The 57671-nt window shown below is 69.8% G+C and carries 22 protein-coding genes (1 of these 22 running past the window's edge); 19 read left to right on the top strand and 3 right to left on the bottom strand.

Going from position 1 to position 57671, the window contains the following annotated elements:
- Both ACFYVR_RS11150 and ACFYVR_RS11145 read left to right on the top strand, forming a co-directional pair.
- Positions 1 to 1802, top strand: partial view of an amino acid adenylation domain-containing protein gene (locus ACFYVR_RS11150; protein ID WP_387472753.1) — the final stretch only. Its footprint begins 7384 nt before the window's first position; only the last 1802 of its 9186 coding nucleotides appear in the window; the start codon falls outside the window, past its left edge; its stop codon occupies positions 1800 to 1802.
- 70 nt (positions 1803 to 1872) lie between these two features.
- On the top strand, positions 1873 to 2265 hold the full coding sequence (locus ACFYVR_RS11145; protein ID WP_387472752.1) for a hypothetical protein: 393 nt from the start codon (positions 1873 to 1875) through the stop codon (positions 2263 to 2265).
- Between the two features lie 90 nt (positions 2266 to 2355).
- On the opposite strand, the gene ACFYVR_RS11140 is transcribed toward ACFYVR_RS11145, so the two are convergent.
- Together ACFYVR_RS11140 and ACFYVR_RS11135 are read right to left on the bottom strand one after the other, a co-directional pair.
- Positions 2356 to 3042 carry a GntR family transcriptional regulator gene (locus ACFYVR_RS11140; protein ID WP_387472750.1) on the bottom strand — a complete coding sequence of 229 codons (687 nt, stop codon included), beginning with the start codon at positions 3040 to 3042 and terminating at the stop codon, positions 2356 to 2358.
- 73 nt (positions 3043 to 3115) lie between these two features.
- Positions 3116 to 4261: an acyl-CoA dehydrogenase family protein gene (locus ACFYVR_RS11135; protein WP_387472748.1), complete on the bottom strand. Its 1146-nt coding sequence runs from the start codon at positions 4259 to 4261 to the stop codon at positions 3116 to 3118.
- A gap of 240 nt (positions 4262 to 4501) precedes the next feature.
- Here ACFYVR_RS11135 and ACFYVR_RS11130 point away from each other — a divergent pair, with 240 nt between their 5' ends.
- The 3 genes from ACFYVR_RS11130 (at position 4502) to ACFYVR_RS11120 (ending at position 8600) form a co-directional block, all read left to right on the top strand.
- The gene (locus ACFYVR_RS11130) at positions 4502 to 6022 is read left to right on the top strand and encodes an aldehyde dehydrogenase family protein (RefSeq protein WP_387472746.1); all 1521 of its coding nucleotides are present in this window, start codon (positions 4502 to 4504) and stop codon (positions 6020 to 6022) included.
- A 6-nt stretch (positions 6023 to 6028) separates the two neighbouring features.
- Positions 6029 to 6928, top strand: coding sequence for an oxygenase MpaB family protein (locus ACFYVR_RS11125; RefSeq protein ID WP_387472744.1), 900 nt, complete (start codon positions 6029 to 6031; stop codon positions 6926 to 6928).
- Between the two features lie 274 nt (positions 6929 to 7202).
- The gene (locus ACFYVR_RS11120; protein ID WP_387472742.1) at positions 7203 to 8600 is read left to right on the top strand and encodes a wax ester/triacylglycerol synthase domain-containing protein; all 1398 of its coding nucleotides are present in this window, start codon (positions 7203 to 7205) and stop codon (positions 8598 to 8600) included.
- A 3-nt stretch (positions 8601 to 8603) separates the two neighbouring features.
- Here ACFYVR_RS11120 and ACFYVR_RS11115 read toward each other — a convergent pair whose 3' ends face one another.
- Positions 8604 to 9836: a TetR/AcrR family transcriptional regulator gene (locus tag ACFYVR_RS11115; protein WP_387472740.1), complete on the bottom strand. Its 1233-nt coding sequence runs from the start codon at positions 9834 to 9836 to the stop codon at positions 8604 to 8606.
- A 296-nt stretch (positions 9837 to 10132) separates the two neighbouring features.
- Here ACFYVR_RS11115 and ACFYVR_RS11110 point away from each other — a divergent pair, with 296 nt between their 5' ends.
- The 14 genes from ACFYVR_RS11110 to ACFYVR_RS11045 all read left to right on the top strand — a co-directional run.
- A complete protein-coding gene (locus tag ACFYVR_RS11110) occupies positions 10133 to 11116 on the top strand; it encodes an NAD(P)H-dependent flavin oxidoreductase (RefSeq protein ID WP_387472738.1) in 984 nt (327 codons plus the stop codon).
- Positions 11113 to 11922 carry an enoyl-CoA hydratase gene (locus ACFYVR_RS11105; protein WP_387472736.1) on the top strand — a complete coding sequence of 270 codons (810 nt, stop codon included), beginning with the start codon at positions 11113 to 11115 and terminating at the stop codon, positions 11920 to 11922. Before ACFYVR_RS11110 ends, ACFYVR_RS11105 begins: the two co-directional genes overlap by 4 nt.
- A 138-nt stretch (positions 11923 to 12060) precedes the next feature.
- Complete coding sequence (fadD5, locus tag ACFYVR_RS11100; RefSeq protein ID WP_387472734.1) at positions 12061 to 13653, top strand: fatty-acid--CoA ligase FadD5; 1593 nt, start codon at positions 12061 to 12063, stop codon at positions 13651 to 13653.
- A 260-nt stretch (positions 13654 to 13913) separates the two neighbouring features.
- Positions 13914 to 14723, top strand: coding sequence for an MlaE family ABC transporter permease (locus tag ACFYVR_RS11095; protein ID WP_387472732.1), 810 nt, complete (start codon positions 13914 to 13916; stop codon positions 14721 to 14723).
- The gene (locus tag ACFYVR_RS11090; RefSeq protein WP_387472730.1) at positions 14723 to 15580 is read left to right on the top strand and encodes an MlaE family ABC transporter permease; all 858 of its coding nucleotides are present in this window, start codon (positions 14723 to 14725) and stop codon (positions 15578 to 15580) included. The genes ACFYVR_RS11095 and ACFYVR_RS11090 overlap by 1 nt, the downstream gene beginning before the upstream one ends.
- Position 15581: 1 nt before the next feature.
- Positions 15582 to 16838, top strand: coding sequence for an MCE family protein (locus tag ACFYVR_RS11085; protein WP_387472728.1), 1257 nt, complete (start codon positions 15582 to 15584; stop codon positions 16836 to 16838).
- Complete coding sequence (locus ACFYVR_RS11080; RefSeq protein ID WP_387472726.1) at positions 16835 to 17911, top strand: MCE family protein; 1077 nt, start codon at positions 16835 to 16837, stop codon at positions 17909 to 17911. Before ACFYVR_RS11085 ends, ACFYVR_RS11080 begins: the two co-directional genes overlap by 4 nt.
- Positions 17911 to 18957: an MCE family protein gene (locus ACFYVR_RS11075; RefSeq protein WP_387473111.1), complete on the top strand. Its 1047-nt coding sequence runs from the start codon at positions 17911 to 17913 to the stop codon at positions 18955 to 18957. Before ACFYVR_RS11080 ends, ACFYVR_RS11075 begins: the two co-directional genes overlap by 1 nt.
- A gap of 59 nt (positions 18958 to 19016) precedes the next feature.
- Positions 19017 to 20096 (top strand): MCE family protein, encoded by a 1080-nt coding sequence (locus tag ACFYVR_RS11070; RefSeq protein WP_387473109.1) that lies wholly within the window; start codon positions 19017 to 19019, stop codon positions 20094 to 20096.
- A 2-nt stretch (positions 20097 to 20098) separates the two neighbouring features.
- Positions 20099 to 21157 carry an MCE family protein gene (locus ACFYVR_RS11065; protein WP_387472724.1) on the top strand — a complete coding sequence of 353 codons (1059 nt, stop codon included), beginning with the start codon at positions 20099 to 20101 and terminating at the stop codon, positions 21155 to 21157.
- Positions 21154 to 22371, top strand: coding sequence for an MlaD family protein (locus ACFYVR_RS11060; RefSeq protein ID WP_387472722.1), 1218 nt, complete (start codon positions 21154 to 21156; stop codon positions 22369 to 22371). The genes ACFYVR_RS11065 and ACFYVR_RS11060 overlap by 4 nt, the downstream gene beginning before the upstream one ends.
- Positions 22361 to 22918, top strand: coding sequence for a mce associated protein mas1a (locus tag ACFYVR_RS11055; RefSeq protein WP_387472720.1), 558 nt, complete (start codon positions 22361 to 22363; stop codon positions 22916 to 22918). The genes ACFYVR_RS11060 and ACFYVR_RS11055 overlap by 11 nt, the downstream gene beginning before the upstream one ends.
- Positions 22919 to 23438: 520 nt before the next feature.
- Positions 23439 to 32999 carry an amino acid adenylation domain-containing protein gene (locus ACFYVR_RS11050; protein WP_387472718.1) on the top strand — a complete coding sequence of 3187 codons (9561 nt, stop codon included), beginning with the start codon at positions 23439 to 23441 and terminating at the stop codon, positions 32997 to 32999.
- Positions 33000 to 33321: 322 nt separating this feature from the next.
- The coding region (locus ACFYVR_RS11045; RefSeq protein ID WP_387472716.1) for a non-ribosomal peptide synthase/polyketide synthase at positions 33322 to 57671 on the top strand (24350 nt) is incomplete at its 3' end.

The following is a 57671-nucleotide window of genomic DNA, read 5'->3' as shown; positions in this document are numbered from 1 at the left end:
TGAAGACGGTGTTCGCGTCGGGTGAGGCGTTGTCGGCATCGACCGCGCGGGCGTTGTCGACCGTGTTGCCGGGTGCGCGGTTGCACAATCTGTACGGGCCGACGGAGGCCGCGGTGGATGTGACCTTCCATGAAGTGACGGTGGCCGACACCGTGTCGGTGCCGATCGGTGTGCCGGTGTGGAACACGCGGGTCTATGTGTTGGATGCGCGGTTGCGTCCGGTGCCGGTGGGGGTGGCGGGGGAGTTGTATCTGGCGGGCATCCAGTTGGCTCGTGGTTATGTGGGTCGGCCGGATCTGTCGTCGGGTCGGTTCGTGGCGAATCCGTTTGCGGTCGGTGAGCGGATGTACCGGACGGGTGATCTGGTGTCGTGGAGTGCCTCGGGGGAGTTGGAGTACGTCGGGCGTACGGATTTCCAGGTGAAGGTGCGGGGTCTGCGGATCGAGTTGGGGGAGATCGAAGCCGCACTCCTGACGCAGGATTCGGTCGCGCAGGCGGTGGCAGTCGTCCGCAGCGACATCGGAGCGGACGACATGCTGGTCGCGTACGTGGTCGCCGACGGAACCGGCCCGGACGATCCGGCCACACTGAAATCCGCTCTGCACGAGTGCCTTCCGTCCTACATGGTGCCGTCGGTCATCCTGCCCGTCGACGAGTTGCCGGTGAACTCCTCGGGAAAACTGGACCGCTCCGCCCTGCCCGCTCCGCGGCTTCAGACCGGCGAATTCCGTGCACCGGCGACACCGACCGAGGCGCTCGTCGCGGACGTGTTCGCCGACCTGCTCCACCTCGTACGCGTGGGCACCGACGACGACTTCTTCGCGCTCGGCGGCAACTCGCTGATCGCGACGCGGGTGGTGACGCGCCTCGGAGCGGCACTCGGCACCGAGGTGCCGGTGCTGTGGATGTTCGGGCATTCGTCGGTGGCGGCCCTCGCCGCCCGCATCGACGCGGCGCACCAGTCGAATCGTGCCGCGGACAACGCTTCTGCGCTCGACCCCGAGTCTGTGCTCGAGACCGATTCCGCGTTCGACATGCTTCTGCCGCTGCGGGAGGGCTCCGCTCCGCTGTTCTGCGTCCACCCGGTCTTCGGCCTGTCGTGGTCGTTCGGGGGACTCGCACCGCACCTGGGGCCGGACCGCGGACTGTACGGCCTGCAGTCGCCGGTGTTCACGACCGACGGAACGGTGCCGGACACCATCGACGACTGGGCGGCGCGTTACGTGCGGGCGATCAGATCGGTGCAACCGGAGGGGCCCTATCACCTGATCGGGTGGTCGCTCGGCGGCGTGATCGCGCACGCCATGGCCGTTCAGATCCAGGCCGAGGGCGACGAGGTCGCCCTGCTCGCGATGATGGACAGCGTCGCGGGTGACCAGGTCGTGGCGGCCACGGGACCAACGGTGCGCGATCTGCTCGGCGGTCTGGCACAGGATGTCGGCGCATTCGACCTCGACGCGGAACTGACCGTCGAGCGGGTCGACGAACTCGCCGCACACCTGCCCGGGCCGTTCGCCGCCGTCGACCGCCTCGCACGGGTCTTCGACGCCGCCGAGCGGTCGGTCACGTTGATGGGGGACCACCGTCCGCGGATGTTCGCGGGGGACCTGCTGTACTTCGCCGCCGCACGTGACGACGCCTCGGGGCAGCGCGGCGCGTCGACGTGGCGGCCGGTCGTCGACGGTTCCATCCACGTCCATCGGATCGACGCGACGCACTGGGGTATGGCGTCGCCGGACGCGCTTGCCGCGATCGGCTCGGTGCTCCGGGAGTCGCTCGACGCCGAGCCGGTGACGCAGTAGCGCGAGGTCGGACCGGGAATGAAGGTAAACCTTCCTTTACAGTCCGCGGTCGGCGCTGTTCGATGCAGGCATGACCGCAGCGATCGACATCTTCCTCATCCTTCACTTCATCGGACTGGCGGCGATCATCGGCACCTACCTGACGGTGGCGCTCCGCGGAGTTCCGCAGGTGCTCCCCGGCATGATGCACGGCGCCTTCCTCCAGCTCGTCTCGGGACTCGCACTGGTGGGGCTGAACGAGGCGAACGACGCCGACCTGAACCACGCGAAGGTCGGCGTGAAGCTGATCATCGCGATCGTCATCGCCGTCCTGGCCGTCGTCGGTGTCCGCAAGGTCAAGGAGGAGAACGCCGGTACCTCCGGCGGTGCCGCCGTGCTCACGACCACGAGCTCGACCGCGACCCTCGCTCACGCGATCGGCATCCTCGCGATCGTCAACGTCGTCATTGCCGTCGTCTGGTAACCCGTACCCCCGAACACCACAGGCCGCGCCCCGGGATCCGGGACGCGGCCTGAGTCGTTGCGCGAGAAGGTGATCGCGAGCAGTGGGAGGTCAGTCCCAGAGCCCGATCCGCTCGAGGTGCGCGAGCAGCCGCTCCGCGCCGTCGGTGAAGTGGGCACGGGTCACCCGCCCGGCCTCCTGCGCGTCGCCGGCCTCGAGGGCGGCGATCAGCTTCTCGTGGCTGGCCACCGCGGTCGTCCCCCACTGCGGATCCGTCGAGTACAGGTGCGCGGGCGTGTAGCGGATCGCGTTGAGCAGAAACCACGACAGCTTGTTCGCGCCCGCCAGCCGGTTGAGCAACCGGTGGAACCCGAATTCGAGATCTTCGATCTGATCGCTGTCGCGGTTCGCGACGGCCTTGGCCAGCCGGTCCTTGGCATCACGCATCTCGTCGAGCACCTCGGGGGTGACCGCCGGCGTGGCCCGCACCGCGAGCTGCTCCGCGATCTGGCCCTGCAGCCAGAACAGGTCGTGGACGTCCGCCCGGGTGAGCGGAGCCACCACGTAACCCCGGTGCGGCACCAGCTCGACCAGCCCCTCGCCACGCAGCGTCAGCAGTGCCTCGCGGACCGGGGTCACGCTGACGCCGAGTTCGGCGGCCGTCTCGTCGAGACGGATGAACTCACCGGGCCGGACACCGCCGGACATGATGACTCCACGCACGTGCGCCGCGACGTCGTCCGACAGTTGAGGACGACGGCGCAGCGCGGAGCCCCGGGTCTTCTGCGACACGGTCATGGATCCTCCTTCGCGGGCACCTGAAGCATAGGTGGTGGCCGCTCCCGTCCCGGAGCGGTTGGACGACCGGCTTCTACAGCCCGAAGGTCTTGCCGATGATGTCGCGCTGGATCTCGCTGGTCCCGCCGAAGATCGTCGACACCAGTGCACCGCGGACGTGTGCCTCCATGTCGAATTCGGTGGCGTAGCCGTAGCCGCCCATCATCTGCATCCCCTCGAGCGCGACCCGCTTGGCCGTTTCGGTGGCCTTGAGCTTGGCCATCGAGGCCTCCCGGGCCAGCATCCTGTCCGGGTGGGCGTCGGCCTCCCGGGCGACGCTGTACACGAGAAGTTTCGTGCACTCGATCTCGGTGGCGAGGTCGGCGATCCGGTGGCGCAGCGCCTGGAACGTGCCGATCGGCCGGCCGAACTGCTTGCGCTGCGAGACGTAGCCGAGGGTGTCCTCGAAGGCCCGCTCCGCCGCGCCTAGGCTCATCGCCGCGAGGATGAGGCGCTCGAAGTTCAGTCCCGTCATCAGCTGACGCCACCCGTTGCCGACCTCACCGACGACCGCGTCCTCGGGAAGCAGACAATCGGTGAAGTAGAGGTCGTTGGTCTCCTTCTGGCCACCCATCAGTTCGATGGGGTTGATCTTCAGGCCGGGCGTGTTCGCGGGTACGTGGAACATGGTCAGGCCCTCGTGCTTGCCCTCACCGCGGCTGGTGCGGGCGACGAGCAGGATGTTCTCCGAGATGTGTGCGTTCGAGCACCACGTCTTCTGGCCGTTGACCACCCAGCCGTCGGACGTCTTCTCCGCGCGGGTGCTCAGATTCCCGACATCGGAGCCCGCCTCCGGCTCGGACATCGAGATCGACTGCGAGGCGCCGCGGACGATGCCGCGCAGCACGGTGTCCTTCTGCTCGTCGGTGCCGAACTTGGCGTAGGCGCCGCCGGTGATGAGCGTGGGGCCGATCGCACCGATGGGGGCCATCCCGCGCGCGGTCTCCTCGAGGAGGATGCACATGTCCACCATGGTCGCGTCGGAGCCGCCGTACTCCTCGGGGACCGTCAGGCCGAGCCAGCCGAGATCGGCCATCTTGGCGTAGACCTCCTCGCTGTGGGTGTGCGTTCCGTGCTGCGTGAGGTGATCGCGCTTCTCCCGGGTGCCGGCCTCCCGCTTGCAGAAGTCGGCGACGGCCCGGGCGAAGGCGGTCTGCTCGGTGGTGAAATCGACGGTCATCGGATGTTCCCCCTCGGAAGGTTTCGGTGTGGTGTCGCTCTTGCCCGGCGCGTGGGGCGGGGCCTGGTGTGACGGCCACCACGGTACGACAAATCAAATATATGTGATGTGACTCTGGTCGGAAAGGGTGCGAGTACGCGAGGATCGAGACCAGAACCGGTCGACATCGTCAGCCGCCTGCCCGTGACGAACCGAGATTTTCGATCAGTGCCGAGCCAGACCCGACGGAGGAAACGCCCCATGTCCCAGCGGACCCAGAACAAGCCGAGCGCCGCGACATCCGAGCCCGCCCCGGCCACCTTCGCCTCCCTCGACCCACGGACCGGTGCGGTGCTCGCCGAGTACCCGATTCACGGCGCCGACGACGTCGCCGCCGCCGTCTCCCGCGCCCGGGAGGCCGCCGTGTGGTGGGCCGGTCTCGGTTTCGACGGTCGCAGGAAGTGGCTGCGGAAGTGGAAGGCCGCGATCGCGTCGGATGCGCAGTCGCTCGCCGAGGTGATCGCCGCCGAGACCGGTAAGCCGGTCGACGACGCGATCCTCGAGATCATGCTCGCCGTCGAGCACCTCGACTGGGCGTCGAAGAACGCGGGCAAGGTCCTGCGGCGGCGCAAGGTGTCCTCGGGTCTGGTCAGCGCGAACCAGGAGTCGACGCTGGGCTACGAGGCCTACGGTGTCGTCGGCGTGATCGGCCCGTGGAACTACCCGTTCTACACGCCGATGGGGTCGATCTCCTACGCGCTCGCCGCGGGCAACGCGATCGTGTTCAAGCCCAGCGAGCTGACGCCCGGTGTCGCGGTGTGGCTGTCGGACAAGTGGAAGTCCCTCGTCCCGAACCAGCCGGTGTTCCAGGTCGTCACCGGTCTCGGGGCGACCGGCGGGGCGCTGGTGGAAGCCGGCGTCGACAAGGTCGCGTTCACGGGGTCCGGCCCGACCGCCCGCAAGGTGATGGAGGCGTGCTCCAAGACGCTGACGCCGCTGGTCGCCGAGTGCGGTGGTAAGGACGCGATGCTCGTCGCGGCGGACGCCGACCTCGATGCCGCAGCCGATTTCGCGGTCTTCGGTGGCATGGGGAACGCCGGTCAGACCTGTGCCGGTGTCGAGCGGATCTTCGTTGCCGACGACGTGTACGACACCTTCGTCGAGAAGCTGAGCGCCAAGGCGGCACAGCTGCGTCCGGGCGGCGAGTCGGGTGCCTCCTACGGCCCGATGACCCTCGACCGCCAGAACGACGTCGTGCGCAGCCAGGTCGAGGACGCCCTCGACAAGGGAGCGAAGGCCGTCCTCGGCGGGCGCGAATCGCTGCGCGACCCGTACATCGAGCCCGTCATCCTCGGAGACGTTCCCGAGGACAGCACGGCAATGACCGAGGAGACGTTCGGCCCGATCGTCGCAGTGAACCGGATGCGCGATCTCGAGGACGGTGTCGAGAAGGCGAACCGCTCCAGCTACGGCCTCGGCGCGTCCATCTTCACCAAGAACAAGGCCCAGGCGTTGCAGGCCGCCGAGAACCTGCGGACCGGCATGGTCTCCGTCAACTCGGTGCTCGGCTTCGCCGGCGTGCCCTCACTGCCGTTCGGTGGTGTCGGCGAGTCCGGATTCGGACGCATCCACGGAGCCGACGGGCTCCGCGAATTCGCCCGTCCCAAGGCTGTGACGCGGCAGAAGTTCAGGGCGCCGCTGAACCTGCTCACGATGGAGCGCAAGGGTCGCGACATGAAGATCGCTGCCTGGATGCTCAAGACGATGCACGGGCGGGGCTGAGTGAGGATGTTGCTCACGGGTGGTTCGAACGCCACGCGCGGTCGGTACGGCTGGCTGCGCCGGATCGAACATCTCGACCCGGTTCGGGACCATCACGAGATCCATCGCATCACAGCAGGATTCGAGTTCCCGTGGGACTACACCAGGGCGCTCGAGTTCGCGCTGTTTCGCACCTACTGCGTGCCGAGCATCGCCGAGTTGCTCCAACGCACCGGCGAATTCGAGAACCGGCCGCAGAAGCGATACGACGACACCTCGCTGCTGATGGCCGAACTGCTCGAGCACGGCTACGACTCGCCCCGTGGCAAGGAGTCGCTGCGGGTGGTCAATCGGATGCACGGCAAGTACGACATCAGCAATGACGACATGCTGTACGTGCTCACCACGTTCATCTACGAGCCGTTGGACTGGATCGAGCGGTACGGATGGCGGCCGCTGCATCCGAACGAGCGGCTGGCGGCGTTCCACTTCTACCGGGAAGTGGGCATCCGAATGGGAATTCGTGAGATCCCCGCGGACTTCCAGGAGTTGTACCGGTTCAAGTCGGAGTACGAGCGTGTGCACTTCCGGAACACGCCGGCGGTGCACGTCGTCGGCGTGTACACGCGGGACCTGTTCTGCTCGTGGTTCCCGCGTCCACTTCGGCCCGCAGTGGCGCTGGGCGTCACCGCGATGCTCGATCCACTGATGCTCACGGCCTTCGGCTTCACTCCCGCGCCGGGGTGGCTGCGTCCGGTAGCCGAGCGGTCGCTGAGGCTCCGTGCCCGGGCTCTTCGGTTCTTTCCGCCGCGATCGACGTCGACGATCGCCCACGCTCCGAACAACCGGACGTACCCGGGTTATCCGGTCGGGTACAGCCCGAGTGACCTGGGTGCCGATCGGAACCGCGGGAGGCCGGTCGCCTGAGCTGCCGATGCCCCGGCGAAGGGGACGCGGCACGGTCGCCTCGGCCGGGTTCCGCTCTGCCCGGCAAGTCGGCCGGGAAGAACTTAGCGGGGTGAACTATTCCCCGAGAAGTAGGGGATCAACACACACGCGCCGGGGCATCGTGATTCTCGGACGACCAGCGGTACCCGACCTGCTCGACCCGTTGTTTTCGCTCTGGGTGAGCGGCCGCGGGACGCGTCGGGTACGTTCTCCTCGTTCACCGTGGGGGGAAGTAGCTGATGGAGTAGCCGCAGTGCGACAGATCGACGGCCGTGACGCGATTTTCCTCTACGCCGAGAAGCCCGGCGCCGGACAGGTGCTGATGCCCGTTGTGTTCTTCGCGAGCGCGGGCGAATTGCCGGACAGGGCCGAGATTCTCGCGTGGCTCGTGGACCGCGCAGCCGGGCACGAGGTCCTGACCAGCCGGATGGTGCGGGTGCCGTTCGATCTGGATCACCCGTACTGGGTCCCGGATCCGGACTTCGACCCCGCCGATCACATCACCTTCCACGAGCGAGCCTGCTGGTCGGGGCTCCGGGGTGAGCTGGCCCGCATCGCGCAGGAACCGCTGAACCTGTCGCGGCCACTGTGGGAAGCCCACGTCTTCACCTCGGTCCACGGCGTTCCGGGTGTCGACGGTGAGGTGGTAGCGGTCGCGTTCCGGTTCCACCACATGGCCGTCGACGGGCGACTCGCGGTGGAGGTGATCCGCCGGTTCTTCGGCGCGACCACACCCCTGGCCGCAGTCACCCCGCCCCCTCGGTTGCCGTCGGCCTTCGCGCTGTGGGCCAGGGCGGTGCGGCGGATCCCCGCGAACGCGTCGGGCTCGGCACGCGCGGTGGTCCGCGCGCGGTCCGCACGCAAGGCGATGCTCGTCGCGGTCCGAGAGGGCCGTTACCCGGTGCCGAAGGCGACGCGGCCGCGGACCGCGCTGAACCAGCCGCTGGGACCCGACCGGGTCGTCGACACGATCTACCTGTCGTTGTCGGAGTTGAAGTCGTTGAGCGTGCAGATCGGTGACGTCACCGTCAACGACCTCGTCCTCACCGCCGTCGCGCGCGCGGTCTGGGCGTATCTCGGTGAGATCGGGGCGCGCCCCTCCGACAACCTCGCCGCGGCGGTGCCGTTCTCGGAGTCGGAACGTGATCCCGCGGGCACCCGCAACCAGTTCGTCACGATGTCCGTGGACCTGCACAACGACGTGGCCGACCCGGTCGAGCAGGTGCGGGCGATTCACCGCGCGGTTCAGAGCGAGCGCCTTCGGACCGCGAGCGCCGAGTCGGCGGTCCTCGACGCCGTCGGCGGGTCCCTCCCCGGGTTCCTGATCCGGGGTGCGCTCGCGGTGCTCCGCGCGTTGCCCCGGCCGGCCGACCGACCGATCAGTCAGGTGAACATGCTCGTCAGCAGCGTGCCGACCGGGCCCGGTGAGCTGGTCCTCGGCGATGCGGTGGCGGTCGGCGGCTGTTCGGTCGTTCCGCTGATCGGGCTGGGCGGCGTGGCGCACTCTGCCAGCGCGGTCGGGGATGTCTTCGGGATCAGTTGCACCGCCGACCCGAGCCAATTGACCGACCTCGACCGTTACGTCGAGCTGATCCGGATGGCGTTCGAGGAGATCCGTGCAGCCGTGGAGCCGATACCCGTGGCGGTGTGACGGTCACTCGGTGGTGAGCACCGTCGTCATCAGGGCCAGCATTCGCCCGCGTGCGACTGCTCCGGTGTCGAAGTGCATCAGCCGGCCGACGTCGAGGGTCTGGGACAGCGCCGCGTGGACCAGGAAACGGGCCTCCGCGGTGGTGAGCTCGGGACGTACCGCGGTCACGAGATTCACCCATTCCTCGACGTGCAGGCGTTGCACGTTACGAAGATTCGTCCGTTCGGCCGGCGGTAGGTTGCCGATCTCCGCGAAGTACACGGTGAGCACTTCGGGCCGGGCGAAGGCGAGGTCGATGTACGAGCCGGACAGTCGGCGCAGCGCGTCGGCGGGGTCGGCCGAGGCGCCGAGCGCCGCCGCCGTCGCGACCGCCAGGCGGTCGGAGGCGCGGTAGAAAGCTGCGGCGAGCAGGTCGGCCTTGCTGGGGAAGTGTCGGTAGACGCTGGAAGCATTGATCCCTGCCGCGGCGCCGATCTCCTCGATGCTCGAATCGTGGTAGCCCTGCGCCTTGAAGATCTTCATCGCCTCCGCCAACAGCACCTCGCGTTTGGAGGTGACCGCGAGACCCTGCGGCGCGGCGACCTCGTCGACGACCGTGTCCGCCGGTGCGGCGGCCGCGAGGTCGCACCTGAGCACCGCCCACGAGGTGCTCAGGAGGAGTTTCTCGATCCGGCGGGCGGACAGTGGCGCCCGGTGGGCGGTGATGCTGCCGATCACGCTGAGCGTCGACGCGGCGAGTGTCGCGGCGTCGACGGGGTCGAGGTCGGGGCGGATCAGGTGCAGCGAATCGGTGATCTGCCCGTTGAGCGCCGCGAAGTCGGCACGCATGAGTGTGCGGTCGTCGGGCAGCAGGTAGCGCCCCTCCCATCGGTACAGTCCGCCGATGCGGCGGTTCTCCACGGTCGTGGAGATCAGGGCACGCAGGATCGCGTCGAGACGGTCCTCGGGAGGTAGGCCCTCGCTGCGCTCGACGGCGGCGTCGGCGGCGCTGCGGAGGGCGCCGACCGTGCTGAGCGCGGCATGGAGGAACAGGGCGTACTTGTTGGGGAAATGCCGATACAGCGCCGGGCCGGAAATGCCGAGCGTGGCGGCGATGTCGTCGACACCGACCGCGTGGTAACCGCGTTCGCTGAAGGCCTCGGCGGCGACGAGCGCGATCTGAGCCTTGCGGTTCTTCGGGCGTTTGCGGGTTGTCTCGCCTTCCGGAACCGACCGGCTACGGGTCGACTGCGTCATCGGGGCCTCCTGACTTCTCGGTGGAATCCTAACGGAGCGCGATACCCGCGTTCGCCGAAAAGCGAGTCCGCACTCGACCGCGTGTTCCGATCGGCTCGTGTCCGGCGTCGAGCAATGTGCCCATGCGATACCGGGTTTGGTCTTGACAGTCTGCGTCGTTTGCGTGAAAGTTAACCACCATTCGCCCCGGTGTGATGACTCTCACCGTAGGTGCGAACCGACGCACGCGACAGTGCGAACCGACACACACGACAGTGGGTCACCGAACCCGGTGGCCGTAGAGGAGGTGAACCGACATGCTCAGCACTCGCTTCACGCAGACCTTCGGCGTCGAGCACCCCATCGTCCAAGGCGGCATGATGTGGGTTGGACGTGCGGAACTGGTTGCTGCGGTGGCGAACTCGGGGGCGCTGGGATTCATCACCGCCCTGACGCAGCCTACGCCCGAAGCCCTGGTCAAGGAGATCGCCCGCTGCCGAGACCTGACCGACAAGCCCTTCGGCGTCAACCTGACGATCCTGCCGTCGATCACTCCGCCGCCGTACGCGGAGTACCGCGAGGCGATCGTCGAGTCCGGGATCAGGATCGTCGAGACGGCCGGTTCGAATCCCGTGGACCACCTGCCCTATCTGAAGGATGCGGGCGTCAAGGTGATCCACAAGTGTACGAGCGTGCGGCACGCACTCAAGGCCGAACAGGTCGGTGTCGACGCGGTGAGCATCGACGGATTCGAATGCGCCGGCCATCCGGGCGAGGACGACGTGCCCGGTCTGGTGCTGATTCCGGCGGCCACCGCGCAGGTGCGCGTCCCGGTCATCGCGTCCGGCGGCATCGCCGACGCCCGCGGGCTGGTCGCTGCGCTCGCACTCGGTGCGGACGGCGTCAACATGGGCACCCGATTCATGTGCACCCAGGAATCACCGGTGGCCGACGAGGTCAAGCGCCAGATCGTGGAGAACACCGAACGGGACACCACGCTGATCTTCCGGACGCTGCACAACACCGCCCGCGTCGCGACGAACGCGATCAGCCGTGAAGTGGTCGAGATCGAGTCGCGTGACGGCACCGGGTTCGACGACATCCGCGACCTCGTCGCCGGCGCCCGCGGTCGCAAGGTCTTCGAGGACGGTGACCTCGACGCGGGTATCTGGACGGCGGGTCAGTGCCAGGGACTGATCGGGGACGTCCCCACCGTCGCGGAACTGGTGGACCGGATCGTCGCCGAGGCGGAGGAGCTGGTCCGGGGTCGCCTCGCCACGATCGTGGGCGGCGACCGATGACCGCGACCGCGCAGCCGGAACGCACAGCCGGTCTCCTCGTCGCGCTCGACGCCGGCGTCCTCCGCGTCACCATCGCGCGGCTCGAGCGCATGAACGCGATCGACCTCGACACCATGCGCGCGCTCGGTGACCTCCTCGAGGGGCGCGCACGCGAGACCGACGTACGTGTGGTGGTGCTGGCCGGAGAGGGTGGCTCGTTCTGCACCGGCGCCGACCTGATGGCCGCGTCCACGGGACCGCAGACCGACCCTCGGGTGGTGATGGACACCGCGAACCGGGTGATCCGACAAATCCTCACCCTGCCGGTTCCCGTTGTCGCACAGGTCGACGGGGCCGCGGCAGGCGTCGGGGCCTCCATCGCCTTCGCCGCGGACCTGATCTACGCGGCGCCGACGGCGTACTTCCTGCTGGCGTTCGTGAACATCGGGCTGATGCCGGACGGCGGCGCGAGTCTCCTCGTTCCCGCCGCGGCAGGCCGCGCCCGGGCCTCGGAGCTCGCGCTGCTCGGTGAGCGACTGTCCGCCGAGGGCGCTCACGCAGCCGGGCTGATCACCCGGGTCCTTCCCGCCGAGGAACTCGCCGCGCACGTCTCGGGTGTGGCGGCGAGGCTGGCGGCCGGCCCGCGTCGGGCGCTCGAACTGACGAAGCGTTCACTGACCGCGGCGACACTGGACCGGGTCGAGCAGGCTTTCGACCGGGAGACCGAGGGACAGATCGAACTCCTCGCTTCCGCGGACTTCCGTGAGGGTGTGCTGGCGATGCTGAGCAAGCGCACGCCGAAGTTCGGGGCTCGAGGCTCCGACTAACCAGGCAGTGCGGCGACGTCCACATCTGCGAATTCAAGTTAACAAAACCGCCGCGCGGTGGCCTTTCCGTTGCCATAATCGACGCAACCGGAAAGGCGCATAACCGTGCCACACCGTCTCCGTGACAGGGAAGGGCCCATGACGACTCCCGATCTTCTCTCTCAGCCGCTGCAGTCGCGTCGGAATCACTGGAACAACCAGGTCGCAACTCACGCGCTGATGCGGCCCGACGCGGCGGCGCTGCGTTTCCTCGGCGCCACGACGACATGGGCCGAACTTCATCGTCGCAGCGAGGCCCTGGCCGATGCGCTCTCCCGTCGAGGCGTCGGATTCGGTGACCGCGTCCTGGTCCTCATGCTCAACCGTCCCGAGTTCGTCGAGACGGTCCTCGCGATCAATGCGCTCGGTGCCATCGCCGTTCCGGTCAACTTCCGGCTCACGCCGCCCGAGATCGCCTACATCGTGGGCGACAGCGGTGGTGCGACCGTGATCGTCGACGCGCCGCTGGCGCCGCTCGTGACGGCGGTGCGTCAGCAGGCGCCGGAGCTCGAGACCTGCATCGTGGTCGGACAGGACGGTGCGGACGGTGTGCTCGGATACGAGGAGATCCTCGCCGAGGGTGGCGAACCGCACCCACCGGTTGATCTGCCCGAGGACATTCCGGCGCTGATCATGTACACGTCCGGAACGACGGGCAGCCCGAAGGGTGCGGTGCTCTCGCACGCCAACATGCAGGCCAACGCGCAGACCTGTATCCGGGCGTTGAGCATCAAGTCGGAGGGAAGCGTGGGCTTCTGCGCGTCGCCGATGTTCCACATCGCCGCGCTCGGCAGCATGGCGCCGACCATCGCGCTCGGCAACCCGACCGTCATCCACCCGCTCGGTGCGTTCAACCCGACCGAGCTGCTCGACGTGTGGGAGGCGGAGGGGGTCACCAGCGCCTTCCTCGTGCCGGTCCAATGGCAGGCGGTGTGCGCCGAACCGACCGTGCGGCAACGCAAGCTCGCTCTTCAGACGATCAGCTGGGGCGCGGCCCCCGCATCGGACACCGTGCTCCGGGCGATGGCCGATACCTTCCCGGACGCGCAGAACGTCGCCGTGTTCGGGCAGACCGAGATGTCGCCGATCACCTGCGTGCTCGAGGGCGAGGACGCGCTGCGCAAGCTCGGTTCGGTCGGCAAGGTGATCGCCACCATCCAGGCCAGGGTCGTCGACGACGAGATGAACGACGTCGCGGTAGGCGAGGTCGGCGAGATCGTCTACCGAGGCCCCACCATGATGAGCGGGTACTGGAACAAGCCGGCAGAGACCGCGGATGCCTTCGCGGGCGGTTGGTTCCACTCGGGTGACCTCGTCAAGCAGGACGAGGAAGGTTTCGTCTGGGTCGTGGATCGCAAGAAGGACATGATCATCTCCGGCGGCGAGAACATCTACTGCGCCGAGGTCGAGAACGCCCTGTTCGGGCACCCGAAGGTGTTGGAGGCTGCGGTGATCGGGCGATCCGACGCGAAGTGGGGAGAAGTGCCCGTCGCGGTCGTGGCGCTGAAGGAGGGTGTCACCGAGGACCTCACTCTGGAGGAGCTGTCCGCGTACCTCGACGACGTCCTCGCCCGGTACAAGCATCCGAAGGAGCTCGTGATCGTCGAGGCCTTGCCGCGCAACGCCAGTGGCAAGGTCGTCAAGGGCGACCTCCGCAAGGAGCACGGCACCGAGGGCGTCCGGATCGGCTGATCGCAGTGCAGTCCTCGGTGGTGCCGCGGTCGTCGGGGGCCGCGGCACCACCGCCGTCGTTCTGGTGACGAAGAACAGCTCGAGCTGGCGCAATGCGCCCGTGTTATCCGGGTGCACAAGTGGTTTCGTGATGGTTCGGGTTCGGCCCGAGCGGGGGCAACAGGCGAATTGCCGTTCACATCATGGTTGATCTACCAGGCGGATCGTGACAGGCTGGGAAGCCGTGTTCGAGGTCGTCTTCACAGGGGGGAGTGGGCAGGGTGACCTACGAGTTGCCTGCCGCCAAAGGTCCGGTTCGCGATGTGGCGAACCAAGGCGGCTATCTGATCGGATTCACTGTTCTGTCGATCGTCGCCCTGGCGCGCGCGGTGCTGCGGCGCAGGCTGTCGCTGAGCGAGACGGTGACGCAGACCCTGTTCGTCGGTCGCGTCAGCACGGGACCGTCACTGCTGCTGATGATTCCGATCGGCGTCTTCATCGCCGTGTCCGTCGGTGAGCTCGCCGGTCGCATCGGTGCGGGCGGATACTCGGGCGCAGTCGTCGCGTTCATCATCGTGGGCCAGGCAGCCGCACTGGTCTGTGCGCTGATGATGGCCGGTGTCGCCGGCTCGGCAATCTGCACCGACCTCGGCTCCCGGAAGATCCGCGAGGAGATCGACGCGATGGAGGTCATGGGCCTCGACGTGATCGAGCGGCTCGTCGCACCGCGACTCGTCGCCGCCGTCGTCGTGTCGGTGGCACTCTGTGCGATGGTGACGTTCGGCGGTGTGATGGCCTGCTACCTGTACCACATCTACGTGCAACATCTCCCGGCCGGAACCTTCATGGCCACGTTCAGCCAGTACGGCCGGATGTCCGACTTCGTCATGGCCCTGGTGAAGGCAGCGATCTTCGGGCTCACCTCGACGCTGGTGGCGACCTTCAAGGGCTTGCACTGCAAGGGCGGGCCGCGTGGGGTCGCGGATGCCGTCAACGAGGCAGTGGTCATCGCGTTCGCGCTGGTCTTCATCGTCAACACCGCGCTGTCCGCGGTGTACACGATCATCGTGCCCGCGGTGGGGGCCTACTGATGGTCGACATCGACGTCCGGTACCGGCTCCGGCGCGTGTCCGCACCCGCGCGAGGAGCGGTCGACGGTCTCGCAGCCGTCGGCAAGCACGTCACCTTCTACTGCAAGACGATCGCGTCGATGCCGTTCGCGCTGGTCCACTACCGCAGGCACGTCCTCGCGCAGATCAGCGAGGTCAGTTTCGGCACCAACTCGGTGCTGTCCGGCGGCGGCACCATCGGCATCGTGTTCGCGATGTCCCTCGCCGCGGCGATGATGCTCGGTGTCGAGACGCAACGCGGCCTCGAACTCGTGGGCATGACGACGATGTCGGGGATGCTCTCCGCGATCGCGAACACCCGCGAACTCGCGCCGGTCGTCGTCGCGATCGCCCTGGCCGCGAAGGTCGGGACCGGGTTCACCGCCCAGGTGGGTGCGATGCGGATCTCGGACGAGATCGACGCGCTCGACGCCATGGCGATTCGCTCGATTCCGTTCCTCGCGGGAACCCGGGTCATGGCGGCGATGGTGTGTGTCATCCCCATCTACTTGATCGGCCTGCTCGCCAGCTACCTGTCCACCCGCCTCGTCATCGTGGTCTGGGGCGGAGCGTCGGCAGGCACCTACGACTACTACTTCCATCTCGTGCTGTCACCGCAGGACCTGGTGTATTCGGGTGTGAAAGCGATCGTGTTCGCCGCCGTCGTCTCGCTCGTGCACTGCGCATACGGGTACTACGCGCACGGTGGTCCGTCCGGCGTCGGGCAGGCCGCCGGCCGGGCGCTGCGGACGGCCATTCTCGCGATTGGGATCCTTGACGTGTTGTTGACGTTCGCGCTGTGGGGCCTGGTCCCGCAGATCCCCGGATTGGGGATCTGACATGGAACCGTTGTCCGGCCGAAAGAAGGCGGGTTACGCGGTACGAGGGCTGATCGCGGTCGTGGCCGGCATCGTCGTCGCCGTCGTGATGGTGCTGCGAGGATCCGGCTCGCTGGAACGCGAACCCGTGGTGACGGTGTCGATCCCGGCCTCCGCCGGCCTCATCACCGGCGAGGCCCCGGTGAGATACACCGGAGTCAACGTGGGACACATCTCGGGCATCGACTCGGGTACCGAGTCGTCCGTCGTCAGCATGTCGATCGACTCGGCTTCGATCTCACTGATCCCCGCCACCGTGATGGCACGGGTGGTACCGAGAACCTTCTTCGGTGACATCTACATCCAGCTCGTGGACGACGGAGACGAATCCGGAGCCCCGTCCGATCCTCTCGCCGACGGCGACACCATCACTGTCGACGATGGGCCGGATTCGGTGGCGCTGTACAGCATCTACACCAAACTCGTCGACGTCCTCGACCGGATGCAGCCGCAGAAGCTGCAGACCGCCCTCACCGCACTCGGACATGCTCTCGACGGACGTGGCGAAACCATCGGCCGCGTCGTCGACAGACTGTCCTCGGTGTCCGCGACGATGACACCTGCCATTGAGCAGTTTCTCGAGGCCACGCCCGAGTTCCGCGAGGTGATGACCGCGCTCGACGCTGCGACGCCCGATGTGATCGCGACACTCGCCGCGGCGACGGCGGTGTCGCAGGACGTGAGCGAGAACAGTGACTCCATCGGCCGGATGCTGGCTGCCATGTCCGGGTTCGCCTCCGTCGCATCGGGATTCTTCACCGCGCATCAGGAGGCGGTCACCACGGTCATCGATTCGACCGGGATCATTCTCGCGACGACGGCCGCGAATCCCGAAGGACTCCTCGGCACCCTGTCGGGCGCGCAGTCGTTCGGTGCCACGGGCGCCCGGGTGTTCTCCACCGGCAAGTTCAACATCACCGCGGTGCCCTCGTTCGCGGACCCGTTCCCGTACACCGGTGCGGACTGCCCGCAGTACGGAGCCGAGACCGGCGACTACTGCAGCGGCGGACCGCCGCCCGCGGGCAGCTCGCCGTCGAGTACCGCGCAGGGTGCGACGGCAGCCGCTGCGGTGATCGACGGCGATCGGGAATCCGACGCACTGGGCCTGCTCGAATCGCAGGTCCGCGGGCTCCCGTCGACGCCGGGTGCAGGGCCGAATCCGGCCACCGTGATGATGCTCGGCCCCCTGGTACGCGGAAACGAGGTGACCGTCCGATGAAGCTCGGCTGGAAACCCGTCGCGAAGCTCACCGGTTTCTGCGCCGCAGGCGTGGTGTCGGGAGTGCTCGTCGCCAACACACTGCTCATCCCGGTCCAGGGCGACACCGCGAGCTACACCGTGGAGTTCTCCGACATCGAGGGCCTGACTCCGGGCAATCCGGTCACTATGGCCGGGGTCCGGATCGGTCGGGTCGATTCGATCGCCTTCGCCGACGCGGGTGGCGGGACGAGCAAAGCGGTCGTCGGGATCGAGATCGAGGCGGATCATCCGTTGACGACCGACGTGACGGCGGCGGTGCGGTACGGCGACATGCTCGGCGCCCGCTACGTGGCGCTGTCGGGCGCCGACGATCGTCCGGTCTCCGCCACGGGGGAACCGTTGGAGGGCGCGACCACCACCGCTGCGGTCGGTTTCGAGACCCTGCCGCCGGGATCGACCATCCCCATGGACAGGACCGTTCCTCCGGTCGACCTGACCGCGATGATGAACGGCTTCCGCCCGCTCTTCGACGCACTGGCACCCGATCAGGTCAACACACTGACGCGGAGTTTCGTCGAGACGTTCTCCGGGCAGGGCCAGGCGATGTCCACCCTGCTCACCCAGATCGGGGACCTCAGTTCCGATCTCGCCGACCGCAGGCCCGTGTTCGAGCAACTCGTCGACAACATGGCGGCGCTGCTCGGCTCGGTGGACGCGCGGTCGCCGCAGCTCGAGGAACTGCTCGTCGGGCTCGGCACGCTCACGTCCACGATCGTGGGCAACAGCGACCAGCTCGTCGCCTTGCTCGACGGCGGCAACCGTGCAATCGCCGACCTCGCTCGAGTGATGTTGGTGTCCAACGGCGCGTTCGGACAGTCGATCACGGACTTGAAGTCGGTGACCGATGCCTGGATCGCCGCCACGCCTCAGTTCAACGAGTTCGTGGCCTCGATGCCGGAGTTCGGCGGCGATCTCAACAGGCTCACGAGCTACGGCAGCTTCGTGAACCTCTACCTGTGCAATCTCACGCTGGAGGCGGGGGACATGAGCGCGAACCTCTTCGGCACCCAACACTCGCAGGTGTGCCAATGATGTTCCTCGTCAAGATGATCGACTACTTCGTCGGCATCGTACTGTTCCTGTTCAAGGGCGAACGGCGTTCCGGTTCCAACATGGCGATGGCCCTCGGCGCGCTGGGGATCGTGGTCCTGCTGGTCGGGCTCGGCGTGACGGTCGGCGCGCCGCGCGTCTGGTACCAGGTGCGCACGAGCGCCTACGTCGCCGAGCTCGCCAACGCGAGTGGTCTCTCCAGCGGCGACCCGGTGTATGTGGCCGGCGTTCCGGCCGGCCGTGTCGAAACCATCGACCTCGCCGGCGACCACGTCAGCGTCAACTTCCGTCTGGACAAGGATCAGCCGCTCGGCAACCAGACCACCGCCACCGTCCGGCTCAAGACCGTGCTCGGCAAGCGTTATCTGGAAGTGGTGCCGGCCGGTGTGGACGAGGGACAGACGTTGATTCCGTTGTCTCGCACCACCGTTCCGTACGCTCTCGACGACGTCAGCAGGGACACCACGGCGGCCGCAGACAATCTCGACGCAGATTCTCTCCAGGCGATGCTCACGACCCTGGAGCAGGTACTGCCCGGCGATTCGGAACAACTCGGCGAAGCCCTGACGGGGCTGAGCGGCGCCTCCGCGGCCTTCGCCCAGAACGGCGAGATGGTCGACGAGCTGCTGACGATGTCACGCTCGCTGTCGGATCTGATGGTCCGGCAGAGCGACGGCCTGGCCACCACCGCACGCAACACGCAGACGGTCTTGCAGATCCTGGCAGTCCGCAGGCAGGCGCTCACCGAGCTGGTGGACAACCTCACCTCGGTGCTCGACACCCTCGCGAACACCATGACCGCCCGCGAGGGCGACTTCGGGGCGATGGTGGAGAACCTGGTTGCGGTGACCGACACGTTGAAGGCCAACGCGGCCAACATCGATCAGATCATGGAGAAGGTGCCGCCCGCGCTGCGCGGCGCCAGCGACGCCAGCGGCAACGGCGCCTGGACGGACGTGAGCGCACCCGCCGCGGTCATCCCGGACAACCTGCTGTGTGTCCTCGGAGTGATGCAGGGGTGCAAATGAGTGTCCAGTCGGTGATCGAGTGGGAGGGTGACGGACCGGGTGCGCGACGGCGGTGGCCGATGGTGGTGACAGCTTTGCTCGTGGTGGTCGCGGTGGCGATTGCCGGGTGGTTCGTGTTCGCCCGCACCGACCGGTCGATAACGGTGACCGCGAACTTCGCCTACGTCAACGGAATCTATGTCGGAAGCGAGGTGACAGTGCTCGGCGTGCCGGTCGGAAGCGTGACCGAGGTGGAGCCGCAGGGGACCACCGTCCGGGTGACCATGACGATGCCCGAGGACGTCCCGCTGCCCGCCGACGCGAGCGCGTTCGTCCTGAGCCCGTCCGTGATCAGCGACCGACACGTCGAACTCGGACCGACGTACAGCGGCGGACCGGTGCTCGAGGACGGAGCGGACATCCCGCCGGAGCGCAGTCACGCACCGATCGACTTCGACTCGTTGATGAACAGCATCAGCACCCTCACGGAAGCTGTGGGCGGTGAATCCGGTTCCACCGCAGACCTGCTCACGAAGGCAGCCGACGGTTGGCGTGGTCGGGGAGAGGAGTTCAACGAGGCGATGCGCAACCTGAGTTCCGCGACAGGTGTCGTGGGGGCCCGATCCGAGGACGTGGGTGCACTGGTGTCCAACCTGACCGGCCTGATGGCTGCGCTCGACGCCCGTCAGGTGAGCCTCGACGAGTTGGTGCGCGATCTCGGCGCGGTGGGTGACGAGTGGGCGGCAGCCGACGTCGACCTCGCCGGCCCGCTGCAGGATCTGCAGGTGGTGCTCGACCAGGTCCGGACCTTCATGGGTGAACACGGCGACGACGTCGGTGTCGCCGCGGAGAACATGACCGCGCTGACCGATGTCCTGGCCGAGAACCAGGTGGGCCTCGCCGAGTTCATGGACCTCGTTCCGCTGCTCATGCAGAACCTGTCGAACAGCATCGACGACGGCCGCGGACGTATCAGGCTGAACATCTCCACGGCCCTGACCCAGTTCGCCGTCGCGCAGCCGCTGTGCGCCGAGCATCCGCTGCCGCTGTGCACTGGCGCCGGTTTCACCAACCCGATCCCGTTCCCGGTCAGCGCCGCCGATCCGCTCAACATCGCGGGCACGGTGACCGGCGGTGCGCAACCTTCCGGGGGGAACTGATGATGCGTCGAACACGACGACTGACGTTGGCTGTGGCCTGCGTCCTGGCCGGCACCGGCTGCGGCGTCGGCATGCAGGACCTTCCTCTCGGCCGGTCGGCGGACGGTCCGGATTACACGGTGACGTTGCAGTTGGCCACCGCGGAGGGGTTGATGCACGGTTCCGATGTGCGAACCGGTCAACGAGTGATCGGTCGGGTGGCCGGCCTGGCCACCGACACCGTCGGCGCCAAGGTGGAGCTGAGCCTCGAGGATGCGACGGAACTTCCGGACAACGTCCTCGCGGCGGTGGAGCTGCCGTCGGCGCTGGGCAGTCCGTTCATCCGACTCACCCCGCCGCCGGTTCCCTCCTCGCGGCCGCTGCAGGACGGCGACGTCATCTCCGAGTCGAGGACGACGATCGGGCCCCAGATCGAGAGCATGCTCGCGACACTCGGCACCATCGTCACGGGAAGCGGACTCAGCCAGCTGCAGACGGTGATCGAAGAGCTCAACACGGCGTTCTCGGGACGTTCGGGTGAGGTGCGTGGACTCACGGAGTCCATGGCGGTTCTCTTGACGAAGGCGACGGAGAACCAGGACGAGTTCGGAATCGCGATCGAGACCGCGGCCCGGATCTCTGCTCAGCTGACGGCCCAGCAGACGACGGTGGACTCGTACCTCGACGCGTTGCCCGACGCGGTACGTGCCCTGTCCGACCAGCGTGACAGCATCGCCACACTCCTGCAGTCGTCCCGGCAACTCGCCGACACCGCGAACACGGTCGTCTCGAACGACCCGGACGGCCTGGGGGCGATGATGTCCGACGCCTCCACGGTGATCGCCACGCTTGCGTCCTTCAACTCCGAGGTCGGTTCGATGCTCGACAACATGAACACCTTCCTCGGCAACTTCGGGCGGTCCATCCACGGCGACTACCTCAACTTCGACGGCGCACTCGACGTGCCCGGCTCCATCGACATGCTGCTCACCGGGGGACAGATCCAGGGCGCCGCGGCGTCGAACCCGGTTTCGGATACGGCGGAGGACCTGACCGACCTGCTCCGTGGGGGACTGCGATGAGACGCATCGTTCTGGTACAGCTGATCCTGTTCGGGCTCGTGTCCGCGGTCGTGATCCCCTTCGCGATCACGTACGTCATCGGTCCGCAGGCGTTCGGCACCCCGATCCGGGTGTACTCCGTGATGGCCGATGCACGCGGACTGACTCCGGGGACGGCCGTCACGTACCGCGGCGTGTCTGTGGGGACGGTCGACGACGTCCGGCTCGACCCCGACGTGAACGGCGCGCGAGTGGACTACAAACTCGACCCCGGGGTCGAGATCCCGGTCGACAGTGTCGCGAAGGTCGGGATGGGAACGGCCGCGGGCATCCAGAACGTCGACATCTTCCCGAACACCAGTTCCGGGCCGTATCTGAAGGACGGTGACCAGCTGGCGGCACCGGCCGACGAGCAGCCGGTCCAGATGGGCGATCTCATGACGCAGGCGTCGAAGCTGCTCGACGGTGTCGACCCGCAGGCGATCAGCGACCTCGGCACAGAGCTCGGGGCCTCGTTCGACGGACTCGGGCCGGCGATGGCCAGCATGATCGACAACGGTGACGCACTGACCGCGCAACTGGACGAGCAGGCGCCGATGCTCACGGACCTGCTCGAACGCACCGCGGGCCTGGTGACCACGATGGCCGGGGAATCGGGTTCCTTCGTGCGCGGAATGGGCGCCGCGCGTGCTTTCACCGAACAGCTCGACGCCAACGCCCCGGTGCTGGTGTACCTCACCGACACCTCGCCGGCGGCGCTCGATCACGCCAGTGCGCTGTTCGACCGCTACCAGGGCACGTTCGGGTCACTGTTGGCGAACCTCGTGACGGTCACTCCGATCATCTCCGATCGACAGGCGGCCCTCGCGTCCGGGCTGAACGACATCCCGAACGCACTCGGAGACCTGGAATCGATCGTCACCGGTGACCGGGCCAACTTCACGCTCGTCGGCACGTTGGGCCAGGTGTGCAGCTACGACACCGTCCGTCGGGCGGTGGGGGACGAGAGCCCGACCGAGCCGAACCTGACCTTCTACTGCCCGCCCGGACCCAACCTGGAGCAGCGCGGCTCCCGCAATGCGCCGCGTCCGAACGACCTGGGGTTGCAGAACGCGACCACACCCGGAACCCCGATCGGATATCCGCCGGTCGACGACCCGGTCCTCATTCCCACGGGAACCGAGGCCCTGGACTACTGGAATTCGCTGCTGGAGGATCTCGGAAATGGCCACTGACGACACGACGACAGCGGTGATCGGCCGCGGTACGGACACGCCCGAGGTGTCCCCGACCCGCGCCGGATCGCGCTTCCGGCAGCCCCGCGTCCTGATCGCGATCGTGCTGATCGTGGCACTGCTCGCGTCTGCCGTCGGTCTCCTGATCGCCGTGCTGAACGCACGGGAGAAGGACTCCCTGCGCGACCAGGCGATCGAGACGGCGCGGACGTACTCGGTGGAGATGTCGTCGTTCGACTTCGAGAACCTCGACGCCAATCGGGACGCGATCGTCGCCCAGTCGACGCCGGAATTCGCCGACAAGTACAGCGAGATGGTCGACGCGCTGCGGCAGATCGTCACCGACGGCAAGGGCAAGGCCACGGCCGTGGCAGAACACATCGGCGTCGAATCAGTCGACGAGGACAGCGCTGTCGTCCTGGTGTTCGTGGATCAGCAGGCGACGAACGTCGTCTCGCCGGACGGCAACACCCAGAAGTACCGGATGGTGGTGAGCCTCGTCCGCGACGGCGACCGCTGGGTCGTGGACAACGTCGAGACGAAGTGACCCGCGAGAGACGGGACTCACAGAAATTGGTTGCTGTCGGGGGTACCTGGTAGCAACTAGTCGTCGGGACAGCGCGCCGCTGCGTGGGCGGTCACGGACTCGGAATCGGCGTGTGCCATGATTCCGGGCGATTGTGTCGGCAACACTCCGGTGTGTCCGACGTGACCCGGTTCACAGGATGTCGGCGTGTTGGTGCCGTCGCTTGTGACACGGTCGTGTCTTCTCGGCCATATCATGTGTGAGGAAATGTTTCTTACGCTGCCCGAACTGGACTTTCGGCAGCGTGGAAGGGTGAGGGCTGGCTAACGAGATCCGACGGTGAAGCGATGGGCGGAAGTGGGACCTGGTGTTCCCGTTCGACCCTGGAGTGGAACGACGAGATTGACGACGTGGAAACGCCGAGCAAACGCGGCGTGACCACGACGAGACCTTCGACGGTGCGTCGTCGAGATGGGGGAGCGGTTTGGACACCCTGGGCAGAGCCGAGTCCGGTCGGACGCCGGAGCCTGGAGATCGCGACGTGACCTCGGGCGACACGGGTACCTCGGGCGACACTGGCACCTCGGGTGACCCAGCGGCTTCGGGTGACACCGGGCAGTTCCCGCTCTCGTCCGCTCAGCGCGGCATGTGGTTCGCGCAGCAGGCGGCGGGTGACGTTCCTCTGACCATTGCCCAGTACGTCGAGGTGGACGGCCTCCTCGACGTCGACGTCCTCACCGAGACCAACCGGATCGCGGGCAGGGAATTCGGTTCGGGGTTCCTGCGGCTGGTGCGCACCGACGGGGTTCCCGAGCAGATCGTCGACCGTTCGATCGACGACCACGTCCGCTTCGTCGACCTCTCCGAGCACCCCGACCCGGTTGCGGCCGCGCAGGAGTGGATGCGCAACGACTACGGTTCGCCGCTCGACATCCACGAGGACCGGCTGATCGTCTCGACCGTCCTCAAGCTGGGTGAACGGCGCAGCTACTGGTACTGCCGCATCCACCACATCGCCCTCGACGGCTATGGCGCGATGGCTCTGCTCAACCGGTCCGCCGAGCTCTACACGGCCGCGATCGAGGGCCGGGAGGCGTCGCCGAGCAAGGCCGAGGACCTCGTCAAGATCTACAACGACGAACAGGCGTACCGCGCCTCGGCGCGGTTCCAGAACGACAAGGAGTACTGGGCCTCGCGGATCGGCGACCTGCCCGCGCCGCTGAGTCTGAGCGGACGCGTCGCGCAGGTCGACTCGCACGCGCGGGTCGCCGGCAACCAGGTCCCGGACGCGGTCGCGGACTTGCTGACCGAACTCGGCACCACCAGCGTCGCCGGCGAAGCGCCCGCCATCGTCGCCGCCTTCGGCGCGTACCTGGCCGCGATGACCGGCAGCGCCGACGTCGTCCTCAGCCTCCCGGTGTCCGCGCGGGCGACCGCGGTGTTGCGGCGGTCCGGCGGCATGGTCTCGAACGTGGTTCCCCTGCGTATGCACATCGACCGGACGACCACGGTCGAGGAACTGATGGAGAAGGCGAACCTCGAGCTCACGGGCGCACTGCGACGTCAGCGCTACCGGCACGAGGACATGCGCCGCGACTCGGGCACGGTCACCGGCGACCGGGGATTCTTCGGTCCGTCGATCAACATCATGATGTTCCACCGGGAGATCCGGCTCGGCGAGCTCACCGGCCGATTCCGCGTTCTCAGTACCGGCCCGGTGGAGGATCTCGCGGTCAACCTGTATCCGAGCGTCGCGGGCAAGAGCGTCCAGATCGACTTCGAGGGCAACCCGAACCTGTACTCCGAGGAGAATCTCGACGGCCACCACCGCCGATTCCTGCGCTTTCTGGAACGGTTCCTCGCCGCCCCCAGGGACACCTCGGTCGCGGCGATCGACCTGTTCGGGCCCGGGGAGGCCGCCAAGGTCCGTGCCTGGGGCGAGGGTGAGCAGACGACCGTCGACCTCGACGTCCTCGACCGGTGGGCGGGCTGGGTCGCTGCGGATCCGTCCGCGCCGGCCACCGTCGCGGACGGCCGGACCGTCAGCCGCGGGGAACTCGACCGCCGTGCCAGTCAACTGGCCCGCGAACTCACCGCGCGCGGTGTGGCACCGGACGACGTCGTCGCCCTGATCGTGCCCCGCTCCGTGGAGTGGGTGGTCGGCATGCTGGCGACGTGGAAGGCGGGCGCCGCGTACGCGTACATCGACCCGATGCTGCCCGCCGAACGTGTACAGGCGATCCTGCACGACTGCGCGGTGCGCTGCGTCGTCTCGACCAGCCAGTGGGCGGGATCGGCCGACTACCGCGACGAGATCGTGTTGCTCGACGACCCCACGGCCCGCGTCACGCTGGCGGCCCACGACGTGTCGTCGCCCGCGAATCCGTGGTCCGGTGCCCTGCCGCGGGAGCGGATGGCCTACATCATCTCGACGTCCGGGTCGACGGGTAGGCCCAAGCCGACGCAGGTGCCGATGCGCGCCTTCCGGAACACCGTCGAGTGGTACCGCGGACAGGTCGAACTCGCGCCGGGGGACGGCGTACTCATCGCCGGTTCGCCCAGCTTCGACGCGACCCAGAAGAACGTCTGGGTGACGCTGTGCGAGGGTGGCGTCCTGCATCTGGCGGCGGACCCGTTCGATCCTGTCGAGGTGCTCGACATCGTCGCGGGCGGAGGGGTGCGGATCGCGAACGTCGCGCCGAGTCTGTTCAACGTGCTCCTCGATCACGACACCCGCGGCGTGCTGGCCGGCCTCGCCGGGGTCTTCCTCGGCGGTGAGGCGCTGCACAGTGATCGGCTGCGTCCGCTGGCCGCTGCCGGCACCCGGGTCTGCAACCATTTCGGTCCCACCGAGGCCGCGGACATGACGACGATGCATCAGCTCGATCCGGAGCGGGTCTACCCCGACGGGCGCCTGCCGGTCGGGCGGCCCCTGCCGAACGTCGTGATGTACGTCCTCGATCGCAACCTGCGGCCGGTTCCTCCGGGTGTGGTCGGAGAGCTCTACATCGGCGGACCGACCGTGGGTCGTGGCTACGGTGGTCGCTTCGCCCTCACGTCGCAGCGCTTCGTGGCAGACCCGTTCGGTGCGGACGGAACGCGGATGTACCGCACCGGTGACATGGTGTGGTGGAGCGGCGACGGCGAGCTCGAATACCAGGGCCGCAGCGACTTCCAGGTCAAGATCCGCGGTCTGCGCATCGAACTCGGTGAGGTCGAGGCTGCGATGCTGACGCATCCTGCCGTGGCCACCGCGACGGCCCTGGTGCACGACAGTGATCTCGGTCAGCGGCTGACCGGCTACGTCGTCCCCGGACCGGGGCAGACGGTGGACGCGACCGCGGTGATCGATCACGTGACGGCGCTGCTGCCGAGCTACATGGTTCCGGCCGCGGTCGTCGTGCTGGATGCGCTTCCGTTGACCGCCAACGGCAAGGTGGACCGGAAGGCGTTGCCGGAACCCGACTTCCGCAGTCGGGGTGCCGATCACGTGGCGCCGTCGACGCCGATGGAGGAGATCATCGCCGGCGTCTTCGGCGAGGTGCTCGGTCTGCCCGAGGTGAGCGTCGAGGACAGCTTCTTCGCTCTCGGTGGTGACAGCATCATGTCGATCCAGCTGGTCTCCCGGGCCAAGGAGGCCGGTGCGGTCTTCACCACGCGCGACGTCTTCGAGTGCCGCACCGTCGCGGCCCTCGCCGAGCTGGTGGCCCGCCGCGGGACGGACGCGCAGGATGTGCCCGTACTGGAGGAACTGCAGGGCGGTGGCGTCGGTGAGTTGCCGCTGCTCCCGGTCGGCCGATGGATGGCCACCCGTGGTCACTTCGACCGCCTCGCGCAGGCGGTGCTGCTCACCCTGCCGGAGGGTACGTCCGACGACCACCTGCGGGCCGCACTGCAGGTGATTCTCGACCGTCACGACGCCCTGCGTTCGAGGCTGACCCGGAACGACGACGGCGACTGGCTCTTCCAGGTCGACGAGGCGGGTTCCGTCGCCGCGGACTCCGTGTTCACCACGGTCGCCGTGTCGGCAGAACCCGGCACCGACACCTTCGCCGCGGCGCTCGACGGACACCTCGACGAGGCCGCGGACCGGCTCGCGCCGGCCGTCGGTGCGATGGTCGTTGCGGTGCGTCTGGACTCGCCGTCCGGCGCGGGCAGGTTGTTGCTGGTGATCCACCATCTCGCCGTGGACGGGGTTTCCTGGCGTGTGATCATCCCCGACCTCGCGCTCGCCTGGTCCGCGGCGATCTCCGGTGGCGTCGCGGATCTCGAACCGGTCGGTACCTCGGTGCGCCGCTGGTCCCATGCGCTCGTCGACGACGCGGCCGGTGATGTTCGCGCAGCCGAATTCGACTACTGGCACGAGGTTCTGGCCGGCAGCGACCCGCAGGTGGGTTCGCGGCCGCTCGACCCCGAAGTGGACACGGTTGCGACGGCGCGGACCGTTCGTGTGGAACTGTCCACGGACGTGACCGCGGCCGCGATGACGAGCATCCCGCGGGCCTTCCACGGCGGCGTCAACGACGCCCTGCTCGCCGCCCTGCTGCTTGCGGTGGCCCGCTGGCGCCGCGACCGCGGAGTCGACGAGCCGTCGCTGCTGCTGGCACTCGAGAGCCACGGCCGCGACGACGACGTCATCGCCGGCGCCGACCTCTCGCGGACGGTCGGCTGGTTCACCAGCATCTTCCCGGTGCGGCTCGACCTGTCCGGTGCCGACATCGACGACGCCTTCGACGCGGGACATGCCGCGGCAACCGTGCTCAAGGCGGTCAAGGAACAGTTGCTCGCGGTTCCGGACGGTGGCCTCGGATACGGCATGCTGCGGTACCTGCGAACGGACACCGCCGATCGGCTCGCCGCTGCGGCGCGGCCGCAGATCATGTTCAACTACCTCGGGCGGACCGCTTCGGTGGGCGAGCACCTGGTCGGTGCGCCGTGGACCCCGGACAGTTCGGTCGGCATCGGCGGGTTCCTGTCCGCCGCGGACCCGACGATGCCGCTGCACTCGACCATCGAGATCAACGCGGGCATCGAGGGCGAGGGCGACGGCGCCCGGCTGGTCGCGACCTTCACGTTCGCCGCGGGTGTGCTGGGCGAGGACGAGACCCGGCGGCTCGGCGACTGGTGGAGCCGGGCTCTGACCGCGATCGCCACGCACGTTTCCGAAACCTCCGCGGGCGGTCTCACCCCGTCCGATCTGGGTCTCGTGGACCTCACCCAGCGGCAGATCGAGCGACTCGAGTCGCGCTACCCGGCGCTCGGGGACGTGTGGCCGCTGTCGCCGTTGCAGCACGGCATGTACTTCCACGCCCTGCTGTCGGACAACGTCGACGTCTACACCGCCCAGGTCCTCCTCGACCTCGGGGGTCGCGTGGACGGGGAGCGGATGCGGCGCGCCGGGCAGTCGCTGCTCGACCGGCACGAGAACCTGCGGACCGCGTTCGTGCAGGAGCCCGACACCGGTGAGGTGCTGCAGGTTGTCCTGCGGGACGCCGCGCTGCCGTGGACGGAAACCGACCTGTCGGGGATGGCGGCCGCCGACGTGGCCGCCGAGGTCGAACGGATCCTGGATGCGGACCGAACCGCCCGCTTCGACTTCGAGTCGGCGCCGTTGACGCGGTTCCACCTGATCCGGACCTCGGCCGACGCCTGGTTGCTCGTCGTCACCAACCACCACATCCTGATGGACGGCTGGTCGACGCCACTCGTCATCCGCGACCTGCTGACCCTGTACGCGCTCGCCGGGTCCACGGACAATCTGCCGCGGGCACGCTCCTACCGGGACTTCCTGTCCTGGCTGGCGGCGCAGGACGCCGACGAGGCGGCTGCGCACTGGCGCCGGACGCTGACCGGCGTGGACGAGCCGACACTGCTCGCGGCCGCCCACACTCAGGCCGACGCGGCCACGGTGCCGGACGAGGTGACGGTGGCACTGCCGGCCGACCTGTACCGGAAGCTGACCGACGTGACCCGGGAACTCGAGGTCACCGTCAACACGATGTTGCAGGCCGCCTGGGGTGTCGTCCTGGGCCAGTCGACGTCCCGCGAGGACGTCGTCTTCGGCGCGACCGTCTCCGGGCGGCCGGCCGAGCTGCCCGGTGTCGAGTCGATGATCGGATTGTTCATCAACACGGTGCCGGTGCGGGTCCGGTTGGATCCGGACGAGTCGGTGTCCCAGCTGCTGACCCGCGTGCAGCGTGAGCAGTCCGAGGCCCTCGGGTACCAGCATCTCGGGCTGAGCTCGATCCTCACCGCGCACGGTGTGGCCGACTTGTTCGACACCCTGGTCGTGCTCGAGTCGTACCCGGTCGACCGGCAGGGCCTCACGGCAGGGTCCGACATCGCGGGCATGCGGATGCGCGATGTGACGGTCCGCGACGGCTCGCACTATCCGCTGTCCGTCGTCGGCATCCTCGGGGAGACGCTCGAGCTCAACCTCAAGTACATGCCGTCGCACTTCACGCGGCGTGACGTCGAAGCCTTCGCCCGGCGTCTGCTCACGGTGCTCGAGGCGTTCACCGGCGGCGAGACGGTGCCGGTGGGTGCTGTCGACCTGCTCGACGAGTCGGAGCGCAGCGCACTCGTACCGGTCCGCGGCGAGGCCGCTGCCGGCGACGCGACGCTGCCGGATCTGCTGGCCGCGGCGGTCGCGGTCGACCCGTCCGCAGCGGCGTTGGTGTCGGGGGACCGGACCGTCTCCTACGCGGAACTCGACGACCGCTCGCGCCGGATCGCGCGGGTGCTCGCGGAAACCGGCGTCGGGCCGGAAACCTTTGTGGCACTGGCTCTTCCGCGTTCGATCGAATCGGTGCTCGGCGTGTGGTCGGTGGCCAGGGCCGGTGGGGCCTTCCTGCCGATCGACCCCGCGTATCCGGCGGATCGGGTCGCGCACATGGTCGAGGACTCCGGTGTCCGGGTCGGTCTGACCGTGGCCGCCCATCGTGGCGGACTGCCGGACACCGTCGACTGGATCGTGCTCGACGACCCGGACTTCGAGGAGCGCACGGCGCAGGTGCCCGGTGTGACCGACCGTGATCCCGAGGCGTCGCCCACGGCGGCGAACAGTGCCTACGTCATCTACACGTCGGGGTCGACCGGCAAGCCCAAGGGTGTCGTCGTGACGCACGCCGGGTTGGCGAACTTCGCGGCCGAGCAGCGGGAGCGTTACGGCGTGACCGCGTCGTCGCGGACGCTGCACTTCGCCTCGCCGAGCTTCGACGCTTCCGTCCTCGAGCTCCTGATGGCCGTGGGCGCCGCTGCCACGATGGTCGTCGCGGATCCCGTGATCTACGGCGGCGAGGATCTGCACGCGCTCCTCCGCTCGCAGCGCGTGACGCACGCCTTCGTGACCCCGGCGGCACTGGCCACGGTGGATCCCGAGGGACTGGACGACCTGCGCACGGTGATCGTCGGCGGCGACGCCTGCGGCCCGGAGCTCGTGGCCCGCTGGTCGCAGGGCATCCAGATGTTCAACGCGTACGGTCCGTCGGAGGGCACGATCGCGACGAACATCAGCGGTGCGCTCCATCCGGACACGCCGATCACGATCGGCGGACCGATCCGCGGTGTGTCCGCGGTGATCCTCGACGCGAGGCTGCGTCCGGTTCCGGTCGGTGTGGCAGGAGAGCTCTACGTGTCCGGGCCCGCGCTGGCTCGCGGTTACCACTCCCGGGTCGCGTTGACGGCCGACCGGTTCGTCGCCGACCCCTACGGCGCCCCCGGCGACCGGATGTACCGCACCGGCGACGTGGTGCGGTGGGTCGAGGGCCCGGCCGGGCTCGAGGCCGAGTATGTGGGCCGCAGCGACTTCCAGGTCAAGGTGCGCGGCTTCCGCATCGAGCTCGGGGAGATCGACGCCGCGCTCGGGGCGCACGCGGCCGTCGACTTCGCCGTCACCGTCGGCCGACCCGGTCCGGGCGGCGACATGTTGCTCGCGTCCTATGTCGTCCCCGTGTCCGACCGGACCGTCGACCAGGCCGAGCTCCAGGAGTTCGTCGGCGTCACGCTGCCGGCTCATATGGTGCCGTCCGCAATCGTCCTGCTCGATGCGCTGCCGCTCACGGTGAACGGCAAACTCGACCGAAAGGCGTTGCCCGCACCGGACTTCGGCGACGTCACGGGAGAGATCGTCGCGCCGAGTTCCCCGGTCGAGGAGTCCGTCGCCGCGATCTTCGCCGAGGTGCTCGGCCGTGCGGAGGTGTCGGTCCGGGATTCGTTCTTCGCGCTCGGCGGCAACTCGCTCTCGGCCACCCGGGTGGTCGCGCGGGTGAACGCGGCGCTCGGCGCGAGCATCGGCGTCCGGGACCTGTTCGAGGCGCCCAGCGTCGCCGAGCTGGCCGGACGGGCGATCAGCGCCGACGGCCGCGCCGCGCGGCCCGCCCTGGTCGCGGCGGAACGCCCCGAACGGCTTCCGCTGTCGTTGGCGCAGCAGCGGATGTGGTTGATCAACCAGCTCGATCCGACGTCCCCGGCCTACAACATCGTGATCGCAGTGCGGCTCGACGGCCGGCTCGACCGGGATGGACTGCAGGCGGCCGTCGTGGACGTGCTCGCCCGCCACGAGGCGGTTCGGACGGTCTACCCCGAGGACGAGGGCGTGCCGCACCAGGTGGTGCTGCCTGTCTCGTCGGTGACGTTCGACCTCGACCCCGTGCAGGTCGACGAGGACCGGGTCACCGACGAACTGGTGGCGTTCGCGTCCGTCGGGTTCGACGTGACCACGACGCCGCCGCTGCGCACGCGGTTGCTGCAGACGGGGCCGGACGGGTTCGTGCTTGCGCTGGTCGTGCACCACATCAGTGCGGACGGCGCATCCATGGGGCCGCTCGCCCGGGACGTGATGATCGCGTACGCGAGCCGGACCGGAGGCCAGGAGCCGCAGTGGACGCCGCTGCCGGTGCAGTACGCCGACTTCGCGCTCTGGCAGCGCGACGTCCTCGGCGCCGAGGGTGATCCGGAGTCGCTGGCGGCCCGTCAGTTGGACTACTGGCAGCACGCGCTCGAGGGCATGCCCGCGCTGATCGAACTGCCGACCGACCGCCCGCGCCCGGCGAGGCAGTCGATGCAGGGCGGCAAGGTCGACTTCGAGGTCGGTCCGGAGCTGACGGCGGGCCTGCTCGACGTGGCCCGGTCGTCCGATGCCACGCTGTTCATGGTCGTGCACGCCGCACTGGCCGTGCTGCTGTCCCGTCTGACCGGCGGCGAGGACGTCGCGATCTCCACGCCCGTCGCGGGCCGTGGGGAGGCGGAACTCGACGACCTGGTCGGCATGTTCGTCAACACGCTGGTGTTGCGCGCGCAGGTGGATGGCGGAGCCGGGTTCTTCGAGGTGGTCCGGCAGTGCAAGCGGGTCGACCTCGAGGCGTACGCCCACGCCGACGTTCCCTTCGACAGCGTGGTCGAGCGGCTCAACCCGGTGCGGTCGCCGGCGTACACGCCGCTCGCGCAGGTCATGCTCTCGTTCGAGAACATCGGGCGGCCGTCGTTCGAGCTTCCGGAGCTGACGGTCACGGAATTCGAGAACGCGCTCGTCGTCGCGAAGCAGGACCTGCAGTTGACGGTGCTCGAGCACCGCAACGGGGGTGGCACGGTGGAGCGGCTGACGGCATCGTTCTCCTACGCGACCGACCTGTTCGACGCGGACACCGTGTACCGGATCACCGACCGATTCCTGCACATCCTGCAGTCGGTGGTCGACGACGTCCATGCCGTCGTCGGTGACATCGACATCTGGAATGCCCCCGAGGTCGCGCCGCGCCCGGAGACGGGCCCGACCGTCGACGACCTGCCGCGTCTGGTCGCGGAGGTGGCCGAGTTCGCGTCGTCCGAGATCGCGCTCGAGCACGACGGGACCAGGGTCACCTACGGGCAGCTGGACGAGCGGCTCAAGCTCCTCACCGCGTCGCTGGCCGACCGTGGCATGGCGACGGAGGCGATCGTCACGACGGCGCTGACGAGTCTCGTTCCGACGATCCTGCTCGGTGCGGGTGGCAGCGGTGCCAGCGACGGCTTCGCCGACGTCGTCCAGCGCACGGTCGACGCCGCGCATGCGCGTGTGGCCGCGCATGCCGGTGATCCCGTTCGGGTCGTCACGCGAGGTTGAGTGGGTAGAACCCGATAGCCCCAACCGGTCCGGGCCCCTACCCGGGCCGGATTCGGGGTCCTGGCCGGGCCGCGTGGTTGTTGCTGATTCGTAGCTGCCGACAGGAGATTTTCGTTTCAATTAGTAACGAGTGCCTTGCCTGTTGTCCGGTCCGGCGCGTGGCGCCGGACCAACCGGTCGGTTGTCCGTCATCTCTGCCTCCGGGCGTTTATCCGAGATAAGGATGCCGCGAATTCTGATGTCGTATAGCTGGTCTGTAATGATCGCTGTTTTACGGCGATAGGTAACCGTTAGCTGTCGCCTTGGTACACGGAGGACTCTGTTGTCTGCTGCGGATCTGATCGCTTCGATTACCGCCCTCGCCGCCGAGCGCCCGCACGCGCTCGTCGTGGCGATCGACGGCACGACGGTCACCTACGCGGAGCTCGACGAGCGTGTGCAGCTGCTGGCGGTGGCACTGGCGGCGCAGGGCACCGACGGGGACACCGTCGTGTCCGCGGCCCTGACCGGCCTGGCGCCGTTGATCGTCGCCCAGGACGGCGGTATCGATGCCGTCCTGGCCCGGATCAGGGCGGAGGCGGCCGAGCTCACCGCGACACCGGGTGGCGGCGCGCCCACTCCGCGCACGCTGGTCGACGCGTTCGACGCCCAGGTCGCGCGCACGCCGGAGGCGGTGGCGGTCGAGCAGGACGGCAACGCGTGGACGTATGCGGAGTTCGACGCCCGGGTGAACCGTCTCGCCCGGTTCCTCGTCCAGCAGGGCGTCGGCCCCGAGGCGATGGTGGGTCTGGCCTTCCGCCGGTCTCCCGAGATGATGGTCGCGATGTACGCGGTCGCCAAGGCGGGCGGCGCCTACGTGCCGATCGACCCGGAGCACCCGGCCGAACGAGCCGCCGATGTGCTGCGCACCTCGGCGGCCGTCTGCGTCCTCACCCGTGGCGGCGACGGGGCGAACCTTCCCGCGGACGTCGCGGTCCACGACGTGGACGGACTCGACGTCGCGGGGTTCTCCGCGGACCCGGTGTCGGACGCCGACCGGATTCGCCCCCTGCATCCGCAGAACCCCGCCTACGTCATCTTCACGTCCGGATCGACGGGCCGCCCCAAGGGCGTCGCCGTGCCCCACGCCAACGTCGTCGGGCTGATCGAACGGCGACAGTCGCTGTACGCCCTCGGTCCGGACGACCGCGTCTTGCAGAAGACCCCGGTCACGTTCGACGCCTCGGTTCGCGAACTGTGGTGGACGCTGACCACCGGCGCGCGTCTGGTCCTCGCCTCGCACGACGGGCACCGTGATCCCCGTTACCTCGTCGAGTCGATCGACCGGCACGGCATCACCGTGATGCACTTCGTGCCCTCGATGTTGGAACTGTTCGTCGCGTCCCTGCAGGAGGGTGAGGCTGCGTCGCTGCGCGAGGTGTTCAGCGGTGGCGAGGAGATGTCGCCGCAGCTGCTCGCCACGCTGCGCTCGGCTCTGCCCGCCCGGATCAACAACGAGTACGGGCCGACCGAGTTCACCGTCTCCGGCACCCGGCACGCGACCACCGCCGAGGACGAAACGGCGTCCCGGGTGCCGATCGGTACGCCCTACGAGGGCCTGCGCGCCCACGTCCTCGACCGCCGCCTGCGCGAGGTCCCGGCGGGCATCGCCGGCGAGCTCTACCTCGCGGGCCCGCAGGTCGCCCGCGGCTACGTCGGGCGGTCCGACCTGACGGCCGCACGCTTCGTGGCCGATCCGTTCGACCCGTCCGGTGCCCCGATGTACCGCACCGGTGACGAGGTGCGCCGCCGTGCGGACGGCAAACTTGAGTACCTCGGTCGCACCGACTTCCAGGTCAAGGTCCGCGGGTTCCGGATCGAGCTGGGCGAGATCGAGGCGGTTCTCGCCCGCGACCCGCGGGTGCGTCGTGCCGTCGCGCTGGTCGACACGGACAGCTCCGGGTTCGACCGGATCGTCGCGTACACCGTCGCGGACGCGGACACCGATCCCACCGCGCTGCGGGAGCAGGCCGCGGCCGTTCTGCCCGAGTACATGGTGCCGACGGTGATCGTGGTGCTCGACGAACTCCCGATCACCTCGCACGGCAAGCTCGACCGGCGCGCCCTGCCCAAACCCGACTTCGGGTCCCGTGCCGCCACCTTCCGTGAGCCCGCGACCCCCGCGGAGGTGACGGTCGCGCAGATCTTCGCCGAGATCCTCGGTGTGGACCGGGTCGGCGCCGACGACTCGTTCTTCGAGTCCGGAGGCAACTCGCTGTCCGCGACGCGTGTCGTCGCCAGGGCCAATGCCGCGCTGGGCTCCGCGAGTACTCTCCGGGAGCTGTTCGACGCCCCGACCGTCGCCGGGTTCGCCAAGCTGCTCGAGGCGTCGGCGGGGCACGGCCACACCCGGCCCGCGCTCGTCGCCGGGCCCCGGCCGGACCGGATTCCGCTGTCGCTGGCGCAGTCCCGCATGTGGTTCGTCAACCAGTTCGACACCACGTCCCCCGCCTACAACGTCCCGCTCGGCATCCGTCTGACCGGTGCGCTGGACGTGGCCGCGCTCGGCTCCGCGATCCGGGCGGTGCTCGAACGCCAGGAGACGCTCCGGACCGTCTTTCCCGACGACGGACAGGGCCCGCACCAGGTGGTGCTGCCCGTCGAGGCCCTCGACGTCGACCTGGAACCGCAACCGGTGTCCGACGAGGCCGATCTGATCGCGCGGATCGCCGCGCTCGCCGGCCGCGGTTTCGACGTGACGGTCGAGGCGCCGGTCCGGGCGACCTTGTTCCGGGTGTCCGACGACGAGCACGTCCTGCTGTTCCTGGTCCACCACATCTCGTCGGACGGCGCCTCGATGGCGCCGCTGGCGCGCGACGTCGTCGTCGCCTACAGCGGCTTCGCTGCGGGCGGCGAACCCGCCTGGGAGCCGCTGGCGGTGCAGTACGCCGACTTCGCGATCTGGCAGCGTGCCCTGCTCGGCCACGAGGACGATCCCGATTCGCTGCTCTCGACCCAGGTCGCCTACTGGCTCGACTCGCTCGCCGGCATCCCCGACATGCTCGACCTGCCGACCGACCGACCGCGCCCCGCAGTCGCGTCGATGACCGGCGGCCGTGTGGAATTCGAGATCGGGCCGGAGTTGCACCGGCGGCTGCGGGCTCTCGCGCACGCGCACGACGCGACTATGTTCACCACCGTGCACGCCGCGTTCGCCGTGCTGCTGGCGGAGCTGTCGGGCACCGACGACATCGTGATCGGCACACCCACCGCCGGGCGTGGCGAGCGCGACCTCGACCCGCTCGTCGGCATGTTCGTCAACACCCTCGCGCTGCGCACGGTGATCGAAGCGGGCCACTCGTTCGCCGAGTTGCTCGCCGCCACCCGTGACTCCGACCTCGGAGCTCTCGGCCACGCCGACGTCCCGTTCGAGCGGCTCGTCGAGGCGCTCGCCCCGGAACGCTCGACGGCGCACGCGCCGATCTTCCAGGTGGCGATGTCGCTCGAGAACACCGAGCCGGTCGTCCTCGAGCTCCCGGAGTTGACGGTGGCGGCCGTCGACAGCGGCGTGACGTTCGCCAAGTACGACCTGCAGCTCACTCTCGGGGAGAAGCCCGACCAGGCCGGGATGACCGGCATGTTCGTGTTCGCGACGGACCTGTTCGACGAGTCGACGGTGGCGACGATGGCGCGCCGGTTCGTCCGGGTGCTCACCGCGGTCGCCGCCGACCCCGGTCGTGCGGTGGGGGAGATCGACATCCTGGAGCCGGCCGAGCGGGCGCTGTGCCCGGCGTCGGGCGGGGCCGGGGAGCCGGCCGTGTCGCTGACCGACCTGCTGGCCGCCGCGGCCGCGGAGCCGTCGGCTCCCGCGCTCATCCACGGCGATCGGACCGTGACCTACGGTGAGCTCGATGCGGAGTCGAATCGCCTTGCACGTCTGCTGATCTCGCGTGGTGTTCGGGCCGAGAGCTTCGTCGCGCTGGCGTTGCCGCGGTCGGTCGAGTTCCAGCTCTCGATGTGGTCTGTCGCGAAGTCCGGGGGCGCGTTCGTGCCGATGGACCCGGCGTACCCGGCCGAGCGGATCGCGCACATGACCCGGGATTCCGGGGCGTCCGTCGGCCTCACGCTGGCCCGGTTCCGGGCCGGACTGGACGAGGCCGTCGACTGGATCGTGCTCGACGACCCCGCCGTCGCCACCGAACTGGCCGGCGTTCCCGACGGCCCGGTGACCGGCGTCCGGGCGACGCTCGACAACCCGGCCTACATGATCTACACGTCCGGTTCGACCGGTGTGCCGAAGGGCGTGCTGATCACCCATCGCGGGCTGGCGACCCTCGCCGCCGTGGAGGGTGACACCTTCGGTGTCTCGGCCGGCTCGCGGGTGCTGAACTCGACGTCACCGAGCTTCGACGCCTCGGTGTTCGAGCTGTTCATGGCGGTGCGCGCGGGCGCCGCGCTGGTGATCGTGCCGCCGGACGTGTACGGCGGCGAGGAACTCGCCGACATCATCGCCTCCAAGGCCGTCACCCACGCGTTCCTGACGCCCTCGGCGGCGTCCGCGCTGCCCGCCGCCGCGGTCGCGGGCATGCAGTCGCTGGTGCTCGGCGGCGAGGCGGTGACCCCCGATCTCGTCGACCGCTGGGGTGAGAGTCTCGACCTGTTCAACGGCTATGGTCCGACCGAGGTCACCGTGATGGTCGTCGCCGGTGGCCCGATGCGGCCGGGAACGTCGGTGACCATCGGCACGCCGATCCGCGCGGTCGAGGCGATGGTGCTCGACCGTCGCCTGCGACCCGTTCCGCTCGGGGTGTCCGGCGAGCTGTACGTCTCGAGCGGGACGCAGATGGCCCGCGGATACCACGACCGGGCGCCACTGACTGCCGACCGGTTCGTGGCGAACCCGTTCGGGCCCGCGGGATCCCGGATGTACCGCACCGGTGACGTGGTGCGCTGGGTGGACCGTGCCGGTGGGCCGGAGATCGAGTACGTCGGGCGCAGCGACTTCCAGGTCAAGGTGCGCGGCTTCCGGATCGAACTCGGCGAGATCGACGCGGCGCTCGGTGCGCACGAGTCGGTGGACGTCGCGATCACCCTCGGACGGCCGGGGCCGTCCGGGGCGACCGTTCTCGTGTCGTACGTGGTGCCCGGCGCCGGCCGGACCGCCGAGCCCGCCGTCCTCACCGACTTCGTCGCGGCCTCGCTGCCGGCGCACATGGTCCCGTCGGCGATCGTCGTCCTCGATGCGCTGCCGCTCACCGTCAACGGCAAACTCGACCGGAAGGCCCTGCCGGAACCCGACTTCGGTGACACCACCCGGCCGTGGGTGGCGCCCTCCAACGAGGTCGAGGAGATTCTCGCGGGACTGTACGCCGAGCTGCTCGGTGTGGACCGGGTGTCGGCCACGGACTCCTTCTTCGCACTCGGCGGCGACAGCATCGTCTCGATCCAGCTGGTGTCCCGGGCCAAGGCGGCGGGAGTGGTGATCCGGGCGCGGGACGTCTTCGAACGCAAGACCGTCGCCGCGCTCGCGCAGGTGGCGACCCTCGGGTCCCCGGACGCCGGGCCGACCGTGCTCGCCGAACTCGACGGGGGCGCGGTCGGCGATCTGCCCCTGCTTCCGGTGGCGCGGTTCATGCAGGACCTGGGCGCCGGCCCCCGATTCTCGCAGGCGGTGCTGCTCTCCGCGCCGCCCGCTCTCACGGCGGGCGACCTGGTGTCCACTACGCAGGCCGTGCTGGACAATCACGCCGCGTTGCGCGGCGCACAGGTGGACGAGCGCACGCTGCGCGTCGGCCCGGCCGGGTCGGTGGACGCCGCGTCACTGGTGCACAGGGTCGAGTTCGACCTCGACTCCGCGCCCGGCACAGAGGCATTCGAGAACCTGGCCGCAGCCGAGCTGGACGCGGCCGCGGACCGGCTCGATCCCGCCGCCGGCGTGATGGCGGCCGTGGTGTGGTTCGCCCCCGCCCCCGAGCTCGGTGCGGTGGCGGGTCGGCTGCTGCTGGTCGTGCACCACCTCGCGGTCGACGGGGTGTCCTGGCGGGTGCTGGTGCCCGCGTTCGCGGCGGCCTGGGGACAGGTCGCGGCGGGACAGCAGGTCTCGCTCGCGCCGGAGGTGACGTCGTTGCGGCGCTGGGCGCACGCCCTCACCGATGCCGCGGTCGCACCGGAGCGGGTGGCCGAGGTGGAGTACTGGCGTGGCGTGGTCGAGCGGCCCGAGGCGCCGCTCGGTGCCCGCGCCCTGGATCCGGCGATCGACACCGTCGGCACCCGCGACAAGCTCACGGTCGAACTGCCCGCCGACGTCACCGACGCACTGCTGACTGCGGTTCCGGCGGCGTACCACGGTGGCGCGCAGGACGGCCTGCTCGCCGCGCTGGCGCTCGCTGTGGCGTCGTGGCGGAGCTCGCAGGGCGTCGACGAATCGAGCGCGCTGATCACCCTGGAGGGTCACGGCCGTGAGGAGCAGGTGGCGCCCGGCGCCGACCTGTCCCGGACGGTCGGCTGGTTCACCAGCGTCTATCCGCTGCGACTGGACGTCACCGGCATCGACCTCGACGACGCCTTCGCCGGAGGCCGGGCCGCGGGTGCAGCAGTCAAGGCCGTGAAGGAGCAGTTGCTCGCGGTGCCCGACCACGGCGTCGGCTACGGCCTGCTGCGGTACCTGAACCCGGAGACCGCCCCGGCGCTGTCCGCGGGTGCGAGAGCGCAGATCAGCTTCAACTACCTGGGCCGGTTCGGCACCGACGAGGTGACCGACGAGATTCGCGACCTCGGCTGGGTTCCCGTGACCGACGGTGGAAGCCTCGGTGGCGCAACGGATCCCGGTATGGCCGCCACGGCAGCGCTCGATGTCAACGCGTCCGTGTCCGCCGGGGGCATGCTGTCGACGACGTTCACCTACGCACGCGGGGTGCTCGCCGAGGACCAGGTTCGCGCCCTCGCCCGCCTGTGGCGCGAGGCGCTCACCGCGATCGCCGCGCAGGCCGTGTCGGAGGGCGCCGGCGGCCTCACCCCGTCGGACCTTCCGCTGGTCCCGCTCGGCCAGCCGCAGATCGATGCGCTCGAGACGCGTTTCCCCGACCTCGAGGACGTCTGGTCGCTGTCGCCGCTGCAGCACGGCATGCTCTTCCACGCGCTGCTGGCCGGCGCGTCCCGCGACGACGTCGACGTCTACACCTCGCAGTTCGTCATGGACCTGGCCGGTGAACTGGACCCGCAGCGTCTTCGTCGGGCCGCGGACCGCCTGGTGTCGCGCTACCCGAACCTGCGGGCCGCGTACGTTGTCGACGAGACCGCGGGCGCTCTGCAGCTGGTGCGCCGCAGCGCCCCGATCCCGGTCACCACGATCGACCTCACCGAGCTCGGTGTCGAGGCCACCGAGACCGAACGCCGGCGGCTCCTCGACGAGGACCGTGCCGCCGGATTCGACATGGCGGCGGCGCCGCTGATCCGGGTGACGCTGATCCGCACCGACGTCGGACGCTGGCAGCTGGTGTTCACCAACCACCACGTGATCATCGACGGCTGGTCGACGCCGATGGCCCTGCGTGAGCTGATGGCGCTGTACGCCCTCGACGGCGACGACACCGCGCTGCCGCGTCCCCGCTCCTACCGTGACTACCTGCTGTGGCTGGCGGCGCAGGACCGTGCGTCGTCGTTGCGGACGTGGCGGGACGCCCTGGCGGACGCCCCGGAACCCACGCTGCTCGCGCCGCACGCCCGCGGCGTCAAGCACGAATCGGTGCCGGGCGTCGTCGAGCGCGAACTGACGGTCGCCGAGACGGCGGCGGCCGAGGCACTGGCCGGCGACCTCGGTGTCACGCTGAACACCCTGGTGCAGACGGCCTGGGCGGCGGTGCTCGGGTTGCTCACCGGGCAGGACACCGTGGTGTTCGGTGCCACCGTGTCGGGCCGCCCGCCCGCACTGTCCGGTGTCGAGTCGATGATCGGCCTGTTCATCAACACCATTCCGGTCGCGGTGCGTCTCGACCCGGCGGAGTCCGTGCAGACGCTGCTGCGCCGGATCCAGGCCGAGCAGGCCGACCTGCTCGACCACCATTTCGTCGGCCTGGCGGACATCGCCAGGGCCGCGGGCGAGGGCGCCGTCTTCGACACCGCGCTGCTCTACGAGTCGTACCCGGTGGACACCTCGGGCGTGGGCGGCGACGTCGACATCGCGGGCGTGCGGCTGCTCGGTGTGAACACCGCAGCGGCGAGCCACTTCCCACTGTCGATCGCGGCCGCGGCCGACGACCGGTTGCACTTCGCGGCGAAGTACCAGCGTGAGGTGTTCGACGAGGAGACCGTGGCGGCGCACCTGGACCGCGTGCTGCGGGTGCTGCGTGCGATGGTCGAGCAGTCCACGACCGCGCTCGGGGCACTCGCCCTGACGTCGTCGCAGGAGCGCGCCGCCCTGGCCGGCTGGAACGACACCGCCGGGCACCACACCACCGGCACCCTGGTCGACCTGTTCGACGCGCAGGTGGCCCGGACCCCGGACGCGACGGCCCTGATCGGTGCGGAGACAGCGACCGGCGCCGAGACGCTGACCTACGCGGAGTTCGACGCCCGGGTGAACCGGCTCGCGCGGCGGCTCATTGCCGAGGGAGTCGGGCCGGAAACGTTGGTGGGACTGGCGATTCGCCGATCCGTCGACCTGATGGTCGGCATGTACGCGATCGCGAAGACCGGTGCCGCGTACGTCCCGGTCGACCCCGACGCACCCGCGGACCGCATCGACCACGTCGTGACGGCGGCGGGGCTGCGCCTCGTACTCACCGCCGGAGCAGGGGTCGTCACCCCCGCGTCGGTGCGGGTGCTCACGATCGAGGATCTCGACCTCGCCGACCTGTGTTCCGGTCCGGTGACCGACGCCGAGCGCACGGCGCCGCTGCGTCCCGGCCACCCGGCGTACGTGATCTTCACGTCCGGGTCCACGGGCCTGCCGAAGGGCGTCGCGGTCGCTCACCGGTCGGTGGTGAACATGCTCGCCTGGCGGCAGGACACCTACCGGTTGACCGCCTCCGACACCGCCGTACAGAAGACGCCCTTCACCTTCGACGCCTCGGTGCGGGAATTCTGGTGGCCGCTGACCACCGGTGCCCGGCTCGTCGTCGCGACGCCGGACGGGCATCGCGATCCGCGTTACCTCGCGGGGCTGGTCGCCGAGCACGACGTGACGGTGCTGCACTTCGTGCCGTCGATGCTCGAGGTGTTCGTGTCGGTGCTCGAACCGGGCGAGTGCGACAGCCTGCGGATGGTGTTCTGCGGCGGCGAGGCGCTGCCGCCGCGCCTGCTCGCCGACTTCGCGGCCGTCTGCGGTGCCGAGGTGCACAACGAGTACGGCCCCACCGAGTCCACCGTGACGTCGACCCGCTACCGGACGCAGCCCGGCGACGTCGCCGGCGAGCGGGTGTCGATCGGTGTGCCGCAGCGGAACGTGACCGCGTACGTGGTGGATTCGTCGCTGCGGCAGGTTCCGGTCGGTGTGACGGGTGAGCTCTATCTCGGTGGCGCGCAGCTGGCGCGCGGCTACGTGGGGCGTCCCGACCTGACCGCGGACCGGTTCGTCGCCGACCCGTACGGAACCCCCGGCGGCCGCCTGTACCGCACCGGCGACCTCGTCGTCCGGCGCGCCGACGGGGACCTCGAGTACGTCGGCCGCAGCGACTTCCAGGTCAAGCTGCGCGGTATCCGTATCGAACTCGGCGAGATCGAGGGCGTGATCGCCGCCGACAGCCGGGTACGCCAGTGCACCGTCCTGCTTCGGACCACCGAGCAGGGAGTCGATCGCCTGGTCGCGTACGCGGTCCCGGCTTCCGGGGCGGAGCTGGATCCGCAGGCGGTTCTGGACATCGCCGCCGCCGCGCTGCCCGACTACATGGTGCCCGCGGCGGCGGTGGTGCTGGACGCCCTGCCGCTGACCGTCAACGGCAAGCTCGACCGGCGCGCGCTGCCCGACCCCGACTTCGGTTCCACGGCAGCGGAGTTCGTCGCCCCGACCACCCCGGTCGAGGAGGCGGTCGCCGACGTGTTCGCCGAGTTGCTCTCGCTCGAACGGGTGTCGGCGACCGACAACTTCTTCACCATCGGCGGCGATTCGCTGATCGCCACCCGCGCCGTGGCCCGCGTCAACGCCGCGACCGGCGGTGCGGCGACGCTGCGTGACCTGTTCGAGGCGCCGACCGTGTCCGCGCTGGCCGCGCGGATCGAACACTCCGGTGCCGCGGACCGTCCGGCGCTGGCCGCCCGGCCACGGACCGGTGCGATCCCGCTGTCGTTGGCGCAGCAGCGGATGTGGTTCCTCAACCGGTACGACCCGGCCTCCGCCGCGTACACCATCCCGATCGCGATCCGGCTCACCGGCGCCCTCGACCGCGACGTCATGCGGGCCGCACTCGGCGACGTCCTGGACCGGCACGAGTCGCTGCGCACGATGTTCCCCGACAGCAGCGACGGGCCGCACCAGGTGATCCTCGAGACCGCGGACGTCGACCTGGACCTCGGCGCCGCCCGGTCGTCGGCCGACGCGGTGCCCGCCCTGCTCGCCGACTTCTTCTCCGAGGGCTTCGACGTGACGGCCGGTGTGCCGATCCGCGCGCTGCTCGTGGACGTCGACGGGGCCGACGACGAGCACGTCCTCGCCATCGCGATCCACCACATCTCCTCCGACGGTGCGTCCCGCGCGCCGCTGGCCCGGGACCTGATCACCGCTTACCTCGCCCGCAGGCAGGGCGAGGCACCGGCGTGGACTCCGCTCGAGGTGCAGTACGCGGACTTCAGCATCTGGCAGCGGGAACTGCTCGGCTCGGTCGACGACCCGGATTCGCTGGCCGCTGCGCAGATCGACTACTGGACAGGCGAACTGGCCGGGCTGCCCGAGCTGCTCGAGCTGCCCACCGACCGGCCGCGGCCGCCGCGGCAGTCCTACCGCGCGGGCACCGTCGCCTTCACGATCGACGCCGACGTGCGGGCCCGGCTCGACGAGCTGGCGCGCGCGGAGGGCGCGACGCTGTTCATGGCCGTGCACGCGGCGCTCGCCGTGCTGCTCGCGCGGCTCGGCCGCACCGACGACGTCGCCATCGCGACCCCGGTCGCCGGGCGCGGCGAGCGGCACCTCGACGACCTCGTCGGCATGTTCGTCAACACCCTGGTGCTGCGCACCGCTCTCGACCCGAATGCGTCGTTCACCGATCTGCTGGCGTCCGTCCGGGAGACCGACCTGCGGGCATTCGGCAACGCCGACGTCCCGTTCGAGCAGCTCGTCGAGGCGCTGAACCCGGTGCGCTCGCGCGCGCATTCGCCGCTCGCGCAGGTGATCCTCGGTTTCCAGAACGTCGAACGCGCCGAGCTGGAACTGCCCGGGCTGACGGTGACGCCGCTCGATTCCGGGCTCGACGTCGCGAAATTCGACCTGCAGCTGATGGTCATGGAGCACGACCCGGCCGGCGGCGGCGCGCTCGACGCCGAGTTCACCTTCGCCAGCGACCTCTTCGACGCATCGACGGTCACCGGCTTCGCCGACGCGTTCGTCCGGCTGCTCCGGTCGGTCGTGGGCGGGGCGGACACCCCGGTCGGCGACCTCGACCTGCTGTCCACCGGCGACCGCGCGCGGTTGGTGCCGGTCTCCGGCGCCCCGGCCATCGCGATGGCGACGCTGCCCGACCTGCTGGCGACCGCGGTCGACGCCGACCCGGACCGGGTGGCGGTCGAGTTCGGCAGCGACTGCCTGACCTACCGGGAACTCGACGAACGGTCGAACCGGTTGGCGCACATCCTGATCGGGGAAGGCGTCGGTCCCGAGGGCTTCGTCGCGATCGCGATGTCCCGCTCGATCGAGTCGGTGCTCGCGGTGTGGGCGATCACCAAGACCGGTGCGGCGTTCGTGCCGCTCGACCTGTCGTACCCGGCGGACCGGCTCCAGTACCTGGTCGCCGACTCGGGTGTGGCGTTCGGGTTGACCCTGGCCGAGCACCGGGACCAGGTGCGCGACGTGCTCGGTGACGCACCGGTGGCCTGGCTGGCCCTCGACGACGAGACCGTCCGGGCGCGGGTCGCGGCGGCGCCGGCGCGTCGGGTCACCGACACGGACCGGGTCCGGCCGCTGCACCCCGCGTCGGGTGCCTACATGGTCTACACCTCCGGCTCCACCGGGAAGCCCAAGGGCGTCCTGGTGTCCCACACCGGAATGGCGAACTTCAGTGCCGCCCAGCGCGAGCACTACGGCATCTCGTCGACCTCCCGCACCCTGCACTTCGCGTCGCCGAGCTTCGACGGTGCGGTGCTCGAGCTGCTGCTGGCGATCGGGTCGGCGGCGACGATGGTGATCGTGCCGCCGGGGATCTACGGCGGCGCGGAGCTCGGCGACTTCCTGCGGGAGCGTCGGGTGACGCACGCGTTCGTGACGACCGCGGCGCTGGCGACGGTGGACCCGGTCGGGTTGGACGCACTGACCGACGTCGCGGTCGGTGGTGAGGCGGTCTCGGCGGAGCTGGTGGCGAAGTGGGCGCCGGGCCGGCGGCTGTACGACATCTACGGTCCGACCGAGACGTCGATGGTCATCACGATGAGCGAGCCGATGGTGGTGGGGGAGCGGATCACCATCGGCGGCCCCGTCCGCGGTGCGCACGCGCTGGTCCTCGACGACCGGCTGCGGCCGGTGCCCGTCGGGGTGCCCGGTGAGCTGTACCTGGCCGGTCCTGCCCTCGCTCGCGGGTACCACAACCGGGCCGCGCTGACCGCGGACCGGTTCGTCGCGAACCCGTTCGGGGGGGCCCGGATGTACCGGACCGGTGACGTGGTCCGGTGGGTCGACGGCCGCGCCGGCTTGTCGATCGAGTACGTCGGTCGCAGCGACTTCCAGCTGAAGGTGCGCGGCTTCCGGATCGAGCTCGGCGAGATCGACGCCGTCCTGACCCGGCACCCCGCCGTCGAGTACGCCGGCACGATCGGACACCGCACGGCGTCCGGGAACACCGTCCTCGTGGCCTATGTGGTGCCCGCCGCGGGCGCCCGTCTCGACACCGCGGCTCTCGCGGCCTACGCCGGCGCCGAGATGCCGTCGCACATGGTGCCGTCCGCGTTCATGGAGCTCGAGTCGATTCCGTTGACGCCGAACGGCAAGCTGGACCGGAAGGCGTTGCCGGAGCCCGTGTTCGAGGCGACGGCGGAGTTCGTCGCGCCGCGGAACCCGATCGAGGAGGTCGTCGCCGGAGTCTTCGCCGACGTGCTCGGCGTGAACCGGGTGTCGGTGGACGAGGACTTCTTCGACGTCGGCGGCAACTCGCTGGTCGCCACCCGGGTCGTCGCCCGCGTGGGGGAGGCCCTCGGGGTCCGGCTCGGGGTGCGGGAGCTGTTCGACGCCCCGACGGTGGCCGGGTTCGCCGCCCGGGCCGCGGCGGCCGCCGGGCGCGACCCGGGACGTCCCGCGCTGGTCGCCCAACCGCGGACCGGTGCCGTCCCGTTGTCGTTGGCGCAGAAGCGGATGTGGTTCCTCAACCAGTTCGACACGTCGTCCGCGGCGTACAACATCCCGCTCGGAGTGCGGCTGACCGGGGACCTGGACACCGCCGCCATCGAGGCGGCGATGCGCGACGTGCTGGACCGGCACGAGTCGTTGCGGACGATCTACCCGTCGGACGCCGACGGCCCCCACCAGCTGGTGGTGCCGACCGGCGAGGCGGCGATCGAGTTCGCTCGGATGACAGTCGCCGAGGGCGAGTTGACCACGCGGGCAGTCGAGTTCGGCTCCCGCGGCTTCGATGTGGCCACCGCGGTTCCGGTGCGGGCGGCGCTGTTCGAGGTCGAGCGCGCCGGTGACGTTCCCGAGCACGTGCTGCTGGTGGTGGTGCACCACATCTCCGCGGACGGTGCGTCGATGGTGCCGCTGGCACGTGACGTGATGACCGCCTACCTTGCCCGGGCACACGGTGAGGCGCCGCAGTGGGAGCCCCTCGCAGTGCAGTACGCCGACTTCGCGATCTGGCAGCGGCAGGTGCTCGGTTCCGAGTCCGACTCCGGATCCGCGCTCGCGCAGCAGGTCGAGCACTGGCGCACCGCGCTCGCCGGCCTGCCGGACCTGCTCGAACTGCCGACGGACCGGCCGCGTCCGGCCGTGCAGGGCGCCGCGGGCGACCGGGTCCGGTTCACCGTGCCCGCCGCGGTCGCCGAGGGCGTCGAGCGGGTGGCCCGCGGGACCGGCACGACCACCTTCATGGTGGTGCAGGCGGCCTTCGCGGTGCTGCTGGCCCGGCTCAGCGGCACCGAGGACATCGCGGTCGGCACCGCGGTCGCCGGTCGCGGAGAGGCGGCACTCGACCCGATCGTCGGCATGTTCGTCAACACCCTCGTGCTGCGCACGGCGGTGGCACCCTCCGACCCGTTCTCCGCCGTCCTGGAGCGGGTGCGGGACGTGGACCTGGATGCCTTCTCGCACGCAGACGTCCCGTTCGAGCGGCTCGTCGAGGTGCTGAACCCGACGCGCTCGACGGCCTACGCGCCGCTGGTGCAGGTCTCGTTCGGCTTCGAGAACCTCGAGCGTCCGGTGTTCGAACTGCCCGGCCTGACCGTGTCCGCACTCGAGACCGACCTCGGCGCGGCCAAGGACGATCTGGAACTGTCCGTCTCGACGCGTGTCGGCGCCGACGGGGCACCCGACGGCTACTCCGGTGCCCTCGGCTTCGCCACGGACCTGTTCGACAGGTCGACGGCGCAGGCGATCGCGGAGCGGTTCGTGCGCGTGCTCACCGCGGTGGTCGCGGATCCGGCGGCGGCCGTCGGTGACGTGGACCTGCTCGGTGACGCCGAACGTGAGCGGACGCTGGTCGCGGCCAACGACACCGCGGTCGACGTCCCCGCGACCACCCTGGTCGCGCTGATCGACGCCGCCGCGGCCGCCACCCCGGATGCCCCGGCGGTCACGTTCGAGGACCGGACGCTGACCTTCGCCGAGTTCGATTCGCGCGCGAACCGCCTTGCGCGCCACCTGATCTCGATCGGTGTCGGCCCCGAGCGCCGCGTGATCCTCGCGGCGCGGCGGTCGGTGGAGATGCTGCTCGGGATGTACGCCGTGCTCAAGGCCGGCGGCGCCTACGTGCCGCAGGATCCGGAGCAGCCGGCGGACCGGCTCGCCACCGTCATCGCCCAGGCCGACCCCGTGTGCGTGCTCACCACCGCCGCCGACGCCGGCACCCTGGTCGCGTCGGTCCCGGTGCTCGACCTGGACGCCCTCGACGTCGACGGGTACGACAGCGCGGCCGTCACGGACGCCGAGCGTCTCGGACCGCTGCGTCCGGACAACGCGGCGTACCTGATCTTCACGTCGGGTTCGACGGGCGTGCCCAAGGGCGTGAGCGTCCCGCACCGCGCGGTGGTCAACTTCCTGCTGTGGATGCGGGGCACCTACGGGTTCGGTGCCTCCGACGTCGGCCTGCAGAAGACGCCGGTGGTGTTCGACGCGTCGGTGTGGGAGCTGTACCTGCCGTTCGTCTCCGGCGCGCGGCTCGTCATAGCCCGCCCCGACGGACACCGCGACCCCGAGTACCTGGTCGAGACGATCCGGCAGTGGGGCGTCACCGCGCTGGACTTCGTGCCGTCGATGCTGGCGCTCCTCGTGGCCGATCCGAATCTGGCCCTGCCCGAGTCGGTGCGGCTGCTGTCCGTCGGCGGCGAGGCGTTGCCGCCCGAGCTGGCGGCCCGGACCGTGCGGACCTCGTCGGCCGTGCTCGACAACCAGTACGGCCCGACCGAGGTCACCGTCGTCGCGACCGCGCACACCGCCGACGGTCACGAGTCCGGCACGGTGCCGATCGGCCGTCCGGTGTGGAACACCCAGGCCTACGTGCTCGATTCGCGTCTGCACCCGGTTGCCCCGGGTGTCGCGGGTGAGCTCTATCTCGCGGGTGCCCAGCTGGCCCGCGGGTACCACGGCCGCGCCGACCTGACCGCCGAGCGGTTCGTGGCGAATCCCTTCGGTTCCGGTGTGGCGATGTACCGCACCGGCGACCTGGTCCGCTGGAACACCGGGGCGAGCGCAGCGACGGGGGACGCGACAGTCGGCGCACTGGAATACCTGGGCCGCACCGACTTCCAGGTGAAGGTGCGTGGTCTGCGCATCGAACTCGGTGAGATCGAGTCGACCCTGCTCGCCGATGCCGCCGTCGACCAGGCCGTCGCGCTCGCCGTCGACACCGACCGCGGCCAGCGCCTGGTCTCCTACGTCGTACCGCGCCCCGGTGCCGTCGTCGACGTTGCCGCGCTGCGAGAGAGCGCCGCGCGGACACTCGCGTCCTACATGGTCCCCGACGCGATCGTCGTCCTGGATGCGATGCCGGTGACGGTGAACGGCAAACTGGACCGGCGCGCGCTGCCGGCACCGGTGTTCGAGGCCGTCGCGGCCACCCACGTCGACCCGCGGACCCCGGTGGAGGAGACGCTCGCCACCGCGTTCGCGCAGGTGCTGGGGATGGACCGGGTCAGTGTGGAGGACTCGTTCTTCGCGCTCGGTGGCGACAGCATCATGTCGATCCAGCTGGTCTCACGCGCCAAGGCCGCCGGCCTGACCGTGACCGCGCGGCAGGTCTTCGAACACAAGACCGTGGCGGCGCTGGCGCTGGCGGCGACCCCCGTCGAGGCGGGACCGGTCGCAGCGGCGCTCGCGGAACTGCCCGGCGGTGGAGTGGGCACCGCACCGCTGACCCCGATCATGGTCGAGATGGCCGAGCGTGGCGGCGGGCACCGGCGGTTCTCGCAGTCCGGCTTCGTCACGCTTCCGGTCGGAATCGACCGAGCGACGGTCGAATCGACGATCGACGCCGTCCTGGATCGGCACGACGCCCTGCGCCTGCGCTGGGTGTGCTCCGGCGACGGCCCCGGGACGCTCGATTTCGGCGCGCCCGGATCGGTGCGCGCGGCGGACCTGCTGCGGCGCGTCGAGTTCGACGAGATGCCCGGTGGGGACGAGTTCGTGACGCTGGTCCGCGGCGAGTTCGACAAGGCCGCCGACCGCCTCGACCCGGAGGGCGGTGTCGTCGCGCAGTTCGTGTGGTTCGACCCGGCCGACGTGGGGGCGAACGGGCGGCTGCTGCTCCTCGTGCACCACCTCGCGGTGGACGGCGTGTCCTGGCGAATCCTGTTGCCGGACTTCGCCGCGGCGTGGGGACAGCTGGTCTCCGGTCAGGACGTCGCGCTGCCCGAGGTCGGGACGTCGGTCCGCCGTTGGGCGCATGCGCTCACCGAGGAGGCGAGTTCGCCGACGCGTCTGGCCGAACTCGACCACTGGCGCGCGGTACTGGCCGGGGGCGACCCGCTGCTCGGCGCGCGGGCGGCGGACCCGACCGTCGACACGGTGTCCACCACCGGCCGGGTGCGTGTGGAGGTCGACACCGCGACCACCGATGCCCTGCTCACGGCGCTGCCCAGGGCGTTCGGCGGCGGCGTCGGTGACGGACTGCTCGCCGCACTCGCCATGGCCGTGGCGCGGTGGCGTCAGCGGCGCGGTGTGGATGAATCCCGCACGCTGCTGAACCTCGAGGGCCATGGCCGTGAAGAGGACGCCTTCGGTGCGGCGGGTACGGCGGACCTGTCCCGCACCGTCGGCTGGTTCACCTCGCTGTTCCCGGTCCGACTGGACCTGACCGGCATCGATCTCGACGAGGCGTTCGCCGGCGGCGACGCGGCCGGACGGGCCGTCAAGCTGGTCAAGGAGCAGCTCCTCGCGGTGCCGGACAAGGGCATCGGGTACGGCCTGCTGCGGCACCTGAACCGTTCCACCGCAGCGGAACTCGCCGGTCACGCGGAACCGCAGATCGGCTTCAACTACCTCGGTCGCACCGGCGCGCTCGAGATCACCGACGAGATGCGGGCGATCGGCTGGGTGCCCGCCGGTGACGGCGGCGAACTCGGGTCGGCGCTGGACCCGGACATGCCGGTCGGCGTCCTCGACGTCAACGCGGTCGTGTCAGCGGCGGACGGAGGCGAGAAGCTCTCGGCGGCCTTCGACTTCGCGGAGGCAGTGCTCTCCGCCGGTGAGGTCGGCGAGCTCGCCGAGCTGTGGGCCGACGCCCTGCGCGCGGTGGGGCGGCACGCCGCCAGCCCCGGAGCAGGCGGCCTGACCCCGTCCGACCTGCCGCTCGTACAGCTCGACCAGGCGCAGATCGACGCCTTCGAGTCCCGGTTCCCGGCCCTGACCGACGTGTGGCCGCTCTCGCCGCTGCAGTACGGCATGTACTTCCACGCCGCGCTGGCCGAAGAGGGCGTCGACGTCTACACCGCGCAGATGTCGCTGCGGTTGTCGGGCACCGTCGACGCGGAACGGATGCGGCGGGCCGGGCAGGCGCTGATCGACCGGCACGCCGGTTTCCGCACCTCGTTCGTGGCGGACGAGGCCGGCGCCGTGGTGCAGGTCGTCCAGAGCCGGGCCACGCTGCCGATGACGGTCGTGGACCTGTCCGGGCTGGACCCTGTGGAGCGGGGCCGGCGACGCGAGAACCTGCTCGCCGCGGACGCGGTGACCAAGTTCGACCTCGCCGCTCCGCCGCTGCTGCGGTTCACCTTGCTGGACCTCGGCGACGGCGACCACGAACTGGTGCTGACCAACCACCACATCGTGATCGACGGCTGGTCCACGCCGCTGGTGCTCAAGGAACTGCTGGTGCTCTACGCGGCGGACGGGGACGGCTCGGTGCTGCCGGCGACCCGTTCGTACCGCGACTTCCTGTCCTGGATCGCCCGGCGCGACCTGGACCGGTCCCGGCAGGCGTGGCTGGACTCCCTCGCCGGCGTCGAGGGGCCGACGCTGCTGGTCTCGGGTGATCGTGGGCGACAGCAGGATTCGATCGCCGGACAGCACCACACCGAGCTGTCCGAGGAGTTGACCGCGAATCTGGTCGGCCGGGCGCGGGACCTCGGCGTCACCCCGAACACCGTCGTGCAGGCCGCGTGGGCGATCCTGCTCGGCACGCTCACCGGGCGACGCGACGTCGTGTTCGGTGCCACGGTGTCCGGCCGCCCGCCGGAGATCGCCGGTGTCGAGTCGATGGTCGGCCTGTTCATCAACACGGTCCCGGTCCGGGTGCACCTGGACCCCGAGCAGAGCATCGAGGCGCTGCTGCGCCGGGTGCAGGGGGAGCAGTCCGACCTGCTCGACCATCACTACGTCGGGCTCGCCGAGATCCAGCGGGCCGCAGGCGAGGCGGCGATGTTCGACACCCTGGCGGTGTTCGAGTCGTTCCCCGTCGACATGGCCGGCGCGACCGCCGACACCGACATCGTGGGCATGCGGGTGACCGGATTGGACGGCGTCGACGCCGCGCACTACCCGGTGACGCTGACGGCCGGCCTCGGGAAGACCCTGCGGCTCAAGTACATCCACGCGCCCGAGCTCGTCGACGAGGCTCGTGTCCGGGACCTGGCCGCTCGGCTGGACCGCGTGCTCACCGCCATCGCCACCGATCCGGCCGTCGCGGTCGGCGACGTGGCGGTCACCGATGCCGCCGAACGGGCGGCGCTGACGTCGATCACCGGCGGACCGGCGGTCGCGCCCGTCCTCCTCCCGGAGATCATGGCGACCGCCGCGTCGGATCGGGACGCGACGGCACTGGTCCTCGGCGACACCCACGTGTCGTACGGAGAACTCGACGACCGGTCGAACGCGTTGGCGCGCCTGCTGATCGAGCGGGGTGCGGGACCGGAGACCTACGTCGCCATGGCGCTGCCCCGGTCGATCGAGTCCCAGACCGCACTGTGGGCCATCGCGAAGACCGGTGCGGCGTTCGTGCCGATGGACCCGGCCTACCCGGCCGACCGGATCGCGCACATGGTCGCCGACTCGGGCTCCCTGTTCGGTGTCACCGACGCGGCCGACGTCGCGGAGCTTCCGGGCGAGAACTGGCTGGTCCTCGACGATCCGGACTTCGCGCGGCGCTGGTCCGCGACGTCCACGGCGCAGCTCACCGACGCCGATCGCACCGCGCCGATCGATGTCGCGAACGCGGCGTACGTGATCTACACGTCCGGTTCGACGGGTCTGCCGAAGGGCGTCGTCGTCTCGCACGAGGGTTTGGCGAACTTCGCCGCCGAGCAGCGGGAGCGGTACTCGGTGACCGCGCGGTCGCGGGCGTTGCACTTCTCGTCGCCGAGCTTCGACGCGTCGATCCTCGAGCTGCTGCTGGCGCTCGGTGCGGGTGCGGCGCTGGTGATCGTGCCGCCGGGGGTGTACGGCGGAGCGGAACTGGCCGAGGTGATCTCGGCGGGTGGGGCGACGCATGCGTTCATCACGCCCGGCGCGTTGGCAACCCTGTCGCCCGACGGTCTCGACTGCCTGGCGCATTTGGTCGCCGGTGGCGAGGCGGTGCCCGAGAACCTGATGCGCGTGTGGGCACCCGGCCGCCACTTCCACAACGGCTACGGACCCACCGAGACCATCGTCATGGTCGCGATCAGCCGTGCGCTGGCCGTCGACGACCTGCTCACGATCGGTGGACCGATCCGCGGCGTCACCGGCTACGTGCTGGACGGCAGGCTGCGACCGGTTCCCGTCGGGGTCGCGGGCGAACTGTACGTCTCGGGCGCCCAGCTGGCGCGCGGTTACCACGCCCGTCCCGCGCTGACGGCGGATCGGTTCGTGGCGAACCCGTTCGAGCCGGGTACGCGGATGTACCGGACCGGTGACGTGGTGCGGTGGGTGCAGCAACCCGGTGGGCTCGAGATCGAGTACGTGGGGCGCAGCGACTTCCAGGTGAAGGTCCGCGGTTTCCGGATCGAGCTCGGCGAGATCGACGCGGTGCTCACGGCACACGAGAGCGTGGAGTACGCCGTCACGCTCGGCCGCACCGGACCGTCCGGCGCCACCGTGCTGGTGTCGTACGTCGTCCCCGCCTCGGGCCGCACCGTCGACAGGGCGACGCTGACCGAGTTCGTCGGACGCGCCCTCGCCGCGCACATGGTGCCGTCGGCGATCGTCGTGATGGACACGATCCCACTGACCGTGAACGGCAAGGTCGACCGGAAGGCGTTGCCGGAGCCGGAGTTCGGATCCGACGAGGGCACCTTCGTGGCGCCGTCGACGGAGACGGAGCGGGTCCTCGCCGGCCTGTTCGCCGAGGTGCTCGGCGTGGACCGGGTCTCGGTCGCGGACAGCTTCTTCGCGCTCGGCGGAGACAGCATCGTCTCCATCCAGCTGGTGGCCCGGGCGAAGGCCGCGGGCCTGGTGCTGCGGGCGCGGGACGTGTTCGAACACAAGACCGTCGCGGCGCTCGCCCGGGTGGCGAACGCGGCGGCGGACAGCGAGCACATCGTCCTCGGCGAACTTCCCGGCGGCGGTGTCGGCGACCTGCCGCTCACCCCGATCATGCGGTGGATGACCGAGCGTCCCGGCGGGCACAACCGCCTGGTCATGCCCGCATACCTGGCGCTGCCCGCGGGTATCGCGCGCGAGCAGCTCGTCGCCACCCTGTCCGCGGTCGTCGACCGGCACGACATGCTGCGCGCGTCGATGCCGACCGTCGACAGCGAGACAGTGGTCCGAATCGCCGATTCGGCGGACGTCGAGGCGCTCGTGGGCACCGTCGGTTTCGGCGCCGACGCCGAACCGGGAACCCCGGCCTTCGACGCGCTCGCCGCACCGGCCGTCGAGGCGGCCGCGGCCGCGCTCGACCTCGGTGCCGGATCGGTGATCCGGTTCGTGTGGTTCGCGCCCGACCCGGGTGCCCGGAGCACCGGACGCCTGCTGATCGTCGCCCACCATCTGGTGGTCGACGGCGTGTCCTGGCGCATCCTCGTCGCGGACCTGCTGGCCGCCTGGCACGCCGTGGCCGCCGGCGCCGCGCCGGAACTGGCGCCGGTCGGAACCTCGATGCGGCGCTGGGCGCACGCGCTCGCCGACGACGCACGCACCCCGGACCGCGAGACCGAGATCGCCTACTGGCGTTCGGTGGTCGACGGTCCAGACCCGCTGCTCGGGGCCCGGGCGTTCGACCCCGCGGTCGACCTGTACTCCGCCACCGCGGAGGTCACGGTCGAGGCGTCCGACGCGACGACCGAGGCCCTGCTCACCGCGGTTCCCGCGGCCGTGCGCGGCGGTGTCAACGACGGTCTGCTGGCCGCGCTGGCACTGGCCGTCTCGGCGTGGCGCCGCGACCGCCGGGTGGCGGGCGGGAAGCAGGCGAGCGTGGACGAGGCGTCGACGATGATCAAGCTGGAGGGTCACGGTCGTGAGGACGACGCCCTCGGCGGCGGCGTCGCGGACCTGTCCCGGACGGTGGGCTGGTTCACGACCATGTTCCCGCTGCGCCTCGACCTGGCCGGCATCGACCTCGACGACGCCCTCGCCGGCGGCGCCGCCGTCGGGGCCGCGGTCAAGGCGGTCAAGGAGCAGTTGCTCGCGGTGCCCGACAAGGGAATCGGGTACGGCATGCTGCGGTACCTGAACCCGGTCACCGCCCCCGAACTGGCAGCGCATGCGGTGCCGCAGATCGGGTTCAACTACCTCGGGCGGCTCGGTGGAATCGACCGGCCCGCCGGTGGTGGCTCCGACAGCGCGGAGTCGGCGGAGCCGATCGGATGGCTCCCGGCACCCGCCGGCGAACTGGGCGTCTCGGTACGGCCGGACGCCGACCTGCCCGCTGCGACGGTCGTGGACGTCAACGCCGAGGTCACCGGCAGCACCCTCGCCGCGCGCTTCACCTACGCGACGGGTCTGCTGACGGAATCCGAGGTCGAGGAGCTGGCCGCACTGTGGTCGCGAGCGCTCGAGGCCATCTCCGCCTGGGCCACCGGGCAGGCGGTCCCGGTGTTCACGCCGTCGGATCTGCCGTTGGTGTCGGTGTCGCAGAAGGAGATCGAGCGTCTGGAGGCGGCGTATCCGTCGCTCGAGGACGTGTGGTCGTTGACGCCGTTGCAGGAGGGCATGTTCTTCCACGCCTCGCTCGCCGGGTCGTCGGAGTCGTTGGACGTGTACACCTCGCAGGTGGTGGTCTCGCTCGGTGGTGTGGTCGACGTCGACCGGATGCGGGTCGCTGCGCAGGCGTTGGTGGATCGGCACCCGAACCTGCGGGCCGGTTTCGTGCACGACGAGCACGGGTCGCCGGTGCAGGTGATCGTCGAGCAGGCGCCGGTCGCGTTCCGGTCGGTGGATCTGACCGGGCACGACGACGTCGAGGGACGGCGTCGGGAGATCCGCGACGAGGACCGGTACGGCCGGTTCGATCTGGCGGCGCCGCCGCTGGTCCGGGTCGCGGTCGTTCGAACGGCGACCGACCGCTACGACCTCGTCGTCACGACGCATCACATCCTGGTGGACGGCTGGTCGATGCCGCTGATCTTCCGGGATCTGATCGCGCTGTACGCCACGCGTGGTGACGTGTCGGCGTTCCCGCCAGTGCACTCGTTCCGCGGCTACCTCGACTGGTTGTCGACCCGTGACGCGGACACCTCGCTCGAGGCGTGGACGCGGTCGCTCGCAGGGACCGAGGACCCGACACTCCTCGCACCGCAGGAACGGGGCCGCGAGCAGTCGGCCATGCCCGAGGAACTGGTCCTCGATCTCGATGCCGGTCGGACCGCGGAACTGGGTGATCTCGCACGGGATCTCGGAGTCACGGTCAACACGCTGGTGCAGACGGCATGGGCGGTGGTCCTGTCGCGGCTGATCGGCCGGGACGACGTGGTGTTCGGTGCCACCGTGTCCGGTCGTCCCGCCGCGCTCGACGGCGTGGAGTCGATGGTCGGCATGTTCATCAACACGCTGCCCGTGCGGGTGCGCCTCGACCGGGGGGAGAGCTTCGGCGACCTGCTCCGGAGGGTGCAGCTCGAGCAGTCGGAGTTGCTCGAGCACCACTACGTGGGCCTGCCCGCGATCCAGCGCAGCGCCGGCTCCGGTGCGCTGTTCGACACCATCACCGTGTTCGAGTCGTACCCGGTCGATGCCGTCGCCACGGGCGGCGACGCCGACATCGACGGGATGCGGCTGCTCGGCATCGACGGTGTCGACGCGAACACCTTCCCGCTCTCGCTCTACATCGAGACGGGGGAGTCGACGCAGATCCAGGCGAAGTACCTGCCGGACGTGTTCACCCGCGACCGGATGGAGTCCGTCCTGGCCCGGATCGACCGGGCCCTCGCGGCGCTGGTCACCGACCCGTCGCGCACGGTCGCCGAGCTCGAGGTGCTCTCTGTGGCCGAGCTGTCCCGGCTGGACGAGCTCAATGCCACCGATCATGTGGTGCCTGCGGCGACTCTGCCGGAGCTGTTCGACGTGCAGGTGGCGCGGACGCCGGATGCGGTGGCGTTGGTGTTCGAGGGTCAGGAGCTGACGTACGCGGAGTTCGATGCGCGGGCCAATCGGTTGGCGCGGCATCTGATCGCGTTGGGTGTGGGTCCGGAGTCGTTGGTGGGGCTGGGTATTCGGCGGTCGTTGGATCTGCTGGTCGGGATGTACGCGATCGTCAAGGCCGGTGGCGGTTATGTGCCGATCGATCCGGATCATCCGGCCGAGCGCGTCAATTATGTCCTCGAGGCGGCGGCGCCGGTGGTGGTGTTGTCGACGTCGCGGGATCGGTTCGGGGTGGATGCGCGGTTCGGGGTGCTCGAGGTCGACACTCTGGATGTGTCGGGGTATTCGGGTGCCACGGTCACGGATGCGGACCGGATCGCGCCGCTGCGTCTGGACAACTCGGCGTATGTGATGTTCACGTC

Source organism: Rhodococcus sp. NPDC003318 (assembly GCF_042879035.1).
Taxonomy (GTDB): domain Bacteria; phylum Actinomycetota; class Actinomycetes; order Mycobacteriales; family Mycobacteriaceae; genus Rhodococcus_G.
The sequence above is the reverse complement of the archived record's forward strand: the minus strand, read 5'-3'. Positions and strand labels throughout refer to the sequence as shown.

What these genes read in the sequence shown, in the direction of transcription:
- ACFYVR_RS11145 (WP_387472752.1), top strand. Translation starts at nt 1,873, where the DNA reads ATGACCGCAGCGATCGACATCTTCCTCATCCTTCACTTCATCGGACTG.
- ACFYVR_RS11140 (WP_387472750.1), bottom strand. Translation starts at nt 3,042, where the DNA reads ATGACCGTGTCGCAGAAGACCCGGGGCTCCGCGCTGCGCCGTCGTCCT.
- ACFYVR_RS11135 (WP_387472748.1), bottom strand. Translation starts at nt 4,261, where the DNA reads ATGACCGTCGATTTCACCACCGAGCAGACCGCCTTCGCCCGGGCCGTC.
- ACFYVR_RS11130 (WP_387472746.1), top strand. Translation starts at nt 4,502, where the DNA reads ATGTCCCAGCGGACCCAGAACAAGCCGAGCGCCGCGACATCCGAGCCC.
- ACFYVR_RS11125 (WP_387472744.1), top strand. Translation starts at nt 6,029, where the DNA reads ATGTTGCTCACGGGTGGTTCGAACGCCACGCGCGGTCGGTACGGCTGG.
- ACFYVR_RS11115 (WP_387472740.1), bottom strand. Translation starts at nt 9,836, where the DNA reads ATGACGCAGTCGACCCGTAGCCGGTCGGTTCCGGAAGGCGAGACAACC.
- ACFYVR_RS11110 (WP_387472738.1), top strand. Translation starts at nt 10,133, where the DNA reads ATGCTCAGCACTCGCTTCACGCAGACCTTCGGCGTCGAGCACCCCATC.
- ACFYVR_RS11105 (WP_387472736.1), top strand. Translation starts at nt 11,113, where the DNA reads ATGACCGCGACCGCGCAGCCGGAACGCACAGCCGGTCTCCTCGTCGCG.
- fadD5 (WP_387472734.1), top strand. Translation starts at nt 12,061, where the DNA reads ATGACGACTCCCGATCTTCTCTCTCAGCCGCTGCAGTCGCGTCGGAAT.
- ACFYVR_RS11090 (WP_387472730.1), top strand. Translation starts at nt 14,723, where the DNA reads ATGGTCGACATCGACGTCCGGTACCGGCTCCGGCGCGTGTCCGCACCC.
- ACFYVR_RS11085 (WP_387472728.1), top strand. Translation starts at nt 15,582, where the DNA reads ATGGAACCGTTGTCCGGCCGAAAGAAGGCGGGTTACGCGGTACGAGGG.
- ACFYVR_RS11080 (WP_387472726.1), top strand. Translation starts at nt 16,835, where the DNA reads ATGAAGCTCGGCTGGAAACCCGTCGCGAAGCTCACCGGTTTCTGCGCC.
- ACFYVR_RS11075 (WP_387473111.1), top strand. Translation starts at nt 17,911, where the DNA reads ATGTTCCTCGTCAAGATGATCGACTACTTCGTCGGCATCGTACTGTTC.
- ACFYVR_RS11070 (WP_387473109.1), top strand. Translation starts at nt 19,017, where the DNA reads ATGGTGGTGACAGCTTTGCTCGTGGTGGTCGCGGTGGCGATTGCCGGG.
- ACFYVR_RS11065 (WP_387472724.1), top strand. Translation starts at nt 20,099, where the DNA reads ATGCGTCGAACACGACGACTGACGTTGGCTGTGGCCTGCGTCCTGGCC.
- ACFYVR_RS11060 (WP_387472722.1), top strand. Translation starts at nt 21,154, where the DNA reads ATGAGACGCATCGTTCTGGTACAGCTGATCCTGTTCGGGCTCGTGTCC.
- ACFYVR_RS11055 (WP_387472720.1), top strand. Translation starts at nt 22,361, where the DNA reads ATGGCCACTGACGACACGACGACAGCGGTGATCGGCCGCGGTACGGAC.